52 protein-coding genes, 3 riboswitches and 2 other annotated features (1 of these 57 running past the window's edge) are annotated in these 57,671 nt (G+C 51.2%); of the genes, 39 read left to right on the top strand and 13 right to left on the bottom strand.

Annotation, left to right across the window (positions count from 1 at the left end):
- Positions 1 to 359: 359 nt before the first annotated feature.
- From ACFQNG_RS05945 to ACFQNG_RS05930, 4 genes are all read right to left on the bottom strand, one after another.
- A complete protein-coding gene (locus ACFQNG_RS05945) occupies positions 360 to 656 on the bottom strand; it encodes a hypothetical protein (protein WP_379863966.1) in 297 nt (98 codons plus the stop codon).
- 93 nt (positions 657 to 749) lie between these two features.
- Positions 750 to 2,249 carry a protein kinase domain-containing protein gene (locus ACFQNG_RS05940; protein ID WP_379863965.1) on the bottom strand — a complete coding sequence of 500 codons (1,500 nt, stop codon included), beginning with the start codon at positions 2,247 to 2,249 and terminating at the stop codon, positions 750 to 752.
- A gap of 829 nt (positions 2,250 to 3,078) precedes the next feature.
- Entirely contained in the window at positions 3,079 to 4,785 is a 1,707-nt protein-coding gene (locus tag ACFQNG_RS05935; RefSeq protein WP_379863964.1) for an aromatic amino acid hydroxylase, read from the bottom strand.
- Positions 4,786 to 5,210: 425 nt separating this feature from the next.
- On the bottom strand, positions 5,211 to 6,848 hold the full coding sequence (locus ACFQNG_RS05930; protein WP_379863963.1) for a glycosyl hydrolase family 18 protein: 1,638 nt from the start codon (positions 6,846 to 6,848) through the stop codon (positions 5,211 to 5,213).
- Positions 6,849 to 7,318: 470 nt separating this feature from the next.
- Between ACFQNG_RS05930 and ACFQNG_RS05925 the strand changes: the two genes are divergently transcribed.
- Positions 7,319 to 8,149, top strand: a complete 831-nt coding sequence (locus ACFQNG_RS05925) for an aldo/keto reductase (protein ID WP_379863962.1) — start codon at positions 7,319 to 7,321, stop codon at positions 8,147 to 8,149.
- Between the two features lie 109 nt (positions 8,150 to 8,258).
- A complete protein-coding gene (locus ACFQNG_RS05920) occupies positions 8,259 to 9,062 on the top strand; it encodes a TatD family hydrolase (RefSeq protein WP_379863961.1) in 804 nt (267 codons plus the stop codon).
- A 197-nt stretch (positions 9,063 to 9,259) separates the two neighbouring features.
- Here ACFQNG_RS05920 and mtnA read toward each other — a convergent pair whose 3' ends face one another.
- The 3 genes from mtnA to ACFQNG_RS05905 all read right to left on the bottom strand — a co-directional run bounded on the left by mtnA (position 9,260) and on the right by ACFQNG_RS05905 (position 12,640).
- On the bottom strand, positions 9,260 to 10,309 hold the full coding sequence (gene mtnA, locus ACFQNG_RS05915) for an S-methyl-5-thioribose-1-phosphate isomerase (RefSeq protein ID WP_379863960.1): 1,050 nt from the start codon (positions 10,307 to 10,309) through the stop codon (positions 9,260 to 9,262).
- Entirely contained in the window at positions 10,302 to 11,522 is a 1,221-nt protein-coding gene (mtnK, locus tag ACFQNG_RS05910; RefSeq protein WP_379863959.1) for an S-methyl-5-thioribose kinase, read from the bottom strand. The genes mtnA and mtnK overlap by 8 nt, the downstream gene beginning before the upstream one ends.
- A gap of 70 nt (positions 11,523 to 11,592) precedes the next feature.
- A riboswitch (SAM riboswitch) is annotated at positions 11,593 to 11,756 on the bottom strand.
- Between the two features lie 101 nt (positions 11,757 to 11,857).
- Positions 11,858 to 12,640, bottom strand: coding sequence for a carbon-nitrogen family hydrolase (locus ACFQNG_RS05905; RefSeq protein WP_379863958.1), 783 nt, complete (start codon positions 12,638 to 12,640; stop codon positions 11,858 to 11,860).
- Between the two features lie 106 nt (positions 12,641 to 12,746).
- On the opposite strand from ACFQNG_RS05905, the gene ACFQNG_RS05900 reads away from it, so the two are divergent.
- The 5 genes from ACFQNG_RS05900 to ACFQNG_RS05880 all read left to right on the top strand — a co-directional run bounded on the left by ACFQNG_RS05900 (position 12,747) and on the right by ACFQNG_RS05880 (position 17,291).
- Positions 12,747 to 13,934, top strand: coding sequence for a pyridoxal phosphate-dependent aminotransferase (locus ACFQNG_RS05900; RefSeq protein WP_379863957.1), 1,188 nt, complete (start codon positions 12,747 to 12,749; stop codon positions 13,932 to 13,934).
- Positions 13,935 to 13,994: 60 nt separating this feature from the next.
- A riboswitch (SAM riboswitch) is annotated at positions 13,995 to 14,153 on the top strand.
- A gap of 65 nt (positions 14,154 to 14,218) precedes the next feature.
- Positions 14,219 to 15,460 (top strand): 2,3-diketo-5-methylthiopentyl-1-phosphate enolase, encoded by a 1,242-nt coding sequence (locus ACFQNG_RS05895; RefSeq protein WP_379863956.1) that lies wholly within the window; start codon positions 14,219 to 14,221, stop codon positions 15,458 to 15,460.
- A complete protein-coding gene (locus ACFQNG_RS05890) occupies positions 15,457 to 16,119 on the top strand; it encodes a 2-hydroxy-3-keto-5-methylthiopentenyl-1-phosphate phosphatase (RefSeq protein ID WP_379863955.1) in 663 nt (220 codons plus the stop codon). The genes ACFQNG_RS05895 and ACFQNG_RS05890 overlap by 4 nt, the downstream gene beginning before the upstream one ends.
- Entirely contained in the window at positions 16,116 to 16,766 is a 651-nt protein-coding gene (locus ACFQNG_RS05885; RefSeq protein WP_379863954.1) for a methylthioribulose 1-phosphate dehydratase, read from the top strand. Before ACFQNG_RS05890 ends, ACFQNG_RS05885 begins: the two co-directional genes overlap by 4 nt.
- 12 nt (positions 16,767 to 16,778) lie before the next feature.
- Entirely contained in the window at positions 16,779 to 17,291 is a 513-nt protein-coding gene (locus ACFQNG_RS05880; RefSeq protein ID WP_379863953.1) for a 1,2-dihydroxy-3-keto-5-methylthiopentene dioxygenase, read from the top strand.
- A 42-nt stretch (positions 17,292 to 17,333) separates the two neighbouring features.
- On the opposite strand, the gene ACFQNG_RS05875 is transcribed toward ACFQNG_RS05880, so the two are convergent.
- Complete coding sequence (locus ACFQNG_RS05875; RefSeq protein WP_379863952.1) at positions 17,334 to 17,528, bottom strand: hypothetical protein; 195 nt, start codon at positions 17,526 to 17,528, stop codon at positions 17,334 to 17,336.
- Positions 17,529 to 17,778: 250 nt separating this feature from the next.
- Between ACFQNG_RS05875 and ACFQNG_RS05870 the strand changes: the two genes are divergently transcribed.
- From ACFQNG_RS05870 to ACFQNG_RS05860, 3 genes are all read left to right on the top strand, one after another.
- Positions 17,779 to 18,879, top strand: a complete 1,101-nt coding sequence (locus ACFQNG_RS05870; protein ID WP_379863951.1) for a M24 family metallopeptidase — start codon at positions 17,779 to 17,781, stop codon at positions 18,877 to 18,879.
- 272 nt (positions 18,880 to 19,151) lie between these two features.
- Positions 19,152 to 19,598, top strand: a complete 447-nt coding sequence (locus ACFQNG_RS05865) for an NADAR family protein (RefSeq protein ID WP_379863950.1) — start codon at positions 19,152 to 19,154, stop codon at positions 19,596 to 19,598.
- A 407-nt stretch (positions 19,599 to 20,005) separates the two neighbouring features.
- Positions 20,006 to 20,596, top strand: coding sequence for a DedA family protein (locus ACFQNG_RS05860; protein WP_379863949.1), 591 nt, complete (start codon positions 20,006 to 20,008; stop codon positions 20,594 to 20,596).
- 73 nt (positions 20,597 to 20,669) lie between these two features.
- Here the strand turns inward: ACFQNG_RS05860 and ACFQNG_RS05855 are convergent, their stop codons facing one another.
- A complete protein-coding gene (locus ACFQNG_RS05855; protein WP_379863948.1) occupies positions 20,670 to 21,905 on the bottom strand; it encodes an MFS transporter in 1,236 nt (411 codons plus the stop codon).
- A 225-nt stretch (positions 21,906 to 22,130) separates the two neighbouring features.
- On the opposite strand from ACFQNG_RS05855, the gene ACFQNG_RS05850 reads away from it, so the two are divergent.
- From ACFQNG_RS05850 to ACFQNG_RS05810, 9 genes are all read left to right on the top strand, one after another.
- Positions 22,131 to 22,310 carry a hypothetical protein gene (locus ACFQNG_RS05850; RefSeq protein WP_379863947.1) on the top strand — a complete coding sequence of 60 codons (180 nt, stop codon included), beginning with the start codon at positions 22,131 to 22,133 and terminating at the stop codon, positions 22,308 to 22,310.
- Between the two features lie 166 nt (positions 22,311 to 22,476).
- A complete protein-coding gene (locus ACFQNG_RS05845; protein ID WP_379863972.1) occupies positions 22,477 to 23,001 on the top strand; it encodes a YqeG family HAD IIIA-type phosphatase in 525 nt (174 codons plus the stop codon).
- A 20-nt stretch (positions 23,002 to 23,021) separates the two neighbouring features.
- Positions 23,022 to 24,131 carry a ribosome biogenesis GTPase YqeH gene (yqeH, locus tag ACFQNG_RS05840; RefSeq protein ID WP_379863946.1) on the top strand — a complete coding sequence of 370 codons (1,110 nt, stop codon included), beginning with the start codon at positions 23,022 to 23,024 and terminating at the stop codon, positions 24,129 to 24,131.
- 54 nt (positions 24,132 to 24,185) lie between these two features.
- Positions 24,186 to 25,046 carry a shikimate dehydrogenase gene (locus ACFQNG_RS05835; RefSeq protein WP_379863945.1) on the top strand — a complete coding sequence of 287 codons (861 nt, stop codon included), beginning with the start codon at positions 24,186 to 24,188 and terminating at the stop codon, positions 25,044 to 25,046.
- Between the two features lie 15 nt (positions 25,047 to 25,061).
- A complete protein-coding gene (locus ACFQNG_RS05830) occupies positions 25,062 to 25,646 on the top strand; it encodes a nicotinate-nucleotide adenylyltransferase (protein WP_379863944.1) in 585 nt (194 codons plus the stop codon).
- A complete protein-coding gene (gene yqeK, locus ACFQNG_RS05825; RefSeq protein ID WP_379863943.1) occupies positions 25,636 to 26,226 on the top strand; it encodes a bis(5'-nucleosyl)-tetraphosphatase (symmetrical) YqeK in 591 nt (196 codons plus the stop codon). Before ACFQNG_RS05830 ends, yqeK begins: the two co-directional genes overlap by 11 nt.
- Positions 26,227 to 26,231: 5 nt before the next feature.
- Complete coding sequence (gene rsfS / locus ACFQNG_RS05820) at positions 26,232 to 26,564, top strand: ribosome silencing factor (protein WP_379863971.1); 333 nt, start codon at positions 26,232 to 26,234, stop codon at positions 26,562 to 26,564.
- A gap of 72 nt (positions 26,565 to 26,636) precedes the next feature.
- Positions 26,637 to 26,870, top strand: a binding site (T-box leader).
- A gap of 52 nt (positions 26,871 to 26,922) precedes the next feature.
- Positions 26,923 to 29,388, top strand: coding sequence for a leucine--tRNA ligase (gene leuS, locus ACFQNG_RS05815; protein ID WP_379863942.1), 2,466 nt, complete (start codon positions 26,923 to 26,925; stop codon positions 29,386 to 29,388).
- A gap of 210 nt (positions 29,389 to 29,598) precedes the next feature.
- Entirely contained in the window at positions 29,599 to 30,234 is a 636-nt protein-coding gene (locus ACFQNG_RS05810; protein WP_379863941.1) for a helix-hairpin-helix domain-containing protein, read from the top strand.
- 106 nt (positions 30,235 to 30,340) lie between these two features.
- Here ACFQNG_RS05810 and ACFQNG_RS05805 read toward each other — a convergent pair whose 3' ends face one another.
- Positions 30,341 to 31,534, bottom strand: coding sequence for an ornithine--oxo-acid transaminase (locus tag ACFQNG_RS05805; protein ID WP_379863940.1), 1,194 nt, complete (start codon positions 31,532 to 31,534; stop codon positions 30,341 to 30,343).
- 188 nt (positions 31,535 to 31,722) lie between these two features.
- Positions 31,723 to 31,834: riboswitch (SAM riboswitch) on the top strand.
- 86 nt (positions 31,835 to 31,920) lie between these two features.
- Here ACFQNG_RS05805 and ACFQNG_RS05800 point away from each other — a divergent pair.
- The 8 genes from ACFQNG_RS05800 (at position 31,921) to ACFQNG_RS05765 (ending at position 40,854) form a co-directional block, all read left to right on the top strand.
- A complete protein-coding gene (locus ACFQNG_RS05800) occupies positions 31,921 to 33,057 on the top strand; it encodes an aminotransferase class I/II-fold pyridoxal phosphate-dependent enzyme (protein ID WP_379863939.1) in 1,137 nt (378 codons plus the stop codon).
- A 158-nt stretch (positions 33,058 to 33,215) separates the two neighbouring features.
- The gene (locus tag ACFQNG_RS05795) at positions 33,216 to 34,376 is read left to right on the top strand and encodes an aminotransferase class I/II-fold pyridoxal phosphate-dependent enzyme (RefSeq protein ID WP_379863938.1); all 1,161 of its coding nucleotides are present in this window, start codon (positions 33,216 to 33,218) and stop codon (positions 34,374 to 34,376) included.
- A gap of 385 nt (positions 34,377 to 34,761) precedes the next feature.
- Positions 34,762 to 35,319, top strand: coding sequence for a dCTP deaminase (dcd, locus tag ACFQNG_RS05790; RefSeq protein WP_379863937.1), 558 nt, complete (start codon positions 34,762 to 34,764; stop codon positions 35,317 to 35,319).
- Positions 35,320 to 35,444: 125 nt separating this feature from the next.
- The gene (locus tag ACFQNG_RS05785) at positions 35,445 to 37,880 is read left to right on the top strand and encodes a DNA internalization-related competence protein ComEC/Rec2 (protein ID WP_379863936.1); all 2,436 of its coding nucleotides are present in this window, start codon (positions 35,445 to 35,447) and stop codon (positions 37,878 to 37,880) included.
- A gap of 98 nt (positions 37,881 to 37,978) precedes the next feature.
- Positions 37,979 to 38,530: an RNA polymerase sigma factor gene (locus tag ACFQNG_RS05780; RefSeq protein WP_379863935.1), complete on the top strand. Its 552-nt coding sequence runs from the start codon at positions 37,979 to 37,981 to the stop codon at positions 38,528 to 38,530.
- Positions 38,520 to 39,224 (top strand): anti-sigma factor family protein, encoded by a 705-nt coding sequence (locus ACFQNG_RS05775; RefSeq protein ID WP_379863934.1) that lies wholly within the window; start codon positions 38,520 to 38,522, stop codon positions 39,222 to 39,224. Before ACFQNG_RS05780 ends, ACFQNG_RS05775 begins: the two co-directional genes overlap by 11 nt.
- 19 nt (positions 39,225 to 39,243) lie before the next feature.
- The gene (gene holA / locus ACFQNG_RS05770; RefSeq protein WP_379863933.1) at positions 39,244 to 40,266 is read left to right on the top strand and encodes a DNA polymerase III subunit delta; all 1,023 of its coding nucleotides are present in this window, start codon (positions 39,244 to 39,246) and stop codon (positions 40,264 to 40,266) included.
- Positions 40,267 to 40,281: 15 nt separating this feature from the next.
- Complete coding sequence (locus ACFQNG_RS05765; RefSeq protein ID WP_379863932.1) at positions 40,282 to 40,854, top strand: hypothetical protein; 573 nt, start codon at positions 40,282 to 40,284, stop codon at positions 40,852 to 40,854.
- Positions 40,855 to 40,914: 60 nt separating this feature from the next.
- Here the strand turns inward: ACFQNG_RS05765 and ACFQNG_RS05760 are convergent, their stop codons facing one another.
- Positions 40,915 to 42,216, bottom strand: coding sequence for a phytoene desaturase family protein (locus ACFQNG_RS05760; protein ID WP_379863931.1), 1,302 nt, complete (start codon positions 42,214 to 42,216; stop codon positions 40,915 to 40,917).
- A 296-nt stretch (positions 42,217 to 42,512) separates the two neighbouring features.
- Between ACFQNG_RS05760 and ACFQNG_RS05755 the strand changes: the two genes are divergently transcribed.
- On the top strand, positions 42,513 to 42,989 hold the full coding sequence (locus ACFQNG_RS05755; RefSeq protein WP_379863930.1) for a 2-thiouracil desulfurase family protein: 477 nt from the start codon (positions 42,513 to 42,515) through the stop codon (positions 42,987 to 42,989).
- Positions 42,990 to 43,116: 127 nt separating this feature from the next.
- On the opposite strand, the gene ACFQNG_RS05750 is transcribed toward ACFQNG_RS05755, so the two are convergent.
- Positions 43,117 to 43,629, bottom strand: coding sequence for a CcdC family protein (locus ACFQNG_RS05750; RefSeq protein ID WP_379863929.1), 513 nt, complete (start codon positions 43,627 to 43,629; stop codon positions 43,117 to 43,119).
- Between the two features lie 139 nt (positions 43,630 to 43,768).
- Positions 43,769 to 44,005 (top strand) — a binding site (T-box leader).
- Positions 44,006 to 44,052: 47 nt separating this feature from the next.
- Between ACFQNG_RS05750 and trpS the strand changes: the two genes are divergently transcribed.
- A complete protein-coding gene (trpS, locus tag ACFQNG_RS05745; RefSeq protein ID WP_379863928.1) occupies positions 44,053 to 45,030 on the top strand; it encodes a tryptophan--tRNA ligase in 978 nt (325 codons plus the stop codon).
- A 119-nt stretch (positions 45,031 to 45,149) separates the two neighbouring features.
- On the opposite strand, the gene rpsT is transcribed toward trpS, so the two are convergent.
- Positions 45,150 to 45,416: a 30S ribosomal protein S20 gene (gene rpsT / locus ACFQNG_RS05740; protein WP_379863927.1), complete on the bottom strand. Its 267-nt coding sequence runs from the start codon at positions 45,414 to 45,416 to the stop codon at positions 45,150 to 45,152.
- A gap of 199 nt (positions 45,417 to 45,615) precedes the next feature.
- Between rpsT and gpr the strand changes: the two genes are divergently transcribed.
- From gpr to dnaJ, 10 genes are all read left to right on the top strand, one after another.
- On the top strand, positions 45,616 to 46,722 hold the full coding sequence (gene gpr, locus ACFQNG_RS05735; RefSeq protein WP_379863926.1) for a GPR endopeptidase: 1,107 nt from the start codon (positions 45,616 to 45,618) through the stop codon (positions 46,720 to 46,722).
- A 688-nt stretch (positions 46,723 to 47,410) separates the two neighbouring features.
- The gene (gene spoIIP / locus ACFQNG_RS05730) at positions 47,411 to 48,544 is read left to right on the top strand and encodes a stage II sporulation protein P (RefSeq protein ID WP_379863925.1); all 1,134 of its coding nucleotides are present in this window, start codon (positions 47,411 to 47,413) and stop codon (positions 48,542 to 48,544) included.
- An 11-nt stretch (positions 48,545 to 48,555) separates the two neighbouring features.
- On the top strand, positions 48,556 to 48,906 hold the full coding sequence (locus ACFQNG_RS05725) for a DUF3679 domain-containing protein (protein WP_379863924.1): 351 nt from the start codon (positions 48,556 to 48,558) through the stop codon (positions 48,904 to 48,906).
- A gap of 131 nt (positions 48,907 to 49,037) precedes the next feature.
- Positions 49,038 to 50,855, top strand: a complete 1,818-nt coding sequence (gene lepA / locus ACFQNG_RS05720; protein WP_379863923.1) for a translation elongation factor 4 — start codon at positions 49,038 to 49,040, stop codon at positions 50,853 to 50,855.
- Positions 50,856 to 50,928: 73 nt separating this feature from the next.
- The gene (gene hemW, locus ACFQNG_RS05715; RefSeq protein ID WP_379863922.1) at positions 50,929 to 52,080 is read left to right on the top strand and encodes a radical SAM family heme chaperone HemW; all 1,152 of its coding nucleotides are present in this window, start codon (positions 50,929 to 50,931) and stop codon (positions 52,078 to 52,080) included.
- Positions 52,081 to 52,173: 93 nt separating this feature from the next.
- Positions 52,174 to 53,205 (top strand): heat-inducible transcriptional repressor HrcA, encoded by a 1,032-nt coding sequence (gene hrcA / locus ACFQNG_RS05710; RefSeq protein WP_379863921.1) that lies wholly within the window; start codon positions 52,174 to 52,176, stop codon positions 53,203 to 53,205.
- A gap of 93 nt (positions 53,206 to 53,298) precedes the next feature.
- On the top strand, positions 53,299 to 54,837 hold the full coding sequence (locus ACFQNG_RS05705; protein WP_379863920.1) for a TCP-1/cpn60 chaperonin family protein: 1,539 nt from the start codon (positions 53,299 to 53,301) through the stop codon (positions 54,835 to 54,837).
- A 15-nt stretch (positions 54,838 to 54,852) separates the two neighbouring features.
- On the top strand, positions 54,853 to 55,455 hold the full coding sequence (gene grpE / locus ACFQNG_RS05700) for a nucleotide exchange factor GrpE (protein ID WP_379863919.1): 603 nt from the start codon (positions 54,853 to 54,855) through the stop codon (positions 55,453 to 55,455).
- A 43-nt stretch (positions 55,456 to 55,498) separates the two neighbouring features.
- Positions 55,499 to 57,331 (top strand): molecular chaperone DnaK, encoded by a 1,833-nt coding sequence (gene dnaK, locus ACFQNG_RS05695; protein WP_379863918.1) that lies wholly within the window; start codon positions 55,499 to 55,501, stop codon positions 57,329 to 57,331.
- A gap of 121 nt (positions 57,332 to 57,452) precedes the next feature.
- Positions 57,453 to 57,671: the start of a molecular chaperone DnaJ gene (gene dnaJ, locus ACFQNG_RS05690; RefSeq protein ID WP_379863917.1), read on the top strand. The gene runs 912 nt beyond the window's last position; 219 of the gene's 1,131 nt are visible here — the first part of the coding sequence; the start codon lies at positions 57,453 to 57,455; its stop codon lies beyond the right edge, outside the window.

Genomic DNA, 57,671 nt, shown 5'->3' with positions numbered 1-57,671 from the left:
TATCTGAAAAAAACAATTGCAATTACAGTTATAATTTTGTGTATGTGCTTTCCGCTGATTCCATTTAAGCTTATTCCTTGAATTGCTTGAATTTAAAGGCCAAAATACAAAGCCATTTCAATTCCCTGGCACTTTTTTATTGTGCCTGAGAAACGAATTTTGAAAAATTTTATACAAAAACAAAAAGTTTTCTTATAACGGATTTTATATGATTATGCATAGATAAGTCAACTGAAGGAAATGGAAATATACTCATTGGTATGATATTTATTGACATAAAAAAATCGAACCCCTTATCGGACGGTTCGATTGAAGTGAGAGCCAAACTTGCCAATCTTTCAAATTCAGTTGGGGCAAGGCTAATAATTGTAAGTGATTTGGTACATGGTGAAGATGGTGCTGCTGTTTTTGCTGTGGATGTAGAAGTGATAATCTCCGGCGATCATATTGGTGAATGTGACGGTATTGGCTGTTTGGGTCAAGGTTTTGGTGATGCTGCCGCCACCTTCCCTTTCCACGGTGACTTCAAACACATAGTTGATGCTGGGAGCAACGCCTGGAATCCAAAACTTGATCGTTTTGCCTGCCTCCACATGGCCACTGAACACAAGTGCCTCGCCTTCGCTGACGCTCGCCCAATTTTGGATCACGTTCATCTGCACCTTATCCCCTTACGCTAAGATGTAAATGATGCCAAGTACAGACATATTATATAATATTATTCATTTTATGAATAGTATAAGCGATGGCTACTCTTTTTTGGACACTTTGGCGTTTGGGTATCCGGCGTTTCGCACATCTTCAGCCCGTGCATTGGCGGCCTGTTCGTCATTGAATTCGCCTGCCGAGACGACATAGACGGTTCCCGCATCGCCGCTCGTTTCGTAGTAGCTTGCCTCGATTCCTTTGCTTTTTAGCGATTGCACACAATTATCGGCATTGGCTTGATCCGAAAATTGATCCACAATCACAATGTATGTAACGGGGCTGGGCTCTTGCGCCGGTGGGGGATTCCCGTTGTCGGGTTCTTCGCTACCCGGCTCTTCTTTCGAGGGCTCTTCCGATGGCGTTTTTTCCCGTTCCGGCTCGGGAACCAGTTGGTTATCGTCCTTTTCCTGTTTATCCGCATTCTTGTCCTCATGATGCGCTTGTTCCGTTGACGGTGTCATCGGTTTGGTGCTTTGCAACTGTTTATCCCCCGGTTGGGTATCCGCCGGCAGATCAGTCTGGGCCGTTTGCTGTTTTTTGGGCGCTTTCTCCCCGCTTACGTTAAAGAAGACAAAGCCCAGGATCAGGACAAGGGGAATGGTTCCCAGTAAGGCGAAGCGGAAGAATTTCCTCGGTTTGGAGCGCGCCGTTTCCACGGTGACGGCCGTTTCCGTCTGGGTTGGGCACTGATTCTCTTCAGGTGTTTCCAACGCATGGGCTGGAGCGAACAAGGCTTTTTGCAGGGCTTGTTTCAATTCTTCGGCCGATTGGTAGCGGTCTTCCGGTTTTTTCTCTAATGCCTTATAGATGATGTCACATAAAGCCGCTGGCAACGCTTGGTTCTTGTCGCGCGGATCGGGAACGGGCTCTTGCAGGTGCTTTAACGCGATCGCGACCGATTGGTCCGCATCAAAAGGAACATCACCCGTAACCAGCTCATACAACACGATTCCCAGCGAGTACAAGTCCGAGGAGTAATTAAGCTCTTGCCCGCACGCTTGCTCGGGTGAGAAATAGTGGACTGAACCCATCACCGTTCCCGTTTTGGTATACTGGGTTGCAGCGCTCAGCAAACGCGAAATCCCAAAATCCGTGATCTTGTAGGTGCCATTGGCGGTGCACATGATGTTATGCGGCTTAATGTCCCGATGGATGATCTCATGTTTATGGGCATGGGCCAAGCCGTCACAGATTTGCATCATGATGGAAATCGCTTCTTTGGCCGGCAAAGGGCCGCGCTCTTCAATCAATTTTCCGAGCGTGGGGCCTTCGATCAGTTCCATGACCATATAGTACAGATCATTTTCATTTCCGATATCAAACACATTGACAATGTTCGGATGGGAAAACTTGCCGGCCGTTTGGGCTTCACGGATGAAGCGCTGAATGGCGGGTTCGCCCTCATGAAGTTTTTGGTTCATGACTTTAATCGCTACATGGCGGTTGAGGAGATGATCCTTGGCCTTGTAAACGACCGCCATCCCGCCTTCACCCAAGGGATGGAGAATCTCATACCTCCCACCTAGTTGCTTTCCTTCCACTGTTATCACCTTTCCGGGATGAAGTAGTGCCGTCCCTTTTGTTGTATGTAAAGCACAAACATATCTAGAAAAGGTATCATCACAAGTAGTAAAATTAGACAAGTTTATTATACATAAATGACAAAGAAAAGATAGAATTATAAAAGCATATTCAACAAATAGTCAAGTGGTATTTGTTGGGGACGGGAATGGTTTATTCCTGGGTTATGGATTAGTCGTCTATCGGATTAGATATTTTATTTTCGCGCAAATGAAAATATTTCCTGCATCCTTTTGAGATTTTTGGCGGAGTTTGTGATAGTTGGGCGAATGAGGGGAGATCGATCAGAACACCGGGCAACTGCTCATATTTGTTGAATCGTGGCTGTTAAAGGCGGCAGAACTGCATCGATGGGAGAAACGGCAGTATGCCGAATGGTTGCTTGAGGGGAACCTGACTGGTCAGCAGGATGAGGGAGCCCGATTATTGCGGGAACTGTGCGATCATGGTGTCCTATCCTTTAACCATTTCATTTCATCAGTCCTTTCCTGGAAACATCATGCCTTGATTCATTATAAAATGACAAGATTGAATCTTGTCAGGGTAATGACAAAGCCTAGAGGAGGAAGATTTTTGCCTGTACCCTGTGGGTGAAAGCGGAGTGACTGGGAGCTACTTCCTGTGAGAGCGACCAAGGAACGCAGACTCAAAAATCGACTCCTGGGCCACTTTGTCAGCAAGCTCACAAGATTGAATCTTGTTCATGTTTCTCGCGTATTTCTTTGCTTATAGCAGAAAAGCCGAAATGGACAAAGTGTCTGCCCTTTCGGCTTGTTTCATGGATGGTGTTCAATCAATCAGTTTCAATCCGTTTTGAATCAAAGAAGCCAGCTCAGGTTTGGTTTGTTGCAAGGTGTCCAACTGTTCCTTCAATCGGGCGGCCCATTGCTCCCGCTGATGTTTGGCGGTGATTTCCAGCATCTCCAACCGCAACAGCCAATCATCGGGATAATGGTCATCCAACATTTCCATGATGCAGTGCAATGAGTCGACACTCCGCTCCCCTTCGCGCACTTCGCGCACCGCTTGATAGAGATGGTCCAACGTGGACAGCGTGGGAGTGATTTCTTCTTCGGTGACGGCCGCACTCACTTCATCGGCAAAATAAGTTTCCGGATCGGCCGCACCCGCATAAACGGACGGGATGCGGGACCCGATAGCCAAATCGTATGTTCCCCAGTCGGGATGGAACAGGACCCGATCGCCATAAGTGACTGAACATTGTTCAAACGACAGCAGGATCAGCCGCTGGTCTTGGAAGACGGCATCGGTTAGTTTCCCCTTGAGCTTGATGCCGCTGGTGTAGTGAAGTTCCACGTCGGCGCCCGGCGGCCAGCCGCTCTCGGCCCATCGAGCGGCAGTCATCTCTTCCAGCGGGCAAACGAGGTTCCGCACTTCACCGATGGGAGCGCCAAACCCGTCACGGTGCGTCTCTTTTCCATGGCCAGGGAGGGTGCGCCCGCCATAGCTAAGCGCCGTTGGCCCAGTTGTGCGCAAGTAAATGGCTTCTCCCTGTTCATCATGGACCAACTCGGCAAAGACGCCACTCACCTGTAAGCCGGAACTAAACTCAGCTGTGGCCAGATGGGCGGAACGCACCGCCTTTTGCAAGCTGGTTGTCCCCCCGACGCGAAAAGCCATTCGGTCGGCAAAGCGTTCAACCGCCTCGATCAATTCATCAAAGTCTCGGCAGACAAACAGCTGTGGCTGTGGTTTGGTGACATCGTAATCCGTTTGGATGCAAGTCTCCAGATCAAACGGCAACTTGGTTACTTCCGGCGCCAGACAAGACTGCCCTTCGCCAATGGAAGACAAGAGTCCGGCCCCGTAGATGGTTGGTCGCTCCAGGTCACCAATCAAACCATATTCGACGGTCCACCAATAGAGGCGTCCGATTTGTGTTGCCTCGGACACTTCCGTTGATTGGGCGATTTTCTCCCGCAATTCCCGTTCGGCGTCTTCGATCATCGCCGGTGTGGAATGGGGGTCTTCCATGACAATCGTCAATCTGCGCGTCGCTTCAAATACTTCATGTTCTTCCCGCGTCGCCAGCGCTTTGGCACCGATTTGCCCGAATCGTTTCACATAAGTGGCGTACTTTTCATCAGACAGGATCGGCGCATGACCCGCCGCTTCGTGGATAATGTCGGGGGCGGGCGTATACAGGATATGTTCCAATGTGCGGATTTCCGTGGCGATCGGCAAGAGTCCGCGCGCTTGGAAATCAAAGAAAGCGACGCCTGGAATCAAACCGTCAATGGGAACGGCGCCCCAGCCAAAGGGTTTCAAGCAAGCGTCCATCTCCTCAACGCGGGGGATGCGCTCAATGTTGATGCCGGTTTTATTTAATCCACTTGTATAGGCTTCATGGGCTGTATGCTGAAAAAAACGGTGATTCTGTCTCATCACATAGCGCCAAACAGCCTGATTGATCGGGGTATAACGTTGATAATGCTGTTTGGACACATAAGGTTGCAAATGAGCAGGTATGTTCATGTGGTTTCCTCTCCCCAACTTGCTTTAACGCTAAAAAGCGTATAAGCTAAAAAGTGCTAAAGTAATTATAGGGAAGTGGTATGTTTTTGTCAATGAACGGTTAACATGGCGACAGCCCAGTTCCTCCTGATTGGGAGGGAACTGGGCTGTCGATGGAATGAAATTTATTTTAATGATCAAAGTGGCCCCGGAGTCGATTTTTGAGTCTGCGTTCCATGGTCGCTCAATCAGGAAGGAGCTCCGTTATCGTACTTCGGCGCGGGCCTGTCCTCGTGAGCTTGAGGGCAAAGTCACTGTCGTTCTTAGGGTTGCCCGCTTTCCTCCTCCGTTCGGCACTCCGCTTGATTTAAAGCTCCCAGTCACTCCGCTTTCACCCACAGGGTACAGGCAAAAATCTTCCTCCAATAGGCTTTGTCATTATCCTGTTATTTTAATTCGCTTTTAACGACATGCCAAGTGGCCGGGTCTTCGGCGCCGAGATACCAATTGGAGATGCCGCCAATATCGGCGTGTTTGGTTTTGATCATTTCGATCTTCTTCTTCCAGCTGGTTGCGTCTTGGAAGTAAGTTTTGAAAGGTTCACCTTTGTCGTTGTTGTAAGTGAAATAAGGTTCACCGTTTTCATCGCGTTTAATCTGGGTCACATTGTATTTCTTGATCAGGTTTTGTGCGGTGGCGTACGTCACCGTATAACGTTGGCCTGTATTCAAATTCCATTCATAGCTATATGAAGGCAAACCGATGAACAACTTTTTGGCGGGCATTTGTTTTTTTCCGAATTGGATGATTTGATCCAGCCAATTCACTGGCGCACCGGGTCCCGGTGAGGCCATGCTGTAGTTGTAGGCCATCACTTTGAATTCGTCAACGGCTTGTCCGAGCCGCTTCCAATCTTGGGCCAGGTTACCGTCCCAATTGCCCGGTTCGGAGAATTTTACATAAGCGCATATGGATAACTTTTTGTTGTGTTTATGCAGCTTGGCGGAGAGCTCTTCCATAAACAAGGAGAAATTGTCACGATCTTTGCCATAGATGACTTCAAAATTGATATCTAAGCCATCAAATTTGTTCGTTATCGCAAATTGAACCAATGTATCGGTTAATTTGCTGCGGGCCGCTGGTGTGGAGATCTGTTCATGTAAACGGTTTGCCCCTTCGTTGAAGTTGGACCAGCCCCCGGCATTGGTGATAGTGGCATTGATTTGCACGCCTTTTTGACGGGCGGCGGTCAACACTTCTTGGCTGACTGGTTTGGCGTATTGCATTAAGCCGACTGTGCCGTCTTCTTTCAATTCATAATAGAACAAATCAATCTTTTTGATCGGCTGTTGCGCCACTGCCGTCTGTGCCGCTTTGCCACCCCAGAATGGATACCAAGCGGTCACCTGCAAGCCTTGCTCTTTCACTTCACCAGGTTCGGTCGGGTTGGTTGGCTTTTCGGCCGGTGGTTGAGTTGGTGGCTTATTCGGTTGTGGTTGAGTTGGTGGCTTATTCGGTTGTGGTTGAGGCTGGGCGGGCTTTTCCGTCGGCTTCGTTGTCGGTTGAGTTGACTTATCCGGCAAGGGTGCTGGTAATGGGACAGGCTTGACGGCTGGTGGCTTTTCCGTCGGCTTCGCTGGTTGTGGTGTCGGTTGGGGCTGTTCGCCCGGTTTCACTTGACCTGCTGGAGCGGTAGGCGCTGGTTTTGTGCCGTTCCCTGTTTGGGTGCTGTCATGTGTGCCTTCGCTCCCACTTGGCGCGGTTGGGGTTGGACGGGTGTTTCGATTCGCGTTATTCGGTACATTGTTGTGAGCGACAAGGATTTTTTGGATCTGGCGTTGGACTTGTTTCTTTTCCGCTGGTGTGTTCGTATGGGTTACATCAGCCTCTTCGGCCAGTTCAACATTCGTGTCGTCGTTGTAATCTTCAGTAGATTCTTCAATCTTGGCGACTGGGGCCTGGGTTGTCTTTGCTGCCGTCTTTTCGCTCTCGGCGTTGGCGAAATAGAAAATTCCGCCTCCGATCAACGCTAAGGCTCCAATGGCACCTGCGATAATGGCGATTTTTTTTGTTTGATTGGTCACCATAAATTTTTTCCTTTCCGTTTAAGGTGCAGAATGTTTTCTTGATTTCGAACTCTTGTCCTGCCATAAGAAAAGCGGGTTATCTCCATGAAAAAGCCTATGTGCATATTGATATATTAGATGTTTTAAAAGAACTTGGAAAGCGGCATTTTGGACATTTCCCATACATTTCACAATTCGGTCTTTGCCGTTGATGGGAATAAGAGCGAAAAGACGGAGAGCCGCTTGGCGCTTTGGTGTGCAAAGAGTCTTAGCGCTTCTTTTAAGACTGCGGAAGTCGTGTCGACGAGGTGCAGGCGACTTGGTTGCCGGATGTCGCCTGTCAAGGGGCTAAGGAGTGCGGAAACGATTTATTTGACATGTTCTATAATGTGGGTAATAAGACTATCTTATTTCTAGTACCTTATGTTTTAATTGTATGATAGAGGGGAAAATACCTCTGGATATGCTTGTGAAATGGGGGAGATCGCATGGCAAAACATTTGGCAGATGCAACGGTATTACATAATGGCGTGAAGATGCCGTGGTTGGGATTGGGCGTATGGCAAGTTAAAGAGGGTCAAGAAGTGGAAAACGCGGTGAAGGCAGCGATTCAAGCCGGATACCGCAGCATCGACACCGCCGCGGTATACAAAAACGAGGAAGGGGTGGGCGCAGCCATCAAAGCGGCAGGTGTGCCACGGGAAGAGTTGTTTGTCACCACCAAAGTGTGGAATGCCGACCAAGGATACGAGTCCACCCTCAAGGCATTTGAAGAAAGCCGTACCAAACTGGGTTTAGAATATATTGACCTCTATTTGATTCATTGGCCTGTGAAAGGGAAGTACAAAGAAACATGGAAAGCGTTGGAGAAGCTCTATAAAGACGGCAAGGTGCGGGCGATTGGGGTAAGCAACTTCCAAATTCACCATCTGCAAGACCTGCTGACTGACAGTGAAGTGAAGCCCATGGTAAACCAAGTTGAGTTCCATCCGTACTTGGCGCAAAAAGAACTCCTCTCCTTCTGCAAACAAGAAGGCATTCAGTTGGAAGCATGGAGCCCGTTAATGCAGGGCGAAGTGGTCAATGTCCCGCTTCTGCAGGAATTGGCGGAGAAATACGGCAAAACCCCAGCCCAGATCGTCTTGCGTTGGGACCTGCAACACGGGGTGGTCACGATTCCAAAATCGGTCAAAGCGCATCGCATTCAAGAAAACGCCGATGTGTTTGATTTTGAGTTGAGCCAAGAAGACATGGCGCGCATCGACGCGTTGGATAAGCACCATCGCTTCGGTCCGGATCCCGACAACTTCGATTTTTAAAACCAGACACATCCCCCAAACCGGGGGATTTTTTTATCATCGAACTCCGCCAAGCGGAGTCCAGTCTTTCTAAGCTCACAAAAAACAATCGCTAAGAAAGGCTGGGAACATGGTAGACCGACTAAAAATGCAAATGGAAAGGAATCCCATCATGCTGTTCGACGCCCATATTCACCTCGAAAAATACACAGACGACGAGATTGCCGACATGTGCGCTGATCCCGCCCTCATCGGCATGATCGCCGTGTCGATGGACTTTGCTTCCTCACAGCGGACCTTGGAACTAAAACGGCGTTATCCTGATAAAGTATACGCAGCTTGCGGGTTTCACCCAGAACAGCCTCCCCAGGCGCCGGATGAGCTGATCGCTTGGATTGAAACGCATCAGCGGGAGATCGATGCCATCGGGGAAATTGGCCTGCCGTATTACTTGCGGCGGAAGCGGATCGCAGAGGGAAGCGAGTGGGAGGAAGCCCCTTACTTGGAGCTCTTGGACCAATGGCTGCAACTGGCCAGCCGTTTGCAGAAGCCTGTCATTCTGCATGGGGTCAGTGAAGATGTCCGCACGATATTGGCCCATCTCGACCGGCATCCACTCTCCCGTGTCCATTTCCATTGGCTCAAGACGGACTCGGCGACACTTCGCCAGCTGGCGGAGCGGGAAATCTATGTTTCATTCACGCCTGATCTGCTATATAAGGAAGAAACCCGAAAAATAGCGGCAACCTATCCCCGTCACCTCATCATGTTGGAAACGGATGGCCCCTGGCCGCACGAAGGACCTTGGAGAGGGCAACGCACCCATCCCCTGATGATCGAACGAACGCTGCGGGAGTTGGCAAAACTGCGTGGGGAAGAGGCCTCATCACTAAGGCAGCAGATCATCGACAATACATGGCGGTTTATCGGGTGAGTGGCGGAAGGGCTGGTGCGGGTGCGTTTTCTCGCTCACCTTCCATACAAATGAATGATTATTGCTAAAAATAGAATCATTGGTTTATAATATTTTTCGAGTACCTTCTCCTTCCTCCTATTTGATAACAAGCGGCTTGAAACGAGAAGACCCCCTGGCGTGCCCAATGGTGAGTGGGTGCGCCGGGGGTTCTTGTTTCATTGTGCGGCGGCATGCTCTGTTCGCTTCAACCGAGATAGCGCCTCCGCATAGTTGTTCCGCACAATTCCCGCTTCCGTAATGATGGCGGTGATATAGCGATGTGGTGTCACATCAAAGGCCGGGTTGAACACCTTGGTGCCCGCGGGGGCAATGGGTTGGCCTTGGAAATGGGTGATTTCTTCCGGAGCCCGTTCTTCGATCGGGATCTCATCTCCCGTGGCGGTGGACAAGTCGACCGTCGACAGCGGAGCGGCGACATAGAACGGAATATTGAATTCCTTTGCCAGAACAGCCAAGCCAAACGTGCCGATTTTGTTGGCGGTATCCCCATTGGCCGCGACACGGTCACAACCGACGATGACAGCGGCGATCTTTTTGGTGGCCATCGTATAGGCCGCCATGCTGTCACTGATCAAGGTGACGTCCACCCCCGCTTGTTGCAATTCCCATGTGGTCAGGCGGCCCCCTTGCAGGAGTGGGCGTGTTTCACAGGCATAAGCGGACAGGCCGATGCCGCGTTCCTTTGCCAGATGGAGCGGGGCCAGAGCCGTGCCATAGCGAGCGGTGGCAATCGCTCCGGCATTGCAGATGGTGAGGATGGCATCACCGTCCGCCAGTAAGGATAAGGCGTGTTCACCAATGCTTTTGCAGACGGCTTCATCTTCCGCCTGAATGGCCAGCGCCTCCGTTTCAATCAGGCGTTTGGCTTCTTCCACGCCGGTTGCCGTTGTCGCTTTGGACATGACGCGATCCAATGCCCAAAAGAGATTAACCGCGGTGGGCCGGGATGAAGCGAGATAGTCCCGTTCCCGCTCAAGCGATTCCAAAAAGGCGGGCAAGGTGGAAAGCCGAGAACGATTGGCCCAGACGGCGAGGGCAAAGGCGGCGGCCATGCCGATGGCGGGGGCTCCCCGTACCTTTAACGCCCGAATGCATTCCCACACCTCGGCAGTCGTCGCGCAGCGCACATAGGCCGTTTCATGAGGCAGAAGTTGCTGATCCAATATCAGCACATGATCCTTTTTATACTCGATCGATCTAAGCATGGGCGACACCCCTGATCGTTTCCAGAAACCGGGAAATCCTCGTCAGTTGTTTGCGCTCTCTCACCAGCGTGCTTCCCAATGCGAGAGCTTTTTCCTTTAATTTCAACTGCAATGCTTGGTCTTCAATCGAATCGAGATCGGCGACATGGGCCAAGCCGATCGTTCGGCGGATCACTTCACAGCCTGCGAACCCGATTGCATCTTCAAGCACTTGGGCAAAGAAATCCTCTTCCACCCCGGCCACTTGCATGTAGGCCTCTTGCCCTTTGCTGTGCCACAGTTGGCTGAACTGCTCGGTGAAATGGGTCCAGGTATCTTCAATCACATTGAGCAGATACGCTTGGAACTGTTGCCGTTTATGCTGGTCTTTGCTGTGATGGAAGTGGGAGAGATAACTGAGCGCGAGATTGGCGAAGAATTGCCCGATGTCAAAGCCGATTGGACCATAATAAGCGAATTCCGGGTCAATCACTTTGGTTGAATCAGTCGTGACGAAAATGCTGCCAGTATGCAAGTCCCCATGCAGCAAGGCTTCCGCGCGCGTCAGGAAGGCATGCTTCAACTTGGCCGTTTCCCGCTTCAACGTTTGATCGTTCCACAGTCTCTCGACAGAGGATTTCAATTCTTCAGGGAAATCATTCGTATCATGATTGAAGAAAGGGTCTGTAAATACCAGGTCTTCTGTGATTTTGCAAAGTTCAGGATTGATAAACGCCTTCACTTGCTCCTTTTTGACAAAGGGATGAAGGAAAAAGTCACTGGTATGAAACAAGGTTTGCGCGAGGAATGTGGCGATGTGTTCCGCCAACTTGGGGTAGACTTCCCCTTGGATCAAGCCTTTGCGCAGAATGAGATGGTCGGAGAGATCTTCCATGACCGTGCAGGCCAATTGCCTGTCTGTATGATACACTTTGGGAACGAGTGCGGGGACATATTCTCCCGCTTTGATGAGCGCCTCACTCTCGATCCGCGCGCGGTCCAAGGTGAGTGGCCAGCTTTCGCCAACAACTTTGGCATAAGGAAGGGCTTGTTTGACGATCAGCGACTTGCCCGTGGCGGGTTCAACCAGATGGAAGACATAGTTTAAGTTCCCATCTCCGATTTCTTTTATCTCCAATTGGTTCACATCATCGAAGTGATTTAATGGCGCAACGACTTGAACCACTGTTTCCGTTGTCAATGCTTCATACGGTTTTTTTGTTTGCAGGCTCACTGGAAGTCCTCCTTCAGGGCATATAAAAAGAGCCTCTTCCTGTCAGAGGCTCGGATCATACGCTCCAAACCTCTTATCTCGCAAAATCATCGTTTTGCTGGAATTAGCACCGTGCCTTGCGTGGTTTGCACCACGGCTCCTCTTGTGTTGACGAGGTGCCCCATCTCGCGATGGTATTACGGTCGGTTGCTGGGCTTCATCGGGCCATTTCCCTCCACCTGCTCTGGATAAGAGACTACTTCCATATGCCGTTGTCTTAAGATTGTTAATGGAATAATACACTTTTGTGTAGAAGATTGTCAACAGAATAAATTGATTGCCTGTGGTGGTTCGGCTTAATACAAATCCGGACGACGATCCGTGAAGATGGGGATTTGTTTGCGGATGTGGGTCACTTGATCCAGGTCGATCTCCGCAAACAAGGTTTGTTCGTCCGCCCCCGCTTCAACCACGATCTCCCCCCAGGGATCGACGATGAGCGAGTGGCCGGCAAAGGTGTTGTTGGGATCGCTGCCCACCCGGTTGCATGCGACGACATAGCATTGATTTTCGATGGCCCTGGTGATGAGCAGATTACGCCAGTGGGAGAGTCGCGGCATCGGCCATTCCGCGACGACGAACAACACGTGCGCACCGGCGACAACATGTTTCCTGATCCATTCGGGGAAACGGATATCGTAGCAGATGACCCCAGCGCAAGGGATGCCAGCCAGCTCAAAGGAACCCATGCGTTCCCCGGGCTGGAGGTATTTCTCCTCGTCCATCAGGCGAAAAAGGTGCACCTTCCGGTATTCGCCCACTTGCTCACCATGGCTGTTAAAGGCGAGCAACGTATTCCATGTGCCGGCGGCATTCCGCTCGGCGACCGAACCGGCGATGATATGGACGCCGTATTGTCGGGCTAGCTTTGCCATGAAGGCTTTCACTGTTGCCGCGTCGGAATCGGCGATCTCATCCAGGCGCGGCAAGTCGTAGCCCGTGGTCCATAATTCTGGCAGGACAATTACATCTGGATTATTCGTGGCCGCGTCGGCAATTTTCCGTTCGACCATGGCCATATTGCTTTCCGGTTGCCCGAAGGCGATATCCATTTGAATCACAGCGCATTTTAATCGCATAGGAGAAACATCCTCCCAAAAAAGACTTTGACAGATTCTCCTCAACGATATAACATAAACCATTAGAATTTCAAGAACATTTACGAGAGAGTGGATGTGAGGAATCTTGAAAAGGTTTCAACGCGCGGAAGCGCTGAATCGCCTTCCTGAACAGTTTTTCGCCCGATTGGTCGCCAAGGTGGGCCGGTTGCAGGCGCAAGGACATGATGTGATCAATTTAGGCCAAGGGAATCCGGATTTGCCCACTCCTTCGCATATAGTAGAGGCGTTAAAACAAGCTGCGGATGAACCCCAACACCATCGATATTCGCCGTTTCGCGGGCATGATTTCCTCAAAGAGGCGGTCGCCCAGTTTTACAAGCGGGAATATGGGGTGGAACTCAATCCCCGGACGGAAGTAGCGGTACTGTTTGGCGGCAAAGTCGGATTGGTTGAGATTGCTCAGTGCTACCTCAATCCGGGCGATGTCGCGCTGGTGCCCGACCCTGGGTATCCTGACTACTGGTCAGGGATCGCCATGGCCGATGCGGAGATGGCCTTGATGCCGTTATTGGCGGAAAACCGGTTTTTACCGGATTTGGACGCAATCGACGCCGAGACATGGGACAAAGCGAAATTAATGTTTCTCAATTATCCCAACAACCCGACCGGCGCCGTCGCCGATGCGGACTTCTTTGTCCAGGTGGTGCGGAAGGCAGGCGAGCGGGATGTGTTGGTTGTTCATGACTTCGCTTATGCCGCCATCGGTTTCGATGGATTGAAACCGCGAAGTTTCTTGGAGACGCCAGGGGCCAAAGAGGTGGGAATTGAGATTTACACGTTGAGCAAAACGTACAATATGGCGGGTTGGCGCGTCGGCTTTGCGGTGGGCAATGAAGAAGTGATTGAAAGCATAAATTTGCTACAAGATCATTTTTACGTCAGTTTGTTTGGCGCCATCCAACAGGCCGCCGCGACCGCGCTTTTAAGTCCGCAAGATTGTGTGCGTGAGCTGGTGGCCACGTATGAGCGGCGTCGCAATGTGTTTATCGACCGGTTGCGAGGGCATGGATGGCAAGCGGAGAAGCCCGCGGGTTCTTTTTTCTGCTGGTTGCCGGTGCCACAAGGGCATACCTCGGAGTCGTTTGCCGACCTCCTGTTGGAGCAGGCGCATGTGGCGGTGGCGCCGGGGCTTGGATTTGGGCAAGCGGGAGATGCTTATGTCCGGGTTGGCATGCTGACCAGCGAAGAGCGTCTGATCGAGGCGGCTGACCGGATGGCCAAGTGCCTATTCGTGAAAAACCCATTGACATAGTAGAGATTATATGACATAATGACAAGGAAAATTGAAAATTGAAACGGAATTATATGTTTTCTCTCATCAAGAGCAGGCGGAGGGACGAGCCCGATGAAGCCCAGCAACCGACCGTTCAACCCATCAGGTGATGGGACGCCTTTGGAGACAAAGGGGCATGGTGCAAACCATTGGCGGCACGGTGCTAATTCTTGCAGCGAATCAGCTGAGAGATGGGAGGAAGTGGAGTCTGTTGATCATCCCCTTCCTCGCGAAGGGGTTTTTTATTGTAAGGAGTTGAGCGTATGGGCCAAGTCGTGGCGACTTATCTCGTGCATGAGGCGAAGGCGGACCTGAATAAAAAAGCGGAGGGCATTGCGCTGGGGCTTACCGTTGGTTCCTGGACCAATCTGCCGGCGATAGAACAAGCCCAATTGGAGCGGCATAAAGGGGAAGTGGTGGAAGTGATCCCTCTTCCCGATGAGGAGCGCACCAATCGTTATCTCGGCGGCGAGCGTACCAGGGGCTTGATTAAAATCGCTTATCCCGCGGCCAACTTCTCGCCGGATTTGCCTGCCATTCTCACAACCGTGTTTGGCAAGCTTTCTCTCGACGGCGAGATCAAACTGGTGGATCTTGACTTATCCCCCGAGCTGTTAAAGGCTTTTCCGGGACCGCAATACGGAATCAAAGGAATCAGGGAGGCCTTGGGCGTGGCTGATCGGCCCCTGGTGATGAGCATTTTCAAGGCGATGTTGGGGCGAGACCTGTCCTACTTTCAAGATCAGTTGCGCGCTCAGGCGTTGGGTGGCATCGACTTGGTCAAAGATGATGAGATCTTGTTTGACAATCCCTTGACCCCCTTTGCCGAACGGATTCGGGCAGCCAAAGAAGTGCTGCGCGAGACGGAAGCGGAAACGGGACACAAGACGCTGTATGCCGTCAATCTGACGGGGCGCACTTCCGAGCTGAAAGAAAAGGCGAAACGGGCGGTCGATTTAGGAGCCAACGCCTTGTTGTTCAATGTGTTTGCGTATGGGCTGGATGTATTGCAAGAACTGGCTGAAGATACGGATATTTCCGTGCCGATCATGGCTCATCCCGCTGTCTCCGGCGCATTCAGCTCCTCCGCGCTGTATGGGTTGGACCGGGCGCTGCTCTTAGGCAAGTTATTGCGTTTGGCGGGGGCGGACTTCGTCTTGTTCCCATCCCCTTATGGCAGTGTCGCCATCCCCAAACAAGACGCCTTGGGAATCCATGCTCACTTGGTGAGTGGGTGGGCCGGTCTTCGCCCCGCGTTTCCCGTTCCCTCCGCAGGGATTCATCCTGGGCTGGTGCCCGTGCTAATGGATGATTTCGGCAATGATTGCGTCATTAACGCGGGTGGCGGAGTGCACGGTCATCCGGACGGCGCCGTTGGCGGCGGACGGGCTTTTCGCCAAGCGATCGAAGTCGTGTTGGCGGGTGGGGATCCGACAGCAGTGGGTGCGTCCCATCCTGAGTTGGCCAAAGCGCTTTCGCTTTGGGGTGGGGGGGTGCGGCCATGAGCAAACAACCGATTCTGTTCTGCGATTTCGATGGCACCATCACGGATACGGACAATATCATCGCGATCATGAAGAAATTTGCCCCTCCGGCGTGGGAAGCGATCAAAGAGAATGTGTTGGCCCAGCGCCAATCGATCCGTTCGGGTGTGGGGCAGATGTTTGCCATGTTGCCCGTTGCCCTGAAGGAGGAGATCATTCAGTTCGTGCTGGAACATGCGCGCATACGCCCCGGTTTCGCTGAGTTTGTGCAATTTGCCAAAGCTCGGGAAATCCCGCTGTACATCGTGAGCGGGGGAATTGACTTTTTTGTCTATCCCATGCTGGATGGCTATGTGGACCGGGAGAGCATCTACTGCAACGGCAGTGACTTCAGCGGGGAAACGATCCGCATCCTGTGGCCCTACGGGTGTGATGAGACTTGTCAAAACGATTGCGGCTTGTGCAAACCCGCGATTTTGAAACAGTTTCCGAGGGATCTGTACCACCGGATCGTCATTGGTGATTCAATCACCGATCTGGCCGCAGCGAAACAGGCGGACCAAGTGTTTGCCCGCGATTTCCTCGTAAAGAAATGCGAAGAGTTGGGCATCGCTTACACGCCGTTTACCACCTTTCATGACATCCTTTCATCTCTTCAGCACAAGGGGGTTGTGGCATGAGCATTGTGGCGCGGAAGTGGCATGAGTTGGCGGAGATCAAAGATGAGCTGGCCAGCCGGGACTTGTTTCCCGGAACCAGCGGCAACCTGTCCATTAAGGTGTGCGACGATCCCCTGACATTATTGGTCAGCGCCAGCGGCAAGGATAAACGCAAACGGACGCTGGAAGACTTTCTCCTTGTCGATGGAGAGGGGAGAGCCGTTGAAGCCACCGCGTTAAAGCCGTCCGCGGAAACGGGCATTCATGTGGAGGTGTACCGCAAGACGGACGCCGGTTGCTGTTTGCATGTGCATACGGTGGACAACAATGTGGTGTCGGAATTGTACGCCGATCAAGGTGCGATCACATTCCGCAATCAAGAGTTGATCAAAGCTTTTGGGATTTGGGAAGAGGATGGCGAAATAACCGTGCCGATCGTGGAGAATTTCGCCGATCTCCGCACGTTGGCGAAAGAAGTGGGTGATGTGATCACACCGGGAACCAAAGCGGTGTTGATTCGCAACCATGGCGTCACCGTATGGGGCAAAGATGGGTTTGAAGCGAAGAAACATTTGGAAGCCTTTGAATTCTTGTGCTCTTACCATTTGAAGATGTTGATGCTGCAGCAGTCACGGGTTTTTTCATCCACCCCCATCATCCATGTATAGGAGGACTTGATTATGGCAGAATTGCGTTTTCATGACAACGATGAAAGATTGAGCCAACCTGAAGAGGTGAGCGCATACTTAAGCAGCCAAGGCGTCATTTATGAGAACTGGGACATCTCCAAGTTGCCGACGCACTTGCGGGAAAAATACGATTTGAATGATGAGGAAAAAGCGGAGATCATTCAAGTGTTTCGCAGTGAGATCGACGATTTGTCGGCAAGGCGCGGCTATGTGACCGAGGACGTGGTATCCTTGTCCGATGCCACCCCCAACTTGGACCAATTGCTGGAGAATTTTAAAGCGGAACATCACCATACCGACGATGAAGTGCGGTTTATTGTGAGTGGACATGGCATTTTTGCGATTAAAGGATTGGATGGCCGTTACTTCGATGTGGAACTGGAGCCGGGTGATTTGATTTCCGTGCCCGAGAATTACCGCCACTATTTCACCCTGATGGCGGACCGCAAAGTGGTGGCCGTACGGATCTTTAAAACCAAAGAAGGTTGGGTTCCGATCTATTAAACGCAAAAGCAGCTTCTCTGCCTGAGAGAAGCTGCTTTTTTATTATACCTGAAACGTAGATTCCCCATCTTGAAGATCCAGATCAAAAGGATGGGGATTGGCCAGCGTGGCTGGATCGTCATTCAATTTTTTCAAGCAGGACTGGCAGACGAGGATGTTTCTTCCTTCTTTCGTCAGCCGCGCTTCGTATTTTGCCGCGACTTTTCCGCAGTGCTCGCATAAATAGGTTTTTGCCATAACGAGATACCCCCCTAAGAATTGCTCATTGTTCCGCACAGAACCAAGTGAAAAAGAGAGTCCGAGTTTTAATAGAGAGATATTTCCCGTGTTCCTCTCTCCTTAAACCAAAATCTTACCGAAGGTATTTAAATAATATTTTATGTGTGTGTGAATGAAACGTTCCAGTATAATAAAGTTAGTGAATGGATTCACTCACACCATATTTTTGAAAAATCTTGGATGTCATGGATATAGGAGTGTTTGGACGATGGAACGTAAATGGGAAAACATATCTCTGTGGTTGAAACAAGAAGGAATGGACATGGCGTTTGTACATTCCACCCCCAGCGTGTTTTATCTTACCCGCTTTTTATGCCATCCGCATGAACGGCTGATGGGCGTTTTCCTGTTCCCGGAAGCGGACCCGTTCCTCGTGTGCCCGAATATGGAACAAGCGCGGGCGCGCAAGGCCGGCTGGACGGGTCAGCTCATTGGGTATGACGATGCGCAAGATCCCTGGGTGATGATCGGGGAAGCCTTGCGCAAACGTGGGATTGGGCGTGACGCCACCATCGCGATTGAAAAAGAATCGCTTTCCTATGCCCGTGTCGAAGCGCTCACCCAGCTCGTGCCCGGAGCAACCTTCACTTCGGTGGATGCGCGCATCAACCAGTTGCGTTTAGTGAAGAGCGCCGATGAGCTCAATATTTTGCGTGAAGCGGCCTTGATAGCGGATGAAGCGGTGCAAGTGGGCTTGGACGCCCTTGCCATCGGCTGCACTGAGATGGAAATCGTGGCCCAGATTGAGTTGGCCATGAAGAAAAGAGGAATTCGGGAAATGTCTTTCCCCACCACCGTCCTCTTTGGCGATAACTCCGCTTTGCCCCATGGGACGCCAGGCGGACGGCCATTGCAAAAAGGCGATTTTGTCCTGTTTGATTTGGGCGTCGTATTGGATGGATATTGTTCCGACATAACACGCACGTTTGCTTACCAGGAAGCGAGTGAAGAGCAACGCGCGATTTATGATGCCGTTCTGACGGCGCAAGTGGCCGCGGTGGAGGCGTGCCGTCCCGGCTTGCGGATGGGGGATTTGGACCTGATCGCCCGCAATCTGATCAAAGAACGCGGCTACGGCGAATATTTCACCCATCGTCTCGGCCATGGTCTGGGCATTGATGTGCATGAATACCCATCCATCCATGAACGGAACGACGATCCGCTGCAAACGGGCATGGTCTTCACCATTGAGCCAGGTGTTTATGTGCCGGGAGTCGGCGGCGTTCGGATTGAAGATGATGTGGTCATCACAGCGGATGGGGCGGAAGTGTTAACCCGTTTTCCTAAAGAGTTCCAAATCATCCATTGATGCTCCACGCCGTTTTGCCAGCCTGAATTCAGGGTGTTCACGCCCGCCCACCGTCATGTGGGAACGACCCAGTACAGAGGTGTGTTTTCACACATCTCATAAGGTTAATAGAACCATATCACTACCAGTGGAATATGTACCACTGGTATGTTCGATTATATGACGAAGGAGTTTTTCATCCTGAAAGGGAAACTTCGCCAAGCGGAGTACAGTCCAGTCTCAAGTTCGCAAAATACGCTCACTAAGTAAGGCTAATGGGGAGGTCGGTACCAGTGGCTATCACGTTCTATCGTGTGAAAGAGGCGTACGGTTGCTTTTCCAATTTTTCCGCTCACCCGATCCAATTGGATGGCAAGGAGTGGCCGACGACGGAACATTATTTTCAGGCACAGAAGTTTGTGACGACGGCACCGGAATATGCGGAGAAGATCCGTTTGGCGTCATCTCCCATGACGGCGGCGCAATTGGGACGTTCCCGAAAAATGCCCTTGCGGAAAGATTGGGAGTCGATCAAAGACGATGTGATGCGGAAAGCGGTCTACACCAAGTTTAAAAGTCATCCTGAGATTCAGTCCGTTTTATTGGACACGGGCGAAGAAGAGATTGTAGAGTTGACGACAACCGATACCTATTGGGGTGTCGGCAGTCAAGGGACAGGCAAGAATATGTTGGGTATCATCTTAATGGAAGTGCGAACGCGCCTGCGTGAAGAGATGTGACATGATCCGTGCCAGTCAGTGGCGGTTTTCCCGCCGTTGGCCTGTTCCTTCCCACTTCGTTAATTCCGAATATTTAAACAATATTACGTGTCATGGGTTGTTCACTGTCACCTCCTCTTATGACCTGCTAAAATAGGAGAGTGAGATGTGACGGGACAAAACGGGTTGAGTGAAGAGAAAAGAATGAATCATAGCTGGTATCGATCGGGCTCGTCTGAGAAAGAATAGAAAAAGCGAAACAAGCTGGAATCGCTGTTAGAAAATGGTGGGAGATGCACCAGAAGAGGTTCGATATGATATACTAGCTAGTGAATAGATCAGTTCGTGAAATAGAGAATTATTTATCACGTATATAAATCGGTGTGAATGCGTTTTGTACGGCGAACAAGACAGCAGGGAGTGGACTTATGCTGCAGATTGCTTTGAATTTTTTGGCTAAATGTGGAATGTGGGGGCTGTTTGTGGCTACGGCGGTCGAAGCTTCTTCGCTGCCGTTTCCGGGAGGGCTCTTCGTTCTGATCTACGGTTATCTGATGGATGTCAGCCCGTTGACCCTCGTCCTGATCTCCGCTCTCAACAGTATTGTTTATATCGCATTTAGTTTAATTCCTTATTATCTTGGAACCAGAATTGAAAAGTTGTCTAAAAAGAAATTTGATCAAAAAAAGATCGAAAAAGCGCAGTTTTGGTTTCAAAAGTATGGGGAATGGAGCATTACCTTATCCCGGCCAACCGGCTTCGGCAACTATGTTTCCTATATTTCAGGGATGAGCCGAATTAAGTTGTGGCGCTTCCTTCTGTTCAGCTACCTCGGTGTCTTTCCATGGAACACTTTGCTGTTGTTTGTCGGTCGAAAGGGCAACCTGGACACGGTGCAACACTTCCTCGACCTTTCACAGAAATTTGGGTATATCTTATTTGGCGTCGCCGTCTTGGTGCTGGGCGGGTGGTATCTTCTTAAAAAAAATAAACAGAATACCCAGTGTGAAAAAGGATGAGCGGAAGGATGTTTGAGGCGCAGTTTGAGGAAAAACCAGCGAAACCATTGTGTTCGCTGGTTTTTTTGTTGGCTTAGCCAACCCGTGCACCCGTTTTGTGCTCTGGGTTGATCGCGTGACGGCGGAGTGAGACCGAGATGACAAACGAGACCGCGTACAGACCCGTCGCAACCAAGTAGGCGGCTTGGGCCGACAAGACGTCGACGATCCATCCCATGACGAGGACAGATAGGCTGAACAGGGCATAACTGACCATATTCTGGGCGGCAAACACTTTGGGCATCATCTCAAGCGAAACGGAAGATTGGTAAAGGGTTCGTTTGGCGATCTCCTTCGTTTGGTTGGGTGGGCCCATGAGCAGGCAAAGCATGAGGGAGACCAGCGGCCATGGTGAGATGGCGTAGATGAAGGTGAATCCAAACATGCTTAGGCCGCCGATAAACAAACAAAGCAGCAAATGATGATCCACCCATTTGCTCCATTTGAGGGCGATGAAACCACCCAACATCGTGCCTGCGAAATAGGTGCCATTTAAGAAATTCCACCATTCTTCCCCCGCTTGCAAAACCTGCGTGACAAACGCCAGCATCACAGCGCCGGCCCAGACGCCACCCGCCGCGAAATCAAATATATCCATCGCGATCAGCCGTTTAAGTAAGGGATGGGTGAAGAGATGACGCCAGCCTTCTTGCAGGGTTTCCCACCGATTGGCTTGCGGTTCCGTCGCTGCCGAATCGGCGTTTTGCATGGGGTCTGAAATCCCAAATAAGGTGAAGGCGGAAAACGCGAAGAGGGAGACGGTTAACCACAAGATGCTGATGGGAGAAAAGAGGGTGACCAGTAACCCGCCCAAGCCCCACCCGATGAGCAACACCAACTGGTCGGTCGTTGCGGTCAGGCTGTTGGCCTTCACCCATTGTTCTTCGGAAACCAATCGGGGTGTGAGTGCGTTGCGACTTGGGTTACTCCACCCGTCAAAAAATGAAGTGAGCGCAATGAAGACACAAATGGCCAGGAACGAGGAGCCGACATGCGGGATGATCAGGATCATCAAGGCCAGGAAGCAGGTCTGGCCCAGTTGAGACAGTTTGAGCAGGCGTAAGAGAGGCATCCGCTCCATCAATAAAGGGGCGATCAATCCGCTGGCCATCATCGCTCCCAAGCGAATGACCGGAACGAAAGCCGCATAGGCGGCAGAATGCGTCGCATGATAAATGAACAGGACAATCCCTTGGATATAGAAAGAATCAGCCAGATTGGCCATGGTTTGCCCTGACCACAAAAATAGAAACGACCGGGGCCACTTCATGCGAATCCTCCTCTAGCTATACTGATTTGAAGTTGGGTATGATGGTCTTCGTTCACATGGGAAGGGCCCTCCTGCCATTTTGATAATTTCATTATAAGATAGAATAACGCCTGGCAGTGTCCCTATTTTTTGCGAACACTTATCGAGAACCGGCGGAAACAGCTTGCATCTCGATGAGAGAAACAGCAAAATAAGGGGGAGACAATCGAGTTGGAGGAATGTGTCGTGGCAGCGTATCGTTTAGAACGAGTTGGAGAAATGCTTGAAGATAAAGGGTACAACGTGATTGAAACGGAAGCGGAAGAAGTGATTGCCTGGTTTCAATACTTGTCCGATGCGGACCTGTTCCTGGCGGTCCTTGAGGAAAAGGAACGGTTGGAAACGGAGAAAGACGGGCAATCATAAGCCAGGCGAATGGAAAATGAATCATCACCGCGTCGGCACGTGTGGATTCATCCGAATAGATCGGCGATCAGTCCGGTCTTTTTGTTTTTTGCAACCCTTGGTTGCGCTATGATATAGTTATTGCCGACAAGTCTCAAGGTGGACGGTGTGGGATGTGCTAAAATTCATGGTACCTGATCTGTTTGCACAGTCGATTTATGCCATTGATTATCTGAAATTAAAGCAGCGTGGAGTGAAAGGGATCATCGTTGACTTGGACAATACATTAGTCGAATCGACGCGTCCCGATGCCACCCCACGGCTGGTCGAATGGTTGGATGAGTTGCGCAACATGGGATTTCATGTGATGATTGTGTCCAACAATAATCAGACGAGAGTATCCCATTTCGCCAAACCGTTAGGACTTCCTTTCATACATACAGCCAGAAAACCGTTGCTTCCCGCGTTCAAAAAGGCGTTAAAGCAGATGGGCACCAAGCCGGAGGAAACGGTGGTGATCGGTGATCAATTGTTGACGGATGTGTTCGGCGGCAATCGCATGGGCCTGTACACCATCTTGGTTGCGCCCGTTTCACACATAGATGGGTTTTTCACGAGAATCAATCGCCGTGTCGAACGGCTGGTTTTTTTCTGGATGGAAAGAAAAGGATATGTGCGATGGGATCGTTCCAATAAAAGTGAATCAACGTAGAAAGCAAGGTGGAGAGACGATTGAACGACTTGAATGAATTTCGTTGCGAAGGATGTGGGATCGCGATCCAGACAGAGGATCCCAATCGGGTGGGCTATGCCCCAGCCAAAGCGCTCGACCGGGAAGGGGTTTTGTGTCAACGTTGTTTTCGCATCCGTCATTATGGACAGATTGAAGCGGTAGAGCAAGATCCCGATGAATATTTTCGTTTGCTTGACTCGATTGCGTCAACCAACAGCCTGGTGGTGCTCGTCGTCGACCTGTTTGATTTCGCCGGCAGCTGGATTCCGGGATTGCATCGCCGGATCGGGAATAATCCCTTGCTCCTCGTCGCCAATAAGATTGACCTGTTTCCGCCTTCAACCAAATGGGGGCGTTTGCGGGAATGGGTGTTCCAATCGGCGCGGGAAATGGGGGTTCACCCGGAAGAAGTGGTTCTGTGCAGTGCCGCCAAGGGCATAAAGATGCGTGAAGCGATCCAAGCGATTCAATATCATCGTCGTGGACGGGATGTCTATATCGTTGGAACGACCAATGTGGGTAAATCGACGTTCATCAACGGATTGATCAAAGAAGTCACGGAAGGCGGACAAGATGTGATCACCACTTCGCCTTATCCCGGAACGACGTTGGATGCCATCCATATTCCACTGGATGATGGGAAAGAAATCATTGACACCCCGGGGATCGTGCGCAAAGATCGGGTGAGCGAGTGGGTGGAGCCCAAGGAATTGAAGTTTGTGGTGCCGCAAACCACCCTCAAGCCGAAAGTGTACCAGCTGAACGCGGGCCAAACGCTCTTCTTCGGCGGTTTCGCCCGGTTTGACTTCATGCGTGGGGAGAAGCAATCGTTCGTCTGCTATTTATCCAATCGCTTATATGTTCATCGGACGAAACGGGTGCAAGCCGATGACATCTGGGAAAAGCACCGCGGTGGATTGTTGGCCCCGCCGCAAAATCCGGCTGTGCTTCCCGCATGGAAAAAACATACGATAAACCTGACCGGTCACGAAAAACAAGATATTGTGATTTCCGGACTTGGCTGGATTGCGTGCGGGAAGGAAAAGGCGACGATAAATGTATGGGCACCTGAAGGGATTCAGGTGACGACGCGCCCAGCGCTGATTTAGAAGGGTTCTACTGAAAAAGCGAAGTTCGCTCACATAAGCAAGGGGGGGAAAGGAATGCGTTCCATTGATAGCCATACCGGATTGCTCGGCTTAATCGGCGATCCGGTCAATCACTCAAAGTCACCTGACATGATGAATGCGGCACTTGCCGAGATGGGAGCGCCCTATGTTTATCTGGCCTTTCGGGTGGTCCCAACAGAGCTGAAAGAAGCGATTCAGGGATTCAAGGCATTGGATGTGCAGGGATGGAACGTTACCATTCCCCATAAAGTCGCGATTATGGAATATTTGGACGGGCTGGATGAAACGGCGCGCGAGATAGGGGCCGTCAACACGGTCGTGAAACAGGACGGCAAATGGATTGGCTATAACACGGATGGGGCGGGCTATCTCCGCTCGTTGCAAGAGCAACATTCCCTCCCGCTAACGGAACAGCGGGTGGTTATTTTGGGGGCGGGCGGAGCGGCCCGGGCAGTGGGCTATGCGTTGGCCGCGGCTGGCGTTTCCTCCATTGCGATTGCCAACCGCACCATCGTCAAAGCGGAAGAGCTGGCGCACCATCTGTCGCGCCATACCCAGACCAAAGCGGTGGCCATGGCGGATTGCCAGTCCGAGATTAAGAAAGCGACACTGATCATTAACACCACCTCGGTAGGGATGGTGCCAGATACTGAAGCGACGCCCATTCCCGTTGAGTGGTTGAACGCCGACCAACTGGTAAGCGACCTGGTCTACCATCCGCGGATGACCACCTTGTTGCAAGCGGCGGAAGCCAAAGGGGCCGCCATCCATACGGGAGAAGGGATGCTCCTTCATCAGGCGGCATTGGCCTTGGAGCTTTGGTTGGACGCCCCGGCGCCGGTTGGGGTGATGCGGCAAGTGTTGGAGGTTGCCTTAACGGGAAAAAGGGAATAGAAAGAGTGAATCACCATGAAGGTAGGGATTTTTGGTGGGACCTTTGACCCCATCCACATGGGTCACCTCATCTTGGCGGAGCAAGCGCGTGAAGTGGCCGCCTTGGATCAGGTCTGGTTTATCCCCGCAGCTGAACCACCACACAAGTTAGACAAGCAAATTACGGCCGCTTCCCATCGCGTCCATATGGTCCACTTGGCCGTTCGGTGCCATCCTTGCTTTCACCTGTCGACGATGGAGTTGGAGCGGGAGGGTCCGTCTTATACCTACGATACGTTGCGGGTGTTGCGCGAATCCCATCCTGGTGTGGAATTTTACCTGCTTGTTGGGGCGGATATGGTGAAAGATTTGCCAAATTGGTATAAAATAAAGGAAATCCTACAGTTTGTCCAAGTGATTGGCTTGGGGCGTCCGGGCGTGGAAGTGGAAACATTGCCAGCCGAGGTGAAAAATTCCCTTCACTGGATACCGGATGCGATTGAAACCAATATTTCCTCCACTGAGATCCGCCAGCGTCTTCGCCAAGGAAAATCAGTGCGTTACCTCGTTCCGGATTCCGTTTACCAGTATATGAGGGAGCATGGGTTGTATGGATCTTGAGATTTTATTGCAAGCTACAAAAGAACAAATGCCGAAGTCGCGGTGGGAACATACGCTCAGAGTCAAGGAGACCGCCGTGGCATTGGCGACCCGACTGGGAATGGACCCTTACCCCGCCGTCGTGGCGAGCATCCTGCATGATTATTGCAAGTTCTGGCCTGATGACACACTGTCAGCGAAGATTCAGGCCACAGACTTACCCAAAGATCTACTGCAATACAATAAAGAATTATGGCATGGCCCGGTTGCGGCCATCGTGGCGCGTGAGGAATTTGGCATTCTCGATCAAGATATCCTGAACGCCATCCAATACCACACTTCGGGCCGCCCGCACATGTCACTTCTGGAGAAAGTGATCTGGTTGGCCGACTACATTGAACCGGGGCGCCGTTTCCCGGGTGTGGATGAAGTGAGAGGGCTGGCAATGTCGAACTTGGATCAAGCGATGATCAAAGCACTGGATAACACCATCCTCTTTTTGATTCAAAAGGGGCAGAAAGTGTATCCGTTGACCCTCTTTACGCGCAACTGGTTGCTAGATCAAGTGACTCAAACGGAACTAAGGGAGGAATCTATTTGAACGTAGTGGAAATCGCGCAATTGGCGGCCACCGCTGCCGAGGAGAAAAAAGCCCAAGATGTGACGGTCCTTGATATTCGTGGGTTATCGGTGTTTGCCGATTACTTTGTTGTCTGCCACGGAAATTCGCAGACGCAGGTGCAAGCGATTGTCAATGGCATCAAAGAGAAAGTCGCCGAACTCAACCTACCACTTAAAGGGATCGAAGGATACCAGGATGCTCGCTGGGTTCTCATTGACCTCGGGGATGTGGTCGTGCATGTTTTCCACAAAGATGAGCGTGAATTTTATGGCCTGGAACGCTTATGGGGCGACGCTCAGCAAGTGCAGGTTCAATAGTGGAGATAAATTTGCCATAATGCGTTGACACTGATTTTCCCATTTGCATATAATTAGAGAAAACACAAGGTTTTTACGGCAATGATAAGGAGTAGTAGTTTACGTGGCTCAGTCCAGAGAGTTGACGGTCGGTGCGAGTCAACCTGAGACAGTAGATGAACTCGTCTTATCGCTCCGAAGGGGAACGCGGATGTTTAGTACCCTTTGGCGGTTCATCCCCGTTAGCGGATTTTGAGTGAGTACTTCATTTGGTACTAATTAGGGTGGTACCGCGGGAATTGTTAAATCCAACCTCCCGTCCCTAGCTAAGTCTAGGGGCGGGAGGTTTTATATTTTTTAGGACAGGAGCGTAAGTGTCATGAGAGAGTATTCGCCAAAAGAAATCGAGAGCAAATGGCAGCGGAGGTGGCAGGAAGCCAACCTGTACCAGACGGATGAAGATGAGAGTAAACCCAAATATTACGCGTTGGAGCAATTCCCTTATCCCTCCGGAGAAGGGTTGCATATGGGGCATATGCGCGTTTATTCCATTGGTGATGTGGTGGCGCGTTTCCGCCGCATGAACGGTTATCGCGTATTGCACCCGATGGGGGCGGATGCGTTTGGCCTGCCTGCGGAAAACGCGGCGATCAACCGGGGCGTCAATCCGCGCGAGTGGACATTGTCCAATATGGAGCGAATCCGCAAAGAACAAGCTTTGATCGGCGCTTCCTATGATTGGGAGCGTTACTTGGGCACTTGCTTGCCCGATTACTATAAATTTAACCAATGGCTGTTCTTGCTGTTCTATGAACGCGGGTTGGCTTACCGCAAAAAAGCGTCTGTCAACTGGTGTCCGGACTGCAATACGGTACTCGCCAATGAACAGGTGGAAGACGGCAAGTGCTGGCGCTGTGATTCGGAAGTGACCAAAAAAGAGCTGGAGCAATGGTTCCTGCGCATTACGGATTATGCGGAACGCCTGCTGGAAGGTTTGGACCGCTTGCCTGATTGGCCCGACAGGGTGCGGGCGATGCAACGCAACTGGATTGGCAAAAGTGAAGGATCGCATGTGACCTTCACCATTCCCGAATGCGGGGACGAGCGAGTGACAGTCTTTACCACCCGTCCCGACACCTTGTTCGGGGTGACTTACATGGTGTTGGCGCCTGAGCATCCCTTGGTGCCGCGCCTCGTGAAAGGCAAGGAGACCGAAGCGGACGTGCTCGCCTTTATCGAGCAGATGAAAAAACAGTCCGAAATCGAACGGACATCCACGGAGGCGGAAAAAGTGGGCCTCTTTACCGGAGCCTATGCGAAACATCCGCTTACGGGAGAAAAGGTGCCCATCTGGGTGGCCAATTATGTATTGCTGGATTATGGCACTGGTGCAGTGATGGGAGTGCCGGCGCATGATGAGAGGGACTTCCAGTTTGCGACCAAATACGCGTTGCCGATCAAGACCGTGATTCAACCGGTGGAAGGTGAAGCGCTGGCTGAGCCATTGGCGGAAGCTTTTACCGAAGACGGGGTGTTGGTCGGCTCGGGGGAATTTGACGGTATGCCAAACCGGCAAGCGTTAAAGGCGATCGCCCAGCACTTGGAAGAGCGGAACCAAGGCGGTTGGACGACGACCTACCGGTTGCGTGACTGGCTCATCTCCCGCCAACGGTATTGGGGTACGCCGATCCCGATCATTTATTGTGATGCGTGCGGCACTGTTCCGGTTCCCAAAGAGCAGTTGCCCGTCATTTTGCCGGAAGATGTGGTGTTTGACGGGAAACGCAATCCGTTGACCACTTCGGATACATTTGTGCATACCACGTGCCCCAGCTGTGGCAAACCGGCGCGCCGTGAAACGGATACCATGGATACGTTTGTTGATTCTTCATGGTACTTTATGCGCTATACCGATGCGAAGAATGAGAACATGCCTTTCTCGCCGGAAAAAGCGGCGAAATGGTTGCCTGTGGATGAGTACATCGGCGGGATTGAACACGCGGTTCTGCATTTGCTCTATTCCCGCTTCTTTACCAAAGTCTTGTATGATGCGGGATTGGTTCATGTGGATGAGCCATTCAAAAGCTTGTTGACACAAGGGATGGTCTTGAAAGACGGCTTCAAGATGTCGAAGTCCAAAGGCAATGTGGTGAGCCCGTTGGAGATCATTGAAAAGTACGGCGCGGATACGGCGCGGCTCTTCATCTTGTTTGCGGCACCGCCGGACCGCGATTTGGAATGGAGCGATGCGGGGGTCGAAGGCAGCTATCGATTCATCAACCGCGTATGGCGGCTGATCGCCCAGCATGAAGCGTTGTTCACGCAAGACATCGCGCCAGGTGGAGAATTGAGCGGAGAAGCGAAAGAGTTGCGTCGCCTGCTGCATCAGACCATCAAAAAGGTAACGGGCGAAATCGGGGAACGCAGCCACTTTAACACGGCCATCAGCGCGATCATGGAATTGGTCAATGGGTTGTACAGTTATCCAGAGCATGCGGATCGCGCCGTGTTGAAGGAAGCGCTGGAAACCCTGGTTGTCTTGCTGGCGCCGTTTGTGCCACACGTGACGGAAGAACTGTGGCAATGGATGGGGAAAGAAGGCAGCGTGCATCGCGTCAGCTGGCCTGTCCATGATGAGCAAGCGTTGGTGTTGGATGAAGTGGAAATAGCGGTGCAGATCAATGGGAAAGTCAGAGATAAATTGGTTGTCGCCACCCAAGCCACCCGTGAGGAAGTGGAGAAACAAGCGTTGGCAACAGAGCGCATTCAGGCGCTGATTGAAGGAAAAACGGTGCGCAAGGTGATTGTGGTGCCGGGTAAACTGGTGAATATCGTGGCGAACTGATCGGGTTTGCCGGAGGAAGGCTCTACCCCAGGTACAGGGGTGGAGCCTTTTTGTTTTCTGACCCTGGACTACCGACGAGTGAACAATAGGCGTTAACCGCAATCATGCAACAGGTTTGTCGAAGAAATTGAATTTCCTCTTGTTTGAATGGGGGGAGAAAAGGTATAGTGGTATTAATTGGAAAATCATGTCGGAGTGTGAGGTTTCATGGTGCATTGGGGTTGGACGCCCAGGGAGAAATGGTTGGCTTTGGCTCTGGGCGGAGTGTTGCTGGTGGGTGGGACGGTCTGGCTGTTTGGACAGGAGGATCGGCCGGAAGAAGCGGGATGGATGGAATATCAGGCTCAAGCGAATGCGCCATCGGAGAAGACGCCGGCAACGGAAGTGGACAAACAGCCAGAAATCGACAAGCAAGAAGTGATCATTGATGTGAAGGGAGCGGTGCATAAGCCGGGAATTTATCATTTTGCCGGAGAGGCGAGGGTTTATGAGGCGCTTAAGCGCGCGGGTGGAGCGAGAGAGGAGGCGGACTTGAGCAAGGTGAATTTGGCGGAGCCGCTTCGAGATGGGATGGTGTTGTATATCCCGAAACAAGGGGAGGAACCGGCATCATTTCCCGGAGGGGGTGTAGCCGCATCAGAGACGTCCGGCGGGAAAATCAATGTGAATACGGCGACCGCGGAAGAATTGGACCAGTTAAATGGGATCGGGCCAAGCAAAGCGGAGGCCATTGTTCGCTATCGTGAGGAACATGGTCCGTTCCGGTCGGTGGAGGAGATCGCGCAAGTTCCTGGCATTGGCGAGAAGACGGTGGAGAAGTTTCGTGAGCAAATCGTGCTGAATTGAAAAAGCGACCCAGGTTATCCTGAGTCGCCAAGTGCAGGTCGATGAACTGTTTTTCATCAAGCGCTCCCATTTCTTTCAAGATCCGCATGAATAAAGTGGGACAGGCTTATTTTGCAATGATTTTGCGCACTTTTTCCAATGCGAGATCCAATTCTGCTTGCGTGATGGTGAGTGGTGGCGCAAAGCGGATCGTGTTGTCATGCGTTTCTTTGCAGAGAAGTCCTTCTTGCATCAGGGCTTCACAGTATGGACGCGCCGCTTCATGCAATTCCATGCCGATGAAGAGGCCTTTTCCGCGCACTTCTTTGATGATGGGGTTCTCTATTTTGCGCAGCTCGTTGATAAAGTACTCGCCCAATTCGCGGGAACGGGTCGGGAGCTCTTCTTCTAACAACACATCCAATGCGGCAATGGCCACGGCGCAAGCGAGCGGGTTACCGCCAAAGGTGGAGCCGTGCGAACCCGGTTCAAAAACACCCATGATTTCTTTGTCGGCGGCGACAGCGGAAATAGGCATGACTCCGCCACCCAGAGCTTTACCCATGATATACATGTCAGGCTTCACGCCTTCCCAATCACAGGCGAAGAGTTGTCCCGTCCGTCCGAAGCCGGTTTGGATCTCATCGGCGATAAAGAGGACATTGTTCTCCCGACAGATTTCACGCGCTTCGCTCAAGAAACCTTCTGGAGGGACAATCACGCCTGCTTCCCCTTGGATCGGCTCCAACATGAAGGCGGCCGTGTTTGGGGTGATCGCTGCTTTAAGCGCTTCCAGATCGCCATAAGGAATCACTTTAAACCCTGGGGTGAGAGGACCGAAACCACGCTTGTATTCATCGTTGGAAGACAGGGAGACGGCGGTGATGGTGCGTCCGTGGAAGTTGTCTTCACATACGATGATTTCCGCTTGGTTGTCAGCGATCTTTTTCACATTGTATGCCCAGCGGCGCGCCGCTTTAATGGCTGTTTCAACCGCTTCCGCGCCAGTGTTCATCGGGAGGACCATTTCTTTGCCGGTCAGTTCTGCCACTTTTTCATAGAACGCTCCCAATTGATCATTGTGGAAGGCGCGGGAAGTGAGCGTGACTTTATCCGCTTGATCCTTCAGGGCTTGAATGAGGCGCGGATGACGGTGACCGTGGTTGAGTGCGGAGTAAGCGCTTAACATATCCATGTAACGATTGCCATCCGCATCTTCCACCCATACTCCCTCCGCTTTGGAAATCACGATCGGCAGTGGATGATAGTTCTTCGCTCCAAATTTATCCGTAAGCTCGATCAATGCTTTGTTTTTAGACATGGATGGTGAACCCCCTTTTAATTTGCCAATCAACCTCATTTTAGGGAATAAAGAGAGCGAAATCAATGAAATGTATACTATTTCACTTACCCGTATAAATAACACGCTTGACGAATAGAAAATGAGTAGGTATAATCAACTTAAGATTGCTGAAAAACAATGGAATCGTGAAAATATGAATATTTATTCTCTTATCAAGAGCGGTGGAGGGACTGGCCCGATGAAGCCCGGCAACCTCGGTGAGCATGTTTCACCGGAAGGTGCCAATTCCTGCAGAACGGAAGTTCTGAGAGATAAGAGAAGATGGTCGCTCAGCCAGAAGAACCTCTTCTCTTATCGAGAAGAGGTTTTTTATTTAAGATTGCCATACAGGGGAGGAAGCACCGATGAGAATAGAAACAAAGTTGGCGCAAATGGGAAACAAAAGGGAACGAAAAACAGGAGCGGTGAACTTTCCTATTTATTTTTCGACGGCCTATGAACATGTTGATGGCGTAAGCACGGGGTATGATTATGCACGTGCTTCCAACCCGACAAGGGAAGTCTTGGAGGAAAGCGTGGCCCAATTGGAAGAAGGCGATGGTGGGTTTGCCTGCAGTTCGGGGATGGCGGCGATTCACACCTTGATGGGACTGTTTGGTCAAGGCGACCATTTGATCGTTTCCTTCGATCTTTATGGCGGGACGTATCGCTTGTTTGAAAAAGTGATGACACGGTACGGGTGTTCCTTCACTTATGTGGATTTGCGTGAGTTAGAGGACATTCGGCGGGCCATTCAGCCGAATACCAAAGCGATTTTCATAGAATCGCCAACCAATCCGCTGATGTGCGTGACGGATATTGAGGCGGTATGCAAGCTGGCCAAGGCCCACGGGTTATTAACCATTGTTGACAACACGTTTATGACGCCTTTTTTGCAACGACCCCTTACCTTGGGCGCCGATATCGTGTTTCATAGCGCGACCAAGTATTTGGGCGGGCATAACGACGTTTTGGCGGGCTTGATCGTAACCAAAGGCGAAGCGCTTACGGAGCAGGTTGCCTTTTTGCAAAAGGCGATTGGCGCGGTCTTGGGACCCTTGGACTGTTGGTTGTTGATGAGGGGGATGAAAACCCTGGCGCTTCGCATGAGGCAACATCAAGCCAACGCGCAGGCGATTGCGGCGTTTTTGCATAACCATCCCGCCATTGAAACTGTGTTTTATCCGGCATTGGATGTGCGGAGCAAAACCTTGCTTGATGCGCAAGCGGATGGTTATGGTGGTATGTTGTCATTCCGCTTGAAACGAAAAGAGTGGGTGCAACCAGTTCTCAACTCTTTGAAGATTATCACTTTTGCCGAAAGTCTTGGTGGAGTGGAGAGTTTGATCACTTATCCGGCGACGCAAACCCATGCCGATATTCCGGTCGAGATCAGGGAGAAAGTGGGCGTATGTGACCGATTGTTGCGTTTGTCCGTGGGAATTGAACATGGAGAAGACTTGATTGCCGATTTGGCGCAAGCATTGGCACAAGTGGGGTGATTGGGCGGAGTCGCCTAAAAGAGGAGAGGAAACTCCGTCAACCCCGCAAATACGCTCGTTAAGAAGAGGAGAGGAAACTCTGCCAAGCGGAGTATAGTCCTTCTAACCTCGCAAATTACGCTCGCTAAGAAGGACTTATATGAAAGGATGAGGATGAGATGAGATTTGAAACCAAACTGTTGCACAATGGAAATGAGATTGATCCATATACGGGAGCGGCCAGCATCCCTATGTACCAAGCGTCGACCTTTCATCAATTTTCGATCGATCAACCGGGAGAATTTGATTACGCCCGTTCGGGCAATCCCACCCGCAAAGCGCTCGAAGAGACCATCGCCCAGCTGGAAGGAGGGTGTAAAGGCTTTGCTTTCGCCTCTGGCATGGCGGCCATCTCAACGGTTTTTCTTCTCTTCTCGCGCGGTGACCACCTGATTGTCTCCCAAGACGTGTACGGCGGCACCTACCGCGTGCTGACCAAGGTGTTTGAGCGGATGGGCATTGAAACGAGCTTTGTGGACACAACGGATCTGGAACAAGTGGTTCAGGCCATCCAGCCCCATACCAAAGCGATCTATATCGAGACGCCATCCAATCCGTTGCTCAAGGTGACGGACATCAGAGGGATTGTCAACATCGCCCAAGCGCATGGTTTCCGCACGATTGTGGACAACACCTTCCTTACCCCGTATTTCCAACGCCCGTTCAGTTTGGGTGTGGATATCGTCATCCATAGCGCGACGAAATTCATTGCGGGGCACAGCGATGTGATCGCGGGATTGGTTGTGGTCAAAGATGAAGACTTGGCAGAAGAATTGTCATTGTTGCAAAACTCATTCGGGGCGATTCTGGGTGTGCATGATGCCTGGTTGGTGCTGAGAGGGATCAAAACGCTGAAAGCGCGGATGGAGTTGTCTACGCGAAGCGCGGAAAAAGTCGCCTTGTGGCTGCAACAGCATCCGGGTGTGGAGCGGGTGTACTACACCGGGTTGCCGTCCCATGAAGGCCACTATTTGCAAGATGCGCAAGCCAGCGGGCACGGAGCGGTCCTATCTTTTGACCTGGGCAGCAAAGAACGGGTGCGCCAGCTGTTGGATCATGTCAAGTTGCCGATCGTGGCGGTCAGCCTGGGCGCAGTTGAAAGCATCTTATCTTATCCCGCGCTGATGTCCCACGCTTCCATGCCGCCAGAAGTTCGGCAAAAGCATGGAATCACTGACGGGTTGTTGCGCCTGTCGGTCGGTTTGGAAAGCGCCGACGATTTGATTGAAGATTTGGCGCAGGCGCTCGAATCTCGCTTAACGATTGCCGTGGGCAAATAAAATGCGGATCGATGGCCTACATAGACAAAATGAGCAGACGGATGCCTCCTTTCAGTTGAGGACATGCAAGATCATGATAAACCCAAAAGGAGTAAGATTTTTGAAAGCGAAGTGACTGGGAGCTGTTAATCAAGCGGAGTGCCGAACGAAGGAAGAAAGCGGGCAACGGAGCGATAGCGACAACGAAAGTGGTTGTTGCAGCGCCAAAGTTCGGCGACGGAGTTACTTACCGATAAGCGACCAAGGAACGAAGACTCAAAAATCGACTCCGGGGCCACTTAGTTAGCCTGTCGATTGCCTCCTTTCAGTTGGGGGCATTTTTCTTTTTAGTTGATTTATGTACAATGATAAAGGAATATCTAGTTCAGAGAAGGAGTTACTGAAGATGACCATCAAATCGGATAAATGGATTCGCAAAATGGCTATGGAATATAAGATGATCGAGCCATTTATTGATCGCAATGTGGGAAAAGGGGAAGCCGTCAGCTTTGGCTTGTCCAGTTATGGATATGACCTCCGGGTGGCGGATGAATATAAAATCTTTCATAATGCCTTAAACTCGGTTATCGATCCTAAAGCGATCAGTTCCGATTCGTTTATGGATTTTCAAGGGGATGTGTGCATCATTCCGCCGAATTCGTTTGCCCTGGCCCGCTCCGTGGAGTATTTCCGCATTCCGGAAAATGTCTTGGCCATTTGCGTGGGCAAATCCACATACGCGCGTTGCGGCATTATCACCAATGTAACCCCGCTGGAACCCGGTTGGGAAGGATATGTGACATTGGAGATTTCCAATACCACCCCACTTCCGGCGAAGATTTATTCCAATGAAGGGCTATGCCAAATCTTATTCTTGGAAAGTGATGAGGCCTGCGAAGTCTCTTACGGGCATAAACAGGGGAAATACCAAGGGCAGGTGGGCATCACGCTGCCGAAAGTGTAAGTTCAGCCCAAGAAAGGGGACACCCGTCTTCAGGATGGGTGTTTTTTGTTGAAATTTGTTGGAAAAAGAAGGAATTCCCTTTGGGTTGTAGAGAAGAGACAGGAAGCGGAAAGGTGGTGAGACCGGTGAAACGTCCCCTCGTGGTATTGAGTGTGGGTTGGATGCTCGGCAGCATCCTGGTTGGGTGGTGCGGGCTTCCTCCTCTTGTTTATTTCGTCGGCTTCGTGATCGCGCTGGCCGGGGGTGGATGGATTTATTATCAATGGCGAAAAGGGATCGTGGTAACATTGCTAATGGTGGGATTATGCGCGGCGGGTTGGCGCATCGCTTGGATGGAGGCGCATCAGTCATCGGCGATCACCCCGCTCATCAGAGGGCATGGGACACAGATGGTTCCAGTCGTGGGCACAATCCGTTCACTGCCCGAACGGGATGGGGATCGGCTTCAGTTTGTGCTGGTTGTGGATCGGATCCGGCTGGGTGGGAAATGGCACCGCTTGCCGAAACGTGAACCGGTGCAAGTCACGGTGATCTTGTCCACTTTGCGCGAATGGCAACAAGCAGGGCAAGTGGAACCATATCAGACTGTGAAGATGCCGCTCACTTTTTCTCCCCCTCCGCTACCGCGCAACCCAGCCGCCTTTGATTACCGGACGTATCTGGCGCATCGTGGCATTCATTGGTTGGGGGAAGGGAAGTCATTGTCCGTCATGCGTCCGCTTGCCGTTGCCCATTACCATCCCATGAATTGGGTGTATGGGATGCGGCAACGTTCGGGGGAGGTGATTGAACGCTTGTATCCCCCTGCGATCGCCGGTGTGATGCGGGGAATTTTGTTGGGAGAGAGGAAGGCTGTTCCAGAGCGGGTTGAGCAAGATTATGCCACTTTGGGAATCATTCATCTGTTATCGATTTCAGGTTTGCATGTCAGTGTGTTGCTGGCGGGGGGATATATCGGTTTGAAACGGCTTGGCATGACTCGGGAAAAAGCGGCCATTGTGGTTTTGGTTTGTCTACCGGTGTACGTGATCCTGACGGGGATGGGGGCGCCTGTGATTCGGTCCGCCTTGATGGCGGGAATGGTTCTCTTGGCCACGCTTTGGCGTCATCATCGTGATCTTTTGTCTTTTTTGGCCCTGTCCTTTCTGGGGCAATGCGTATGGAACCCATATCAACTGGGGGAAGCGGGCTTTCAACTCACCTATGCCATCACGGCGGCCCTGATCGTGGGGACGCACAGTTTGAGCGAGGCCCTTCCTTTGCCTTGGTCTTGGGCGCGTCAAATGTTAGCGGGGACCATGATCGCGCAGGGGGTGTCGTTGCCGTTTTCGTTCGTCCATTTTCATGAATATTCCCTCCTTTCATGGCTTGCCAATCTTTTGTTCGTCCCTGTTGTCAGTTTGGGGGTGACGCCCTTGGGGATGATGTCTCTCTTTTTGGCGCAGGGATGGGAAACGGGAGCCGCTTGGTTGGCTCATCTTGTCACCATGTTCGTGAAAGGGGTGGAATGGGGAACCGACTGGATGGTGTGGGCGAACCCGTTGCACTTCACCTGGCAGGCGCCACCGGTCTGGTGGTTGGCTTGTTATGCGCTCTTCAGCCTGTATCTCTTCGCCGCATGGTGTGGGGCTTTTCGCCATACCGTTGTTCCCCATCGCATTTGTTCATTGGTCTGTTGGCTGGCCCTTTTATGTGTGGCGGCAGTCATGCAAGAAGGGGGGAGTGCGACGCGAGTCACGTTTTTGGATGTGAGTCAGGGTGATTGCACCGTGATCGAAACGAAAACGGGTCACGTGATCGTGATCGATGGCGGTGGACGCGATATTCGGGAGCGGCGGGGTTGGCAAGCGAGAAAAACATCATTTGACGCCGGAAAACAAGTGGTGCTCCCCTTTCTCAAAGCACAGGGAATTCATCAGATTGACACGCTGGTGATGACTCATGGCGATTTGGACCATATTGGCGGGATTCAAGTCATCGTCGAGCGCATCCCGGTTAAGCGGGTGGTGCGAAATCCCTCCTCGGTCCAAACACCAATGGAACAGGAAGTGATGGAAACGATACGACGGCGGGCCATTCCTGTCTACGTTCCACGCTTGGGCCGGTCAGTGACGATTGACGAAGGCGTGGAATGGCAATTTTACCATCCCGGGATGGAATCGCGTCGGGAGAGAAATGAAGATTCGCTCGTCTTTTTGGTGACGATTGAAGGAGTGCGTCTTCTCTTTCCGGGAGACGCGGGGAGCCCTACCGAAACGGAGCTACTTCGCCGTGTGCGCCTTCCCGACATTCATCTGTTGAAAGTGGCCCACCACGGAAGCCGGTCGGGAACCCAGGCCGAGTGGCTGAAAACGTTGCGGCCGGAGCATGCCGTCATTTCTGTCGGAGAGCGGAATCGCTATGGCCATCCCGCACCGGAAGTGATTCAGCGTTTGCAGCGGGAGCGCATTCATATCTGGCGGACGGATCGGCAAGGTGCGATTCAAGTGGAGATTGAGGATGGCCGTTTGCGATTTGCCCCTTTTTTAAAAATTGGCAGTCCTTTCGATATGAAAAAGTAAAAGGCAAACTTTTTTCAATTGGTATGCGGCAAATTTATGGTAAACTGGTTGCAACATCGATCAGAGCGAAAAAGTCTAAATCGTAGGAGGGGGTATTGTTGCTCGGCTCTGACTTAATCAGGCGTGCCCAAACGGGAGACAGACAGGCCGTTGTCCAGATTTTAAAGCAACTGGAAGTCTCGATGTATCGAACGGCGTACTATTTGTTAAACAATGAACAAGATGCTCTAGACGCAACACAAGAAGCCCTTCTGAAGGTGTATAAGCATCTGCCGACGTACAAAGGGGATGCCATGATCCATACGTGGGCCCAACGGATTGTGACCAATGTCTGTATGGACATGTTTCGCAAAAGGAAGAAGGTGGTATTGATGCGGGAAGATCTGTGGCGCGAAGATACCAAAGCCAGCCGCGAAGTGGAAAGCGGGGCGATGATGACGGATCTGAAGCAGGCCATTTCTCGCTTGCCGGAAGCACAGCAAACGGCAGTCGTGTTACGTTATATCCAAGAGTATAACTACCAGGAGATTGCCGAAGCGATGGGGATGCCGATCAATACGGTGAAATCGCATTTGTTCCGGGCCCGCAAGCAATTGAAAAAATGGCTGGTGGCTTATCAGGAAGGAGGGGCTACCACCCATGGAACATGAAAAATGGGTTGATTGGATGCAACGTGACCTCGATGGCGACTTGACGCAAGTGGAAAAGGAAATGTTGGAGAAGCACTTGGCCCGGTCGTCTGAAGATGCGCAGACTTACGAGGAGTTCCGTTCCTTATCCGACGAACTGTCCCGATTGCCCAAAGTGATGCCGCCTGCCAGTTTGGTCGATTCGCTCCTGTCCGAGTGGGAACAGAAACCGGCGGAACACCAACCGGAGACGGCCCCGCCCCGTCCGACCCGATTTGCGCGCTGGCGCCCGTCCCATAAAGTGATCGCGGGCATGGCGACGCTGTTTGTCGTCGGATTTGCGAGCGGGATGTGGGTCAACGGTTTGATGACCGATCCCAACCAATCCATGTCGTCCAAGGGCTCGAAACAAATAGAAATCATCGACCCAAATCAGATGCCGCCCGGCGAGCTGGCATCTTTGGGAACTGAATCCCAAACGAAAGTGTTGTTCTCGCCGGACCAGAAGTATCAAGCGACATGGCAAGACAACCATCACCTCATTGTGCAAACAAAGGAAGGGGACATCCGGTTTAATGAAGAGTTGCCGGATGCCGAACAGGCTCCCAACATGAAATGGGTTTCTTCTCAACGCATCATGGTCACCTATAAAGATAAAAATGGCCATGTGAAGAAGCTCACTATTGATGCGGTGCAGGGCAAAAAGGTAAACTAGGGTGAAGAGGTGAAAGTGAGTGAACCAGGAGCTTTTACGGGAGTTGAAACAGCAAAAGATTCACCCGGTTTACTTTTTTTACGGCACGGAGCCCTATCTGATCGAGGAAGCTTTGGCGGCACTAGAAGCCCAATTGATGCCCGGGGAAGATGAATTTGGCAACAGGGTTGCGCTAGATCTGGAGGAAACGCCGATTCAGATGCTGATACAGGAGGCGGAGACGCTTCCTTTTTTTGGTGAACGTCGCTTTATCATCGGGAAGAACGCGCAGTTTTTGACCGCAGGAAAAGGGAAAAGCGGCGTTTCCCATGATGCGGAAGCGTTGATCCACTATTTGAAAAACCCGCTGGCGACCAGCGTGGTGGTGCTTACACTCCACAGTGACCAGTTGGACAAGCGCAAAAAGGTAGTGAAAGAATTGTTGGCTGGTGCCCGCACGATGCAATTTGAATCCCTCAAGGGCAAAGAGGTTGTGGAGTGGGTGGTGCGCCGTTTTCGCGAGCGCCATGTGCAGATCGCCACAGAGGCCTTGAAAGAGCTGGTCATCTTGGTGGGAAATGATCTGCGCCTTCTGCATCAAGAGTGCGAGAAGTTGGCCACGTTTGTGGGTGAAGGCGGAACCGTCACCACAGAGATTGTATCGGAATTGGTTCCGCGCACATTGGAACAAGATGTGTTTAAGCTGACGGAGAAAATCGCGGAGCGAAAATTGGATGAAGCGTTTCACATCTGGCATGATTTGCTGTTTCAAAAAGAAGAGCCCGTGCGGATATTAGCTTTGGTGATACGCCAATTCCGCCTGATGTTGCAAGTGAAGGCATTGGCCGGACAAGGGAGGGGTGAGCGCGAGATAGCACAGCAGCTGAAAGTTCATCCCTATCCGGTGAAATTGGCCCTTCGCCAAGGAAGGGCGTTTAGCGAAACGCAATTGCGTTCTTTGCTCGCACTCGCCATTGCGGCGGATCAAGAGATCAAATCAGGAAAAGTGGACAAAGAACTCGCCGTGGAGCGTTTGTTATTCCGCCTGCACATGTCCGCTTGAAAGGAGCAACCATTCATGCAAGAACAACGACGACAAGCGCTGCGCCAACGCCAGCTGCTATATCTCAACGGGTTGTTTGTCACGGTTTTGCTTTTTTTGGGTCTTTTGTTGCTGCTTGATGTGACCGCGCCCCAATTTTTTCTGGCATTGGGCTTGGTTTTTCTGGTGTCTCCTATCAGCATCTGGGTGTTTAAGGAAAGCAACCCACTGCTCAGCTTCCTCCCAGGCATGCAGGAGCTGACGCGGATGGAGCGTGAAAAATTGGGGGAGAGCTGGGGAAAATACCATCTCTCTTCCGCTTTGTTGCAGGTCGCTTGCAGCCTCTTTTTCTTCGTGCAAGCATGGATGCGGAGTGGCGACACCCCGTTTCGCGAAGGCATGCCGACTTGGTATTTCGCGGTGGTTCCGATGGCGGCATTGTTGATCATCAACCTGACCCATCGCTCACACGTCAAACGGATGGATAACAAGACGCCGGAACAGTTGCGGGGCTACGCCTATGAGAAAATGCTCTTTTCGGTGGTGTTTGCTTCCGTGATGCTGGGGATGACGCTGATCGGCACCTGTGTCGTCATGCTGATGACCTAAAGCCGTTCACAAACAGAAAAGCCTAGCTCGCAAACATAGGCGAGGCTAGGCTTTTTGCAATCAATCATGCTCTTCTTCCACAGGGTGCCTCATGATGCGGCGAGTGGCTTCATAGGCCGAGGTGAAGGAGAGTTCGGACAATTGCCCTTTTCCTTGGCACCAGTCTCCGGCAAAGTAAGCGTTGGGCAAACTGTGGAACTTGACAGGCATCAAGCGTTGGTCATCGATGCATTTGATTTCCTGCACCGTCGCTTTCTTGGATACGCGTTTGGCCACGAGGCGGTCGCGCCAACCCGGGAAGTGCTTATCGTAGACCGATTCGATGATGCTGACTTTCTCGTCCGCTTTGTTTTGGGCGATCTCTTCCTCATTCAGGTAGGCCACCGCTTGCATCAATTGCCCGCCTTCGGGCACACACGTCGTATCATAATAGGAGATGTCGGTGATGAACACTTTTTGCGCCTTTTGATAGATATAGGTAAATGGACTGGCAATCCGTTCAGAGAGACCGATATCATATACGACAACTTGGGTTGGACTATATCGCACATATTCTTCGAAGTATTTGTGGAATGGCGTTTCCGCAAACAATTGGCTGCACTCTTTGGGCGGAATGCAGAACATGTAATGGTCTGCCGTGTAAACGGTGTCCTCTTTCCCGTAGAGTGCGGTGATTTCGTTGCCGTCCAATTCGATGCGGCTCACTTTTTCTTTGGTGATGATTTTGCCGCCGTTTTGCTCGATGATGCCAGCGAAAGCTTCGACAATCGCTTGCCAACCGCCACCGATGTAAGAGACGGCGCGCTGGGTCGCGAACAGGCGTCGGTAGTAATCAAAAAACAGAGTCGAAGGAATGCGTTCTGGTTCGTTGGTGAAAAAGTTGGATGAAGCGATCGTCAACAGCAGATCGCGAACTTGCGGCGTCTCTTTTTGGAGATACTCACCAATGGGAATGCCTTCTTCCCCCCGTTCGATGGAGGACATCGTCTTGAACACTTCATAGGCGAACCGGACCTTGTCTTGGGAATCAAGGACTTTGGTGCGGTACAGCCCCTCCAATGTCGCCGGCATCGGCGTTGTATATGACCCCATGTCATAATAAGCTTTGGATGGGGAAAAGTCTTTCCAATTGACGTTCAAACCGATTTCATGTTCGAATTTGCGCAAGATGGATTTATCACGGGCATAGATGGCGTGAGCGCCAAAGTTAAAATTAAATCCCTTTAACGGGATGGTAATGGCTCGCCCTCCCAATTTGGGCGCTTTTTCCAGCAGGGTCACGTCGTATCCATTGTGTGTGAGTCGAGCGGCAGCGCTTAAGCCAGCTAAACCTCCACCCACCACAACCACTTTTTCAGACACGTAAAAACACTCTCCTCCAGTAAACGGTTACAAAGCGGAATAAATAGATATATCTACCACTTTCACTATTTTAACAAGTTTAAAACGTTTAGAGTAGGCTTTTGTTTGAGTTCGAAACTTTCTTGCTAGTGTTTCTCAGGCCGGAAGTGTAACGGATCGGCATGCGCAAGTCAAAAACCTTGTGCCATTTGATTATGCCGTCGAATTCGCCTGACTACTATTGTATGATAAAGTGGGAAAAATGGATACGGCAGAGGAAACAGACGGACATGAAGCGGACAAGGAAGGGATGGCGGATGAAGAAAAAGTTGGTGAGCGCTTGTTTTGCAGGGATTCATTGTCGCTATGACGGCAGGCACAATCGCGTGGAACAGATCCAGGATCTGGTTAAACGGGGTGAAGCGATTCCTGTGTGCCCCGAGCAGATGGGCGGTTTGTCCACTCCGCGCAAGCCGGCGGAAATTGTCGGCGGGGATGGCCATGATGTGTTGGACGGGAAAGCCAAAGTGATTGATATCGATGGGAAAGATGTGACGGAAGCCTTTGTGCGCGGGGCCTATGAGGCTTTGCACATGGCCCGGATGCTGGGGGTGGATGAAGCGATCCTAAAAGAGAAGAGCCCCTCCTGCGGCAGTTGCGTGATCTATGATGGCACCTTTCAAGGGAAGAAGAAAACAGGCAAAGGGGTGACGGCGGCCCTCTTGGAACGGCATGGGATCAAAGTGGCGTCGGAGGAGACGTGGGAAGAGCAAGAGACACCAAAAAACTCATGACTATTCAGCACAACCCAGGGATGAAAGTGTGCTGCTTGTGGAAGGGAACAACATGGCCGACCGACTCGTTAACATCATAAGTACTTTCGCAAAAGAGGCCCCTCACACATGAGAGGCCATTCGCCTATTATACGGCGGTCGATGGTGTTTTGTTTCGCTTGAGCTCTTGCTCCAACTTTTTATACTGCATCAACATGGCGATGCGCCATGGCAACAGCATGCCAAAAGCGAGGATGAAGAACACACTGCCTGTTTGAAAGACGCTGATATGATGTTCGATGTAGTTGTGCAAAGAGAGACGTACGAGGAAGAGGCCGGACAGAATGAACAAAAACGCCCGCGACTGTTTCAGGTAGATTTGGTCTTCTTTTATTTCAAAAGCGGATGTTTTGATCAGCGGCAAGGAAAAAAACAAGGCCCCCACCAAAAAGGAAAGGATCGCCCACGCGGCTGGAATGTGAAACTCGGGAAACAGGAACATTAGAAAACCTGTGCTCATCCCGAGTGGAGGAATGATGATCTTCTTGGCTGATGTGGGTTTTTTGGATGCCCTCAGCCGCATGATAAAAAATGTCGAAGCCATCAGAAAAGCGATGACCGGTGCGATTGCCGTGAGATGAATCGGTAGTGTCTGAACCATATCCGTCCCTCCTAATTCTAGAAAAAAACTAGCACATTCTTGTCCCTTTGTAAATAAGGTTATGCTTGACTTCGGGGCAAAATTAGCGCAAAATACATATCAATAAGTATCCTTTGCGATTGGGAAAATTTTCATACCGATGACGGCGATGATAAAGAAGAGTAGCATGGGAGCGGCTGTTTAGAGAGTTGGCGGATGGTGCGAGCCAATCAGTCCCCGGTGTGAATGGGCTTTGGAGCCGTTTTCTTGAACGCGGGAAGATATCCCGCCAGTAGGGAAAAACGGGTTGCTTCCGTTATTGAGATCAAGTGTGCCTGATGCGATCCAAGCTTCAGGCAAACAAGGGTGGTACCGCGAGTTCAAGCTCGTCCCTTTTTGGGGCGGGCTTTTTTATTTTCATCAGCAAAAGGAGGGCGTTGTGACATGGAACGCGTACTGTCAGGAATCCAACCGACGGGCATCGTCACGTTGGGGAATTATATTGGGGCGATGCAACGTTTTGTGAAGTTGCAGGAAGAAGCCGATTGTTATTTTTGCGTCGTTAACTTGCATGCCATTACCATTCCGCAAAATCCGGAAGAACTGAGACAGAAAACATTGGATCTGGTGGCCATGTACTTGGCGACTGGACTTGATCCGTCCAAGGCCACCATCTTCGTGCAGTCGCAGGTTGCGGCCCATGCCGAAGCGGGATGGTTGTTGCAGTGTGTGGCCCGGGTGGGGGAATTGAACCGCATGGTGCAATTCAAAGAGAAGGGAAAAGGGTCTGAATCGGTGGTGGCGGGACTATACACCTATCCGGTTCTGCAAGCGGCGGATATCTTACTGTACAATGCCAACCGGGTGCCCGTTGGCGAAGACCAGAAACAACACTTGGAGCTGACACGTGAGATTGCGGAGCGGTTTAACCGGGATTACGCCGATGTCCTCACGCTGCCCGAGCCGTTTATCGGGGAAGTGGGGGCAAGAATCATGGGTTTGGATAACCCGGAGAAAAAGATGAGCAAAAGCGCCGACAGCGAGTTCAACTACATTACCTTGCTGGATGAACCGAAGAAGATCGAGAAGAAGTTGAAGCGCGCGGTCACGGATTCGGAGAACATGGTTCGCTTCGATCCCGCAACGAAGCCGGGCATCAGCAATTTGCTCAACATCTACAGCAGCTTGTCCGGCAAGCCGATCAAAGAATTGGAAAAAGATTATGAAGGGGTGGGCTACGGTCAGTTTAAGAAGGACCTGATTGAAGTGACGGTGGACCATCTCGCGCCGATCCAAGCGCGCTTCCGGGAAATCAGAAATTCGGATGAGGTGATGAGAGTACTGGAGCAAGGCCGAGAAAAGGCAAGCGAAGTGGCGAATCAAACGTTGCGGCGCATGAAAGATGCCATGGGGATTATTTAATGCAAAAGGATCTCGTCCTGGGTAGGGGCGAGATCTTTTTAAGTGAACTATTCGCCACTAAGTGGCAGAAGTCACAATTTAAAAAACGACCCAGTCGAGTGGGCCGTTCATTGGTCGCATTACGCTTGCAATGCTTGCAATTTTTTAACGAGGCGGGACTTCTTGCGAGCCGCCGCATTTTTATGGATCAGGCCTTTGGTTACTGCTTTGTCCAAGGTGCGAGCAGCTTGGTTGTACAGAACCGCTGCTTTCTCGCTGTCTTGTTGATCAACGGCAACCAGGAATTTTTTCACGGCCGTACGCATAGCGGACTTTTGGGAAGCGTTGCGTTCACGGCGGATTTCGTTAGTTTTAGCACGTTTGATTGCGGACTTGATGTTAGCCAATGCGTTCACCTCCTGTGGGATTGGTTCTCCGCATCCCATTTATGCAACATGCAATATTCTAGCACGAGCCATGGCAAAAAGCAATAACAGGAAGCTCAGAGAATAATTAAATCAAGAAAAAGCAAACTATTAGCGGGAATGCGGGGGGATGTGGCCATCATACATCCCCAATAGATATAGCGGGGAAGGAGGTTCTGCGATGAACCTGGAGCGAAAGGAACATCAAATCGATTTATCCGGCTACTCCATCCGCACAGACCTGGCGCGGGAAGCGCATCAAATGGCGGTGGAGGAGCGAGGGGACGCAAGCGAAATCCCCGGTGTGCGGGTTGAAGAGGACACCCGGGAAGGAATTACCACCAGTTGGATCTGGATTGATGATCAAGCGGGAAGCGAAGCGATGGGAAAATTGCCTGGAACTTACCTGACGATTGAAGTGCCCGCTTTGCGGTCAAAGGATTCAATGTTGGAAAAACGGGTGAGTGAACACTTTGCCGAACAATTTGGACGCTTTTTGTCCGAGATTGGCATAAGGGAGGACGCCTCCTGTTTGGTGGTTGGCCTGGGGAACTGGAATGTGACGGCGGATGCCCTGGGACCGCTCGTCGTGAAACATACGGTGATCACCCGTCATCTGTTTGAGTTGATGCCCGAGTCCGTCGACGAGGGGTACCGGCCCGTCAGTGCCCTCTCTCCGGGCGTTTTGGGCATTACGGGGATGGAGACGAGTGAAATTGTGCACGGCGTGGTGGAGAAATCCAAACCTGACTTTGTCATTGCGTTTGACTCCTTGGCTTCGCGCGCGCTCACCCGGGTCAATACGACCATTCAAGTGGCCGATACCGGCATCCATCCGGGATCGGGTGTGGGAAACAAACGGAAAGCCTTAACCAAAGAATCGCTGGGCGTGCCGGTGATCGCCATCGGTGTGCCCACCGTGGTGGACGCGGTGACGATCGCCCACGATACCATTGATTACGTACTGTCGCATCTGGGGCGGGAAGTGCACGGGATGCGCGCCAATCCGCTGGATCCGCATAATCGCCCCAGCGTGAGGGACCTGCAAAACTACCAAACGCCACCTGAAACCAGAAACCGCATGATGGGGATGTTTGGCGCGCTCGATCCGGAAGAGAAACGGCAATTGATCCACGAGGTATTGTCTCCGCTCGGACAAAACTTGATTGTCACGCCCAAAGAAGTGGACTCCTTTATCGGCAATATGGCCAAATTGCTGGCAAACGGGATGAATTGCGCATTGCATGATGCGGTGACCATGGAGAATGTGGCTTCGCATGTGGGCTGATTCACGTAATCGATGACATATATAAGGAAACTTCGTTTCTGCTGGAGTTTTGAGCTGTTGACTGCGCAAAGTCAACAGCTTTTTTGTCGAACCCAAGATTTGCGTGGCAATTTTTCACATGTGAAAGATATTTTAGAGAGAAGCTGGTCGTGATGCCCGCATCCATTGGTCTGATAGTGATCCGTACAAAAAAGCTTGTAACCTTACTCTCTTTTTATGGGGATCTGGGACTCTCTTTTTAAGAGGAAAGGCACGGCACCGGCCCCATACATTATTCCTGTTTGCCGAAAGGGATCGTTTTTGAGATATATCCCGCAAAGGAAGAGGTGTCTTCCTGTTGCGTTGATAAGACGATGTTGGGGTTTCGGGTTCCGGCGCTTGATGAGGCTCATGAAAAACTGAGTTCGCTCGGTGTGAGATTGGTTTCTTTTCCTGCCTCAAAGCTCATGGGGTCGCTGGGCTCTGGTATTGGATCCTGACGGGCGCAAGATCGAGCTCATCGAATCAGCCTGATCGATGAGTTTTTGCCGATGGGGACAAGCGGTTCCATTTCGGGGAGCTTGTTTCCCAGGGCACTTATCCATTTGCTCTTATATTCTATCAGCCTCTCGAATCAAACATGATAGGTTCTATTTCTCATTCGTCTCTCATAAGCTTTGATGAGATGAATTGATAGAAGGTGAACCTGTTGAAAAATCGGTATCACAGTTTTATCACCGTCAACATGTCACGTCCCAAGACGAGACAAACTTTTGTGCTGCTTTGTTTAATCGTGGCCTTCACCTTCGCGCTGGCGGGGGCGCTTGCCATGGGACAAGCGGAAAGTCGGTTGGCCCCCTCCGAACTCAGTCGTATCACGTCCCATATTTCGTCCAAAACCCTAGTGATGGCCATGGGTGAAAATATCCCTTTTCTGCAAGAAGAGCTGCAGGCGGCGGGCCTGGAAGAAATCGCTTCAAGGATGGCGTTTGAACTGGCCACCAGCATCGATCTCAGAGACCCGCGCACGTATTTGGGGCGGGAACTTCCCATGTATGACTTGTTTGACAGTGAAATTGATATCGCCAGTAGCGATGTCGATTATACGTCGATTCCCATCGAATCCCCGCCGCCACCGAAATTGGAACAAGAGATCATCAAGGCGATGGAAGACTCTGGAAAGGATGTGGATGAAACCCCTTCCGGCACCATCAAACAGAAAAAAGTGCTGATCTACAACACGCACTTCTGGGAATCATATCTGCCCGAGTTGGGGCGGAAGGACCCGCGTTTGGCCTCCGATGTGCAGAAAAACATCACCAGCGTGTCCAAACGCATGGCGCGGGAGTTGGAGGAAATGGGCGTCGGTGCAGTGACAGTCAAGCGGAAATACACTTGGAATTCGGGATCGTATGTTCAATCCCGCAAAATGGTGATCGCGGCATTGGGTCAATATGAAGATGTCACGTATTTGATCGATTTGCATCGCGATGCCCAACGCCGGCCAAAGACTACCAAAGTGGTCAAGGGAAAAGCCTATGCCCGGTTGGCCTTTGTGGTGGGGAGAGAAAGCAAAAACTTTGAAGAGAATCTGCAATTGGCGCGGCAAATGTACAACCAGCTCAACCGCATCGTTCCAGGGATTTGCAGTGCGGTGATTATTAAAAAGCGCGAAAAAGGGAACAACGGAGAATATAACCAATCCCTGTCACCCAACAGCCTGCTCGTTGAAGTGGGAGGCATCGACAACACCTTTGAGGAGGCAAATCGGTCCATCGAGATATTGGCCCGCGTATTGGCGGAAAGAATCCACAAGTCCAAACCGGTATCGAATGAACAGTGAGGTGAATCAGAATGCGCGTGATGGTGCAATGTTGCTTTCTTGTCATCATGCTCATGGTCGGAATTGGGATCGGTATCAATCAAGCGGAAAAAAATATGCAAATGATGCAAGGGGCGGATGGCGCGCCGCGCGCGATCCAGATCACCCCGACGGAGCAAGGGCGGATCGAAATCGCCGTTCTGGGGCAAACGGTGAAAACGCAAAGCCCCGCATCAGTAGTGAATCAGGAAAAAGTAGACAAAGTGGCCACACAAGTGAAGCAAGGAACCAACATCATGGCCGTCATGGGCAATGAGATGGGCGAGGGCATCAGGCAAATCACGCGTGAATTGGCCGAATGGGTGTTTCGATGGGCTGACTGACAGCCTTATTTTTTTTGCCCGTTTGTGGTTAACTGGTCAATGAAAAGGAAATTCATTTGAAGAGCGGAGAACAGATTGTTATAATTAAGCAATGCAGTCTTGCTATGCACGCAGGAGGGAAATGAACGGGAATGGACAAGAGAGAACGACAAGCAATCATCCGAAATTTTTCGATTATCGCTCATATCGACCACGGCAAATCCACCCTGGCGGATCGGATCCTGGAGAAGACGGGTGCACTCAGCGAACGCGAGATGCAAAACCAATTCTTGGATAAGATGGATCTGGAACGCGAGCGTGGCATTACCATTAAGTTGCAATCAGTTCGCCTGCCATACAAGGCGAAAGATGGGCAGGAGTATATCTTGAATTTGATTGATACTCCGGGGCACGTTGACTTCACTTATGAAGTGTCCCGCAGTTTGCAAGCGTGTGAAGGCGCTCTTTTGGTGGTTGACGCTTCCCAAGGCGTTGAAGCGCAAACGTTGGCAAACGTCTATTTGGCGTTGGAGAACGATCTGGAGATCATTCCCGTTATCAATAAAATCGACCTGCCCAGCGCGGATCCAGACCGGGTGAAAAAGGAAGTGGAAGATGTCATCGGTCTCGATGCCAGTGAAGCGGTGCTCGCTTCGGCGAAAGCAGGAATTGGGATTGAAGAAGTTTTGGAGCAAGTGGTGGAGAAAGTGCCCGCTCCGGAAGGAGATCCAGACGCCCCGCTCAGAGCGCTGATTTTCGACTCCCTTTACGATTCCTATAAAGGGGTCATTATCTACATGCGGGTGGTGGACGGCACCATTAAGAAAGGGATGCGCATCCGCATGATGGCGACGGAAAAAGAATATGATGTCACCGAAGTGGGAGCTTTCGCGCCCCATCCGATGATCATGAGTGAACTGTCGGCGGGGGAAGTGGGCTTTGTGGTGGCCAACATCAAGAATGTTCGTGACACCCGGGTGGGGGATACGATCACGGATGCCGACAATCCCGCAAGTGAGCCGCTGCCGGGATATCGTCGGATCAACCCCATGGTGTTCTGCGGATTGTATCCGGTGGAGTCTTCAGAGTACGACGATCTTCGGGAAGCGCTCGAGAAGCTGGAGCTGAACGACGCTTCGCTCACCTATGAGCCGGAGACGTCGACCGCTTTGGGCTTTGGTTTCCGTTGCGGATTTTTGGGGCTCCTGCACATGGAGATCATTCAGGAACGGATCGAACGGGAGTTCGGCATTCCGCTGATCACCACGGCGCCAAGCGTTGTTTACAAGGTGTATCAAACCGACGGCACCGTATTGGAGATTGAGAATCCGACCCTGATGCCGGAAACCCAAAAGATCGATCGCGTGGAAGAGCCTTATGTGAAGGCGTCGATCATGGTGCCCAACGATTTTGTCGGCGCTGTGATGGAAATCTGCCAGAACAAGCGCGGCAATTACGTCGACATGAGCTACATCGACACGAACCGCGTGAATTTGACCTATGAGTTGCCATTGGCTGAAATCGTCTATGATTTCTTTGATCAATTGAAATCCAGCACCAAAGGTTACGCTTCGTTCGATTATGAATTGATTGGCTATAAGGCATCGGACCTGGTGAAGATGGATATTCTCCTGAACGGGGAAGTGGTTGACGCCTTATCCTTTATCGTGCATCGCGACCGCGCCTACCATCGCGGACGCGCGCTTACCGAGAAATTGAAAAAGCTGATCCCGCGCCAGATGTTTGAAGTGCCGATCCAAGCGGCGATCGGCAATAAAATCATTGCTCGGGAGACGATCAGCGCGATGCGCAAAAACGTGTTGGCGAAGTGTTATGGCGGGGACATCAGCCGGAAACGGAAACTGCTGGAGAAACAAAAAGAAGGGAAGAAGCGTATGAAAGCGGTGGGAAGTGTGGAAGTGCCGCAAGAAGCTTTCATGGCCGTTCTCAAAATTGACGACAGCAAGTAAGGGGTGAAGCCGTAGGCGGAAGGTTGTCCGCTTGCGGCTTTTTTGACCATGTTTTTGACAAGGAGGAAACTTTATGGCTCCCCAAGCCGTCTATATCCATATACCGTTTTGCACAAACAAATGTCATTACTGCGATTTTACGGCCTATGTGGTGGATGGTCAGCCGGTGGATGATTATTTGGCCGCGCTTGATCAAGAAATGGCCTTAACCGTGTCTGCCGTCCCCCCTGGAGCCATTCGCTCCATTTTTATCGGCGGAGGAACACCGACGGTGTTGACACCCCGGCAGATGGATCGCCTCTTGTCCAGCATCCGCCGCTATTTCCCTCTCTGGGATGAGTCGATCGAATTTACCATTGAAGCCAATCCGGGAACGACAGGTCCCGAGTTGCTCCGCGTGATGCGGGCGGGTGGGATTAACCGGATCAGCTTTGGAGCGCAAACCTTCCGCCCTGATTTGCTTGAGCGGATTGGACGCATCCATGGAGTGGAGGAGATCAAACGAGGGGTGGAGTTGGCGCGGGAAGCAGGCTTTGCCAATCTGTCGCTTGACCTGATGTTTGGGCTGCCTACCCAGACGGTGAGTGATATGGAAGAGACATTGCGGCAAGCGGTCGCCCTGGCGCCGGAACATTTCTCCTGCTATAGCCTGAAAGTGGAAGAAGGAACCTTGTTTCACCATTTGCACGAACGGAAAGAATTGCCGTTGCCGTCTGAAGATGCGGAGTTGGCAATGTACCAATTGACTCGTTCCTATCTCGCGGAACAAGGATATGCGCAGTACGAAGTGAGCAATTTTTCCAAGCCGGGTCGAGAAAGCCGCCATAATCTGACTTATTGGCTAAACGAAGAGTATTATGGTTTTGGAACAGGGGCTCATGGGTATGTGCAAAAACGCCGCCACGCCAACATCAAGGGCGTAAAAGAATATGTTCAGCGACTGGAGCGGAACGAACTCCCCATCGCCGAAAGTTACCCGGTCAGCCGCACGGAAGAGATGGAGAACTTTATGATCTTGGGTCTGCGTTTGATGGAGGGGGTGAGCCGGGACAAATTTCAGCGTTTGTATGGTGTGGAGCTGGAGCAAGTGTTTGGCTCGGTCCTGACGCGACTGCTGACGAAAGGGCTGCTTGATTTGAACGGCGACCGCTATCGTTTGACGGAAAAAGGATTGATATTTGGCAATGACGTGTTTGCTGATTTTTTAGGGAGCATTGATTTATGAATGGATAGATTGACATCAATTCGCCCCTTTGGTAATTTTAAATTAGTATTTTAGCACTCGACCATAAGGAGTGCTAACAAGGAGGGGAGGCAGATGTTAACCGAGCGCCAAAAACGGATTCTCTGGGCAATTATCGACGATTATATTATCTCAGCAGAACCTGTCGGCTCACGCACCGTGTCCAAGAAGAAGGGGGTCGATGTGAGCGCGGCGACCATCCGCAATGAGATGGCTGATTTGGAAGAGATGGGTTTTTTGGAGCAGCCACATACATCTGCCGGCCGAATACCTTCGCAAAAAGGGTATCGTTTCTACGTTGATCATCTCTTAAAACCATATATGTGGTCAAAAGAAGACTTGCTGGCATTGCATGAGTTTTATGCTTTGAAAGTGGATCATGTCGAGCAAGCGATTAAGCATATGAATTCAATCCTTGCTTATTTGACCAATTGCATGACCTTCATTTTGGGTCCAAATTTATCAGAGAGTCGATTGAAACATCTGCACATCATCCCGTTGTACGACCGTCTTGCCGTCTCCATCATGGTGACGGATACGGGACATGTTCACCAGCAGCGCATTCTGTTGCCGGAAGACATTCCGTGGACCACGCTGGAGAAGATGGTGAATCTCTTGAACCATCGCCTCAGCGGTGCCCCGATGTCCAAGTTGGATCAGATTGTGGCGCGGGAGTTGACGGAAGAACTTCAGCGGCATGTCGACCACTTTGAAAAGTTGACGGATCTGACCGTTCAGCTATTGCAGACGGAACAGGAAGACCGAGTCTATACGAGTGGGACGACACGCATTTTGGAACAGCCGGAGTTTCGCGATGTGGATAAGATGAAATCGCTCTTGGATCTCGTAGAGGCGAATGAGGCGCTGATTCAACTGCTAAAGCCAAAAGCTGATGGCGTACAGGTGCGAATAGGATATGAGAACGATTTAGAAGCCGTGCAAGACTGCAGCGTGATCTCAGCTTCTTATATGATAAACGGCAAACCGGTTGGAACCATAGGTGTACTCGGACCGACGCGAATGGATTACGGCCGTGTCATTGGAATTCTTGATTTTTTAGCAAAAGATTTCTCTAGACGGTTGAGCATGCTCTATGAAAAAGAATAAACTAAGCATATTAGGATGTACCACGCGTGTTTAGGGGTTCATAGAAATAAAAGGAACCCCTATGCCCATGTAGAGAAAGGAAGGGGAAACCCGGTGCCGGATAAAGTCCATCTACACCAAGAAAAAGAGGAGGCGCGTCTGTCCGCGCTCCAATCCAATGCCAATGCCGTTAAATCTGTTGCACAGGCGGTTGCCTCCACACTCGGCCCCAAGGGTCTCGACACCATGCTCGTCAACTCCAAAAATGAAGTGATTGTGACCAATGACGGTGTGACCATTTTGGATCGCATGGAAATCACCCATCCGGCGGCCAAGATGATTGTCAACGTGGCTAAGTCGCAACAAGATGAAATGGGCGATGGAACCACAACAGCCACGTTGCTGGCTTCCGCGCTGGTGGATGAGGGTGTGAAGCAGGTGACACGAGGGGTTCCAGTGACCAAAGTCATCGCGGGAATCCAACGCGGAATCCGCTTTGCCCTGATCAAAATGCAGGAACGGGCCCGCACGATTTACGAATTGGATGATGAATGGCTGCAACGGATTGCGTTTACCGCCAGCCGCGAGAATGAAGATATCACCTTGGCGGTGATTGAGGCCGCCCATATGGTTGGTCGCGAAAAGCTGTTGGAAAAAGGGTTTAAACTATCCAGTTGCGTCGTCGCCCATCCGCGCATTGAAAGCAATGTGTTCTCGGGGATCGTCATCAGCAAAACCCGGATGAACCCGCAGATGCCGCGAAAGAGGGAAAACGCGCGGGTGCTGGTGTTGGCTGATGCGTTAGAACCGGAATCCTTCTCCGATGAAGTGCGCACGGACGAAGCGTTCAACCGCAAGGAGCGGTTGCGGGAAGAGTTTTACGTCATGCTGGAGCATTTGATTCATTTGAATGTGGGCTTTATCGTCACAGACGGAGCTGTTGACCCCCACGCGGAAGAAGTCCTTACGGATGCCGGGGTGATCGTGGTTTCGGAGGTTGCGCGCGAAGAGCTGGAGAAAGTATCTGAATATACTGGAGCGCGTCAAATCAAACGAAGCGGACTGAAGAAAAGCCCGGAAGAGATCGAAGCCTTATTGGGATATTGTTCCGAAGTGGAAGATGACGAAGTTCTCGCCCGAATCCGGATTACCGGCGGGCACGGGAAGCCGTTTGCAACCATTTTGGTCGGAGCGGCGACGGAAGAAGTGGTGGAAGAGCGCGAACGGATATGCAAGGATGCAGCATCAGCGGTGCAAGCGGCGATTCACGGCGGATTTGTGCCGGGCGGCGGGGCCGTCGAACTGGCGATCGGGCGTGATGTCGAACATTTCCGCGATACGGTGCAAGGGATGGAACGGTTTGGCGTATCGGCGGTGGCGGAAGCCCTGCAACGCCCCATGAGCCAAGTGGTCGCCAATGCCGGATTCAACCCCTTGGAAAAAATCGAAGCGGTCAAAGCATTGCAACTAAAACGTCAATCTGATTCCTTGGGAATCGATTGCGATCGGGGTACGGTTGCGGATATGATTGAAATGGGGGTTGTCGACCCGCTCCCGGTCAAAGCGCATGCGCTGCAAACAGCAGGAGAAGTTGCCATTGCGATTTTGCGCATCCACACGGTTGTGAAGATGAAAGAAGACCCTGTTTTCTAATATAGGAGGACCAGAATGATGAAGCATGAAAATGAAGAGCTTCAGCATCCAACTGGAAGCCAACCCTCTGCAAATGAAGAATCATTTGAGGAGCAGGCAAGTGTACATACGGGTGCCGAGGAATCCTCACCCGCCGAAGGATCTCTTGAGCAAGAGCTGGAGCAAACCAAGCAATTGGCGGAGAAGTGGCAGAGGCAAGCGGAGCAACACCGCGAGCTTTATTTACGTGCACTTGCCGACCTGGAGAACTACCGTCGCCGGGCTCGCAAAGAGAAAGAAGAAGTGGCCAAATATGCGGTGGTTCCCTTTCTTGAAAAACTCTTGCCCGTGCTCGACAACTTTGAGCGCGCCTTGGATGCGGCGGATCAAAGTGAAGATGCGCGAATGTTGCAAGAAGGAATTGAGATGGTGTATCGTCAATTCTTAAATGTTCTGTCTGAAACTGGTTTGACGATGATTGAGACTGAAGGAAAACCGTTCAACCCGCATGAGCACAACGCAGTCATGCAAGTGGAGACGGATCATATGGCGCCTGGCATGGTTGTTGAAGAACTGCAAGCGGGGTACCGTTACCTGGACCGTGTGATTCGTCCATCAATGGTCAAAGTGAGCCAATAAAAATACTACTTACGCAAAGGTTGAGGTAGGAGGTTAGTAGTCAATGGGTAAAGTAATTGGAATTGACTTAGGGACAACCAACTCATGTGTAGCATTTATGGACGGCAATGAGGCTGTCGTCATTCCCAACGCAGAAGGTGGCCGCACCACCCCCTCTGTAGTGGGGTTCTCCAAAACGGGTGAACGCTTGGTCGGGGAAGCCGCCAAACGCCAAGCCATCACCAATCCGGAAAAAACGATCATTTCCATCAAGCGCTATATGGGAACAGACCATAAAGTGCAAATTGATGACAAAGCATATAGCCCGCAAGAAATCTCCGCGATGATTCTGCAAAAGTTAAAAGCGGATGCTGAGGCTTATCTGGGCGAAACGGTAACCCAAGCCGTCATCACCGTTCCTGCATACTTTAATGATAGCCAACGCCAAGCGACCAAAGACGCCGGACGGATCGCCGGTTTGGAAGTGTTGCGCATCATCAACGAGCCAACCGCTGCCGCGCTGGCATACGGTATGGAAAAATCGGAAGACCAAAAAATCCTCGTCTTTGACTTGGGTGGCGGTACCTTTGACGTATCCATCCTTGAGCTGGGCGATGGCGTGTTTGAAGTATTGTCGACCAGTGGGGATAACCAACTGGGCGGTGACGACTTTGACCAAGTCATCATCGATTATCTCGTGCAAGAGTTCAAAAAGGAAAACGGCATTGATATCAGCCATGACAAAATGGCCGTCCAACGCTTGAAAGACGCGGCGGAAAAAGCGAAAAAAGACTTGTCCGGCGTGTTGACCACGACGATTTCGCTTCCGTTCTTGACAGCTGACGCGACGGGTCCAAAACATTTGGAAGTCACGTTAACCCGCGCCAAATTTGAAGAGTTGAGCGCCAACCTGATTGAACGGACCATGGCTCCAACCCGTCAGGCGCTGAGCGATGCGGGACTCACTCCGAATGATATCGATAAAGTGATCCTGGTTGGCGGATCGACCCGGATTCCCGCAGTGCAGGAAGCGATTAAGCGCTTAATCGGCAAAGAGCCAAGCAAAGGGGTTAACCCAGACGAAGTCGTGGCGATGGGTGCGGCGATCCAAGGCGGGGTATTGTCCGGCGATGTGAAAGATATCGTCTTGCTGGATGTGACGCCGCTGTCCCTCGGAATTGAAACCCTGGGTGGCGTCTTCACCAAATTGATCGAGCGCAACACGACGATCCCAACCGAGAAGTCCCAAATTTTCTCCACCGCGGCGGACAACCAAACCTCTGTGGACATTCACGTTCTGCAAGGGGAACGTCCGATGGCGGCCGACAACAAACCATTGGGCCGTTTCCAACTGACGGATATTCCACCGGCGCCACGGGGAATTCCACAAATTGAGGTCACCTTCAAAATCGACGCCAACGGGATTGTGCATGTATCGGCGAAAGACAAAGCAACCGGCAAGAGCCAAGCGATCACGATTCAATCTTCCGGCGGTCTGAGCGATGAAGAGATCGAACGCATGGTAAAAGAGGCGGAGATGCATGCGGAAGAAGACAAAAAGCGCCAAGAACAAGTGGAAACCCGCAACAAAGCGGACCAATTGATCTTTACCACCGAGAAGACCATTAAGGATCTCGGCGATAAAGTGGATAAAGCTGAGTTGGATAAAGCAAACCAAGCGAAAGATCAGCTGAAAAAAGCGCTCGAAGAAGATAATCTGGAAGAAATGAAAAAAGGTATTGAAGAATTGGAGCAAGCTGTGCAACAATTATCTGTAAAACTGTATGAAAAAATGCAGCAAGAAGCAAACCAAGCACAAGGATCAGAAGCTTCCGCGGAGAAAAAAGATAATGTCGTTGATGCTGAGTATGAAGAGGTAAAAGAAGAAGAGAAATAAAGAGGAGAAGGGAAGAGTTCTCCTCGACTGGAAAGTCAATGTCGAGGCTCTGCCTTGCTTGGCTTTCCATTTTTTGTGGATATGTTTGCTGGATGGTTGAGTTAGAAGAGGAGGTGACCCGGTGAGCAAACGTGACTATTATGAGGTGCTAGGTATTAGCCGCGATGCCTCTGATGATGAGATTCGCAAAGCCTACCGAAAATTGGCACGCAAATATCACCCAGACGTAAACAAAGAAGCAGATGCAGAACAAAAGTTTAAAGATGTGAAAGAAGCATATGAAGTATTGAGCGATCCGCAGAAAAAAGCCAGTTACGATCGCTTTGGTCATGCTGATCCT

Source organism: Laceyella putida (assembly GCF_042665195.1).
Taxonomy (GTDB): domain Bacteria; phylum Bacillota; class Bacilli; order Thermoactinomycetales; family Thermoactinomycetaceae; genus Laceyella; species Laceyella putida.
Note: the sequence above shows the minus strand (reverse complement) of the source record. Positions and strands in the feature narration are given on the sequence as shown.

Coding starts and splice junctions, on each gene's coding strand:
- ACFQNG_RS05920 (WP_379863961.1), top strand. CDS start 8,259: ATGGTAGACCGACTAAAAATGCAAATGGAAAGGAATCCCATCATGCTG.
- ACFQNG_RS05880 (WP_379863953.1), top strand. CDS start 16,779: ATGGCAGAATTGCGTTTTCATGACAACGATGAAAGATTGAGCCAACCT.
- gpr (WP_379863926.1), top strand. CDS start 45,616: ATGAACCTGGAGCGAAAGGAACATCAAATCGATTTATCCGGCTACTCC.
- ACFQNG_RS05845 (WP_379863972.1), top strand. CDS start 22,477: ATGGTACCTGATCTGTTTGCACAGTCGATTTATGCCATTGATTATCTG.
- trpS (WP_379863928.1), top strand. CDS start 44,053: ATGGAACGCGTACTGTCAGGAATCCAACCGACGGGCATCGTCACGTTG.
- ACFQNG_RS05860 (WP_379863949.1), top strand. CDS start 20,006: ATGCTGCAGATTGCTTTGAATTTTTTGGCTAAATGTGGAATGTGGGGG.
- ACFQNG_RS05890 (WP_379863955.1), top strand. CDS start 15,457: ATGAGCAAACAACCGATTCTGTTCTGCGATTTCGATGGCACCATCACG.
- ACFQNG_RS05875 (WP_379863952.1), bottom strand. CDS start 17,528: ATGGCAAAAACCTATTTATGCGAGCACTGCGGAAAAGTCGCGGCAAAA.
- ACFQNG_RS05935 (WP_379863964.1), bottom strand. CDS start 4,785: ATGAACATACCTGCTCATTTGCAACCTTATGTGTCCAAACAGCATTAT.
- ACFQNG_RS05905 (WP_379863958.1), bottom strand. CDS start 12,640: ATGCGATTAAAATGCGCTGTGATTCAAATGGATATCGCCTTCGGGCAA.
- ACFQNG_RS05795 (WP_379863938.1), top strand. CDS start 33,216: ATGAGATTTGAAACCAAACTGTTGCACAATGGAAATGAGATTGATCCA.
- dnaK (WP_379863918.1), top strand. CDS start 55,499: ATGGGTAAAGTAATTGGAATTGACTTAGGGACAACCAACTCATGTGTA.
- ACFQNG_RS05725 (WP_379863924.1), top strand. CDS start 48,556: ATGCGCGTGATGGTGCAATGTTGCTTTCTTGTCATCATGCTCATGGTC.
- hrcA (WP_379863921.1), top strand. CDS start 52,174: ATGTTAACCGAGCGCCAAAAACGGATTCTCTGGGCAATTATCGACGAT.
- ACFQNG_RS05775 (WP_379863934.1), top strand. CDS start 38,520: ATGGAACATGAAAAATGGGTTGATTGGATGCAACGTGACCTCGATGGC.
- ACFQNG_RS05855 (WP_379863948.1), bottom strand. CDS start 21,905: ATGAAGTGGCCCCGGTCGTTTCTATTTTTGTGGTCAGGGCAAACCATG.
- ACFQNG_RS05895 (WP_379863956.1), top strand. CDS start 14,219: ATGGGCCAAGTCGTGGCGACTTATCTCGTGCATGAGGCGAAGGCGGAC.
- ACFQNG_RS05925 (WP_379863962.1), top strand. CDS start 7,319: ATGGCAAAACATTTGGCAGATGCAACGGTATTACATAATGGCGTGAAG.
- yqeK (WP_379863943.1), top strand. CDS start 25,636: ATGGATCTTGAGATTTTATTGCAAGCTACAAAAGAACAAATGCCGAAG.
- grpE (WP_379863919.1), top strand. CDS start 54,853: ATGATGAAGCATGAAAATGAAGAGCTTCAGCATCCAACTGGAAGCCAA.
- ACFQNG_RS05765 (WP_379863932.1), top strand. CDS start 40,282: ATGCAAGAACAACGACGACAAGCGCTGCGCCAACGCCAGCTGCTATAT.
- lepA (WP_379863923.1), top strand. CDS start 49,038: ATGGACAAGAGAGAACGACAAGCAATCATCCGAAATTTTTCGATTATC.
- leuS (WP_379863942.1), top strand. CDS start 26,923: ATGAGAGAGTATTCGCCAAAAGAAATCGAGAGCAAATGGCAGCGGAGG.
- ACFQNG_RS05830 (WP_379863944.1), top strand. CDS start 25,062: ATGAAGGTAGGGATTTTTGGTGGGACCTTTGACCCCATCCACATGGGT.
- dcd (WP_379863937.1), top strand. CDS start 34,762: ATGACCATCAAATCGGATAAATGGATTCGCAAAATGGCTATGGAATAT.
- ACFQNG_RS05755 (WP_379863930.1), top strand. CDS start 42,513: ATGAAGAAAAAGTTGGTGAGCGCTTGTTTTGCAGGGATTCATTGTCGC.
- mtnA (WP_379863960.1), bottom strand. CDS start 10,309: ATGCTTAGATCGATCGAGTATAAAAAGGATCATGTGCTGATATTGGAT.
- ACFQNG_RS05805 (WP_379863940.1), bottom strand. CDS start 31,534: ATGTCTAAAAACAAAGCATTGATCGAGCTTACGGATAAATTTGGAGCG.
- ACFQNG_RS05945 (WP_379863966.1), bottom strand. CDS start 656: ATGAACGTGATCCAAAATTGGGCGAGCGTCAGCGAAGGCGAGGCACTT.
- ACFQNG_RS05835 (WP_379863945.1), top strand. CDS start 24,186: ATGCGTTCCATTGATAGCCATACCGGATTGCTCGGCTTAATCGGCGAT.
- ACFQNG_RS05885 (WP_379863954.1), top strand. CDS start 16,116: ATGAGCATTGTGGCGCGGAAGTGGCATGAGTTGGCGGAGATCAAAGAT.
- ACFQNG_RS05870 (WP_379863951.1), top strand. CDS start 17,779: ATGGAACGTAAATGGGAAAACATATCTCTGTGGTTGAAACAAGAAGGA.
- ACFQNG_RS05800 (WP_379863939.1), top strand. CDS start 31,921: ATGAGAATAGAAACAAAGTTGGCGCAAATGGGAAACAAAAGGGAACGA.
- hemW (WP_379863922.1), top strand. CDS start 50,929: ATGGCTCCCCAAGCCGTCTATATCCATATACCGTTTTGCACAAACAAA.
- ACFQNG_RS05750 (WP_379863929.1), bottom strand. CDS start 43,629: ATGGTTCAGACACTACCGATTCATCTCACGGCAATCGCACCGGTCATC.